We start from the raw sequence: 42051 nt of genomic DNA on the forward strand, positions 1-42051 counted from the left end.
GGACGTGGGAAGCCGCAACACAGGTCAAGGACGGCTGGCAATTAGGACGCGACACCGGCGGAAAGTGGAACAGCGCGCTGATTTTCGATAAATATCCATGGCGGATTTCCGCGCCGATGTTCGGCAGAGGATTCGCCTCGCAGATCGAGTTTTAAGATGAAAGTCGTTTTGAAAGTGGTAAGCGTTACTTAGTCTTTCACCGATCTGTCCGTTAAATACAGAATATAAAAAGGGCGGGAAAAATCCCGCCCTTTTCACATACTATCAAAAACGGTTTATTTAACCATCGTCATCCGTTTGACTTTGGTAACATTGCCATTTTTCACGGCATACAAATAAACACCTGTTGACATCGGGGAACCATTCCGATCCAGACCGTTCCATGTAATCGTATAAGTTCCAACTGACAGTTTCCTATCAACCAGCGTGACGACTTCCTTACCGAGTAGATTGTAAATAGTCAGAGTCACAACCTTCTCACTAGGAACGTCGAAGACGATGTTCGTCGTGGCATTGAACGGATTCGGATAATTTTGCTGTAAGCGGAAGTTATCCAAATTGGTTATATGATTCGAACCGGGATCAATCACATTGATAGTGACCGTCGCATCCAGAACGATAATCGGTGCTGTTGCCGAAAACATTCCACCAACCGGAGTACTGGAAGTATACAGCACTTCCTTTTCAGGATCATCATCGATGTTGGCAATATTTAGTACCGACCAGATTCCATCGGCATCAGTGGCCGAGTAGAGTGAATCGATCATCAACAGTTCATAATTGGCCGGATCGGTAATGTCACCACCCGTATAAGAAACACAGGTAATCAAACCGTTGGGAGTTGAGGCGCGAGAACCGAAGATAAAATCCAAGTTACCATCATTATCGATGTCACCGGATGCGCCGCCCCAGGGACCGCGCGAACCACCAGGCCAATACGCCGCGAGATTGAAAATCTCAGTTGGTTTTAAAGTATCGGCGACTTCCTGTAGGAGATAGATACCTTTTTTAGTATCATCGCCCCAGTCGTATACGGCGCAGATGATTTCTTTTGTGCCGTCTTTATTGAGATCTACTGTCATCGCCGATTGAACCGGAGATCCGCCCGCCAATGGACTCAAAGCCTCGTAACTCCATCCAGTGCCACTGTTATATATATACTTCGAGATTTCTGTCTCAGAGAAGAAATAGGCGTTATTTCCAACGACAGCAACATCCCACTTATTCTCGGCGGCTGTCGTTATTCCCAGATCAATGCCAGTTACTTCCAAATCCCAGGTCTCAGATCCATCACCGTTATCCGGAATATTGCTGACCGAGCAAACCGCTCCATAATAACCACTGGTTTTTCCGGTTCGATCAGCAAAAATAATCTCGGTCGAGCCATCACCATCAACATCGACTGCCTCGGCATCGATCGGCCGGATGTTGATACTTTGTTCGGTGGTAATTGTCCATGTCGAGTTCGGTTTGTACCCACTGGCGCCATCATCGACGCCCAAGACATCGCCGGTTCCCTGTTCATAAACCGCGATCCGAACAGGATTGGTTGTATCCGAAAAAGAATTGACTGGCATCCAGGTTAATTCCTGTTTTGAATCACCATCCAGATCGGTCACTAAAAGCACCGGCCATGTGTTCTGATAAAAAGGATCCAGTTTGGACTGCCAGACAACGTCCCAGGCAGTGCCATTTTTTTCCAACTTATAGATTCGGGCGATTACTTCCGTGGCGCCGTCGTTCCAGTTATCATTTACCAGATAGATTTCGGTTTTGCCATCCGCGTCCAGATCGACGCCCGAAACCATGCTCCCGACCCCGCCGTTGTTTAGCGTGGCTTCGGGAACTGTAATTTCACCACTGCGGGTGAAACCGGTTATCCCGGCATAACTGAATGAAAACATCGCCAGGACTAACACACACCAAATCGTAACAACTTTCTTCATACAAACCTCCTTATTTTGTTATCTGTGATACTTACATTTTTATTCAAAAAGAAACTCCGAGAGATACTCGATGAGCGCCTTTTAATGCGCCCAGGTCGGAGTAAGCATAATCTGCGCTAATTCCTAAAGCATTTCCCAGCCCAAGCCGAACTCCGGCGCCAAATGTCAAACCGGCTTCATCCGTATTAATTTTATAACCGCCGCGCAAGCTGAACATCTTCAGAAATGAATATTCAAGACCAAGATTGTATTGCTCAAGATTATTGTTTGGGTGAATCATGTCCGCCGCGATCATGACTGTATGGTTAGTTTTTTTAAGCAGATTCATGCTGATTCCAAAACGGAAGTTTACCGGTAAGAAATAGGTTTCGTATTTTTTCTCTTTATCGGCATTCTCTGAATCGCTATAGTCCCAATAAGTTCCACTGAACCGGACTTCCGGAGCGAAGTGCAGGATTGACATGCCGAGTTTGAGGCCATGAAAATTGGTGCGGTAAATGGTACCTAAATCTATCGCCCATGTAGAATAACCATGGCCATAGTAATCTTCATGTACTAACTTCGTAGTCAAACCAACCGAAACGCGATCCGTCAGAAAACGGGCATAGGTCAAACCGATAGCATAATTGGTCAGGTTGAACATCTCACCATTGCCTTCCGGCATTTCGATTGTGGTAACCTCCATGTCATCCGCCATCAGAAAGACACCGCTGACGGCAAGGGTTCCAATCCGTCCAAGTTTCATCGAATATGCCATACCGGCGAATGTAATGTCGGCTGGCCATTTATTAATAGCACTGAACAGGTTGCGATCGCTGGCATCCACCAATCCGGCAGGATTCCAGAAGACGGCGCTGGCATCGTTCGCGACTACTGTAAAGGCTTCGCCCATGCCAGCCGACCGGGCGCCGACACCGATTTCCAGAAATTGGGCCACCACTGTGCCGACCGGAGCGAATTCTGCGGCAAAACTAACCGGTAAAATCAACAGGATGACTATCAGGAATGCAGGAAGTATATTTTTGCGCATTGTTCTATTTTCCTCTCTGATTAGCATGTTAACGAACGATCACAAATTTGCCGACTATCTCGCCTAAAGTCGGTGACTTGACCACATACATGTAAATCCCCGGCGCGGCTTCCTGATTATTGCGGGTCATCAGATCCCACTCCGCCACACTGGCCGAATTCGGGCTAACTTCCTCGCCGACAACTACGGTCTTGTTGGCTTTCGTTTCTGCCACATAATCTCCGTCGAGTGTAAAAATTTGAATCGTTGCGTCGGCGGGCAGATTTGTAAATTGTAGCCGATGTTCCCATGCGAATGAATCGCTAGGCGTGCGGTTATTCCAGTTGGCACTTCCTAAATATGGATTGGGTACAACTTTTACGTTTTTTAGCGTTTGCGTCGATACCGGATTGGCCGGTGCGATAATCTTCATGCTTTTTGAATCGGTGATATTCGTGTTAATCACACCAAAGGGAATAGGTTCGGAAATATTTTTTGTAAAAGCTTGAACAGAATAATAATAGACCAAACCTTTGGTAATATCAGTATCAATGTACTGGAATTTTTCACCATCAGCACTGCGTGGCGGGGGCCAGGAAGTGGTTCCGATGGTGTCGGTATAACTCGCCAGAGTATTCCATTCTACCGAACCACTACTTGATTTTAGTCCTTTGGAAACCTTATATGTTTGGAAGTTGGAATGCTGTACTGCTGTCGTATCCCAGAGAATTTTAACGCCATTTGTCACGGGATAACCGGAACTTGAATTTTCATCAATACTTTGGACTAATTCCACGTTTGGAGCGGGTGGCGCGAGAACATTCGGATCCAGACTATAGTTATTATCAACGATAAATTGGGCAACATCCATGATCTTGACTAATTTCACCAGACTGTAGACGCCGCCGCTATCAAAATCGCAACCAATACCCAAAGCGGTCGTGACCACAACCGAATCACCGGGCGGTAATGAATCCAGCGGCCCGAATGTTAAAATACCACGAAAATCATAGGCATACGGTAGGCCGGTTGTAGGATTGGAGAAAATGTCTTCAAAAACTGGACTGCTAATCATGCGCAACCAAGTCAGGGCGTCCGATGTTGGATCGTTATAAATCTGGCAGACATGAAAGGAACTCGGCTTCAGCTCTGGCACGCTTTTCAATACTTTGATACCCATGAAGCCTGGAGTCTGAAGGACACTGTCAGCCCCGGGATTTCCAAAATCGTTTGCCGGACCGTTCTCGGCCGCATAACTTGGATTGTCGCCATCGAACATGATAATCATGTGGCTATCGGCATCGGCAGATGTCAGGCCATGATCGCGTCCCGCCATACAACTTTTATTATCATTCGGGTCAGTCGGATCGGCAAACTTCTCGACCCAGTTCCATTGACTGTTCGACATCGCGTGGTCGTCAATATTACAATATTTCGACTCAGCATCCCATTGCGGTAATTTGGATACATCACCGTCAAATCGGATAGTGAAGTAAAAATCCTTCAATCCGCGTGGCGTATCTGGCAACCCATCACCATCACTGTCAACACCAACATTCTTGATTGTATATTCATAGATAATGAAGTCCGCGGCGTAACTCGCAGACCAGGCATATGTACGCTCCTGAACCTCCAGCCCGAGCGGAAAATGGATTCCCGAAGCCAGGGGTGCCGAAACATCGTAATATTTGGTGTATGTATCTTCCTCCGAACGGGCAGTGGCGCTGGTATCGACATGCACCGAATCCAATGCGGAAAATTCGTGATCGTCGCCCTGCGTGGAGTGAAAAGTACCATCTACGAAAGCTGACAGCCAGAGCGTTCCGCGATATAGGTAAGAATTTCCAGAACCACCCGGATAATCACCAGAGGGGGTTCGGCCGGTATAGGAGTCGTCACCCATGTAACTATAATTGGAACAACGATTCCAAATGTTGCCGATCTTATGCCATTTGTAGTTGTCATTCACAATCGGGCTTTGTGGCGAAAGAGAAATTTTCGACAAGTTAACCGGTTTCTTGGCTTGATCGGCGGCTATCGCCAAGTTAAAAAGGAACAGAACAATCAATAAAATCTTGATAACGTTTCTCGTCTTTTTAGAATACTGATTCATTAAAAAAACCTCCATATTGCTAATGGGAGCATTAGAATTGCACTTCGATGCCAAAGCGGTATTGCCGCCGATCACTGTAAGCCTGTGGATTGTAAACCAAGCCACCGCCGACCAGTGTTTCATCAAGAACAATCGTAGGATCGTCGGTCTGGTCATAATACATGGAACTACCAATCCAATCCACATTCAAGCGGTTGAACAGATTAAACACATCCAGAAAAAAATTCATTTCGGCTCCCGCCACTGCAATTTGTTTACTCAACCTTAAATCGGTATTGAATGTTGCTGGCAGACGCTTGTCGTTAACCTTTCCGGTACCATACGATGAATAAGGCAAACCACTGCCATATTTAATTTGGAAATTGGCACGCAAGTTGGTGAAAGGCTTGTAACTACCAAAATGCAGGCCTAAAATCGGACTGCTTGGTGTACATAAAGTCAAATTGGTATTAACCGTATGGGTTTGATCGAAATTTAAATAATTAAGACGACGCTCAGAACTAAAAGCACCCGCTCCAGTACCTGAGGTTGAGCTGCGTCCCTTAGCCACAGAAAAAGTATAATCCAGCGAGCCGCCCCAGTATTTCCCGATTCTTTTCGTCAATGCAAATTCCAAACCTTTCATATTGCCGTAATCTGCATTGCCATAAACATTAATTTCAATCCCTTGAAGGTTTTCTCCGATATATTTATACCAGTTCATTAAGTTGGTCACATCTTTATAATAACCGGTAATTGATCCCTTAATGTTATCACTAAAAAGGTGTTCGACGCCTATTTCATAGGCTACTGTCTTTTCGGGATCAATGTTGGGATTGCCCACATAATTACCAACTTTGGTCAACGCCTGGAAGTACATGTTGCGATAGAGATAATAGGCGTCCGGGCGCTGAAAATAATGGCCATAGGAAAAATGGATAACATCGCGGTCGGTAATCGGATGTGAGATCGCTATGCGTGGACTGAACTGCGATTTGGGGCTTGGCTTTTTCGGATTGATTAATTTTGGCAATCCGCTGCTGGTATCCAGTTCGGAATAAGGATTGTTATAATCAGCCGGATAATTCACACCTTTGCCACCGCCGTTCGGATCGAAATAATCGAAACGCAAGCCAATGAGCGCGATAATTCCCTGAAACTCTATTTTATCCTGAGCGTAAAGCCCGAAGTCAATCGTTTTTTTATTCCAGATGTCTTCCCGGAAGGTGCCGTAGCCTAGTGTCCAGCTGATATTTTCAACTGACATCCGACTATAATCAAATTCGAATCCAGCCTTGATTAAATGATTGTAGGTAGCCTGACTGACGAAGTCGCCTTTAATCGTATTCGTCCACGATTTCTGATCGCGGTAGCCCGGATCATCGCCGACTGTCCACCAGTAATTATTCTCCTGATCGCGATAAATCGGATGCGGGCCGTCTTTTGTGTTATCCCAAATCAAATCCTCCTCGGTATCACCGTCGCTGTCACGGTCATCTACATCCTGTGTGGCATAATGATAATTAGAATAGTAGGATTGCCAGCGTAATTCATAGTAAGTGTTAGAGCTGAGCGACTGTGTCCAGACTAAATAAAGGTTGCGACTCTGCTGATGATAATTCCAGAGGTAGTCCTGCATCGGTCCGACATAGTACGTTTTAGTAAAATGAGTCGTATCGCCTTCCTGCAATACCAGAGTATCATTTGTTGATTGTCCATTCTGCGACCAATACTTCTGCGGATCATTGACATAAATGTAGTGCAAGGCTGTGTCACTACCGGTACTTTGGGCACAGTAGTATTCGTTCTTATGATATTCGTCGCCCGGACCGTACATAGATGCCGGTAAATAAAACTCATCCCAGTCCTTCTTTGAATACAATCCCCCAACAGCCAATTTGGTTTTTGTGGTCGGTTTATAAGTCATTTTACCCTGATAAGACTGGTTGAAATATTTTTCGTTGATGAAATTGCCCTCTTTTCGATCGGTAATTTCAGCCGAAGCCGAAAAATTGGCTTTATTCGTAAAGAGGGGCCCATTTAAACTGAGCTGATAAGCATTTTCCAGTTTGTGCAGATATTTGACACCTAACCACTCGTCGCGATTTTCCATCAATAGGTCATTCAGCCCAGATCCGAAATTTGTTGACATATAGCGCGCTTTTCCGGATAATTTCTGGCTACCTTCCTTCAAAGCTAGATTCAATACACCTGATTGAACATTGCCATACTCGGCGCTAAATCCACCCAATGTGACTTCCATTTCCTGAATAGCGGCTTCGGGAACGTCTGCTGTGAATCCGCCCATATTGCCGGAATATTCTCCCGCGGGATCCTTGACCGGCAACCCGTCAATCACAACCAATACTTCGCCAACACGTCCGCCACGAAAATGGCTTCCGACCGTACCAGCCTGATTTCTTGCAATCTGCTGAAAATTATCGACTGGTTGTTCGGTCATTTCATCCGCGGTTACCGTATGCCGGGAAGTAAACTCATCTTTTCGCATCAATGGTCGTTCTGCAGTAACGATCACACTTTCTCCAGCTTCTAAAACAGTAGATTGCATGGAAAAATCTTGTTTTGTTGTCAGATCAATTGATACTGCGACATTCTTGGCTATGACGGGAGTATAGCCGATCATCATGGCCTTCAAATCATACGTGCCCACCGGAACATTCAATATCGTATAAAAGCCGTCATTGTCGCTGGCGACACCTATCGTCGTACCTTCAATAATGATATTAACACCGGGCAGTGGTTTCTCCGTTGTGGCATCTTTAACTATACCAGTGATTTTTCCACTTGTACCAGCTAAAACACCTATTGCCATGGTCAAGATTAGGCCGACAAGTAACAGATATTTTTGCATTTAGTTCCTCCTAAGCAATATCAATTTGACCTTTGAGCGTGTAAAATAACCACAAAATTTCAATGTTCATTGAAAATAATTTTGAATGAGCAAAATAGTATATTATCGAAAAGATACAATTCCCTAAAAACAAATATTCTGAGAACTTCTTTAAGTACTTACTGGGTTTTTTCCCAAACCATTTCCTCCCTTGTCAATAAAACTTGTCTGCTTAGAATAAAAAATATCCTCGTAAAAGTCAAGGTTTTTTTCAGTAAATAATATCCATTTCAGATTTTATTTTTACTGATCGGCACCATCTTCAACCGAAAACTCCATTTTCGTGGAAGCAGAGACCTTTTAATAACCGTAATCAACGATCCAAATTTCTTTAATCTATGCACTTTTCTATCAGAATTTGGCTATATTTTGTTTATGAAAATTCATTAAAATCGAGGAAATAAAAACCATATGAAACAATCCTTTTGGGTAATTTGTCTTGTCATTTCCACATTTGCCGTTGCGCAAGAAATTAATCCCCCAAAAGTTCTGTCAACACAATTTTATGGCAAGGATTTTTACCGGATCGAGGGAACGACAATTGCCGATTCTCTCAAAGAAAATAATTTCGACCGTTTGCCCTTGAGTTATCAGAACAAGGTCCGAAAACCCGGCTAGGACCTGTCAAAAAATTCTGCCGGACTCTCTATTCGATTTATGTCCAATTCGACATCGATAAAAGTCAGATGGGAATTGCTGAACGATAGGAAAATGAACCACATGGCGGAAACAGGAATCAAAGGCGTCGATCTGTATGCAAGAGTCGGAAATTACTGGCAATTTGTAAATACCGGAAGACCGACCGTGGTGAAAAACGAGGCATTGATCATTGAAAATATGACACCGGTTATGAGAGAATACCGCCTGTTTTTGCCTTTATACGACGGCGTTTCGGCGTTGGAAATCGGAATCGACTCGCTCAGCAAAATCATCCAGCCACGTAAGCATAAAACGAAGCCGATAGTTTTCTATGGCACCAGCATCACACAGGGCGGATGCGCCTCGCGTCCCGGAATGGCCTATACAAATATCATTTCGCGAAAGCTCGATACTGACTGTATCAACTTTGGTTTTAGCGGCAACGGTAGAATGGAAATGCCGCTCGTTGAACTGATCTCGGAAATCGATGCCGCTTTTTATGTGATCGATTGCATTCCTAATATGACAGCGGATCAAATTCATGAAAATACCAAACCGCTTATTGAGACAATCCGTAAAAAGCGTCCAAACACTCCAATCGTTTTCATCGAACAAATGATTTATGAAAAAGCGTTTTTCGATTCAACCGTCTTTCAGTTGATTACTCAAAAGAATTCCGCGTTGAAATCTGAAGTAACAATATCCATCGAATCGGGACTTACCAATATCTTTTACATTGATAACCAATCTCCTTTGGGAGGCGACCATGAAGCAACCGTCGATGGAATACATTTTACGGATTTGGGATTTATGCGATTTGCCGATTTTCTGATAGAAAAGTTTAAACAGTTCAGGATCATCACTACATAAACGTTTTATATCCAGTGTATATTGTTCGATTAACGGTTTATAAAAAATATTTCCTTAAATAAAAAAATCTTGACAAATCGGCGCTCGCTGATTAGATTCTTAGTGTGTTAGTTGTTTAATACACTATTGGAGGTCAACATGATAGAAATCAAGAATCTGAACTTCGCTTACCGGAAAAAGAGCCACCTGTTCGACGATCTGAATCTGAGCGTCGCGCCGGGAAGTATCTGCGGATTGTTGGGAAAGAACGGCGCGGGAAAAACCACGCTGTTAAAAATTCTCACCGGCTTGCTGTTTCCCAAAAGTGGCTCCGTTTCGATCTCTGGTCAAAATCCATCTGATCGACTTCCAGAGACTTTAAAGGAAATTTACATGGTTCCGGAGGAATTTTTTCTACCAACACTGACCGTTCGGGAATATGCGCGGCTCTACGCACCATTCTACCCGCGCTTCAACAACGATCGGCTCATGGCACATTTACCCAACTTTGAGTTGCCAGAGAACGACAAACTTTCGTCATTATCTTACGGTCAGAAGAAAAAATTTCTGATCGCTTTCGGATTGGCAACGGATAGTCATTTGCTCTTGCTGGATGAACCGACAAACGGTCTGGATATTCCGTCGAAAAGTCAATTCCGAAAAATCCTCGCCTCTTCACTGACGGACGATCGTACGTTTATCATCTCCACGCATCAGGTTCGAGATATGGGAAATCTCATCGACCCAATCATCATCCTCGACAATGGAAAAATCATTTTCCACGAATCCGTCGAATCCGTCAACCGAAAACTTTCCGTGCGCATTCTACCGGAAATTCCCGAAAACGAAACGGTGCTTTATTCGGAAAAAATGCTCGACAGATTCGTTATCGTTTCGCCGAATTCCGACGGCGAAGAGACCAAGATGGATATCGAACTGTTATTCAACACCGTCATCCTGAACCGAGAAAAAATAGAATCGCTTTTTACGAAGGAGTCTAACCATGAAGCCTAACAACACTTTTGACCGAAACCGGTTCTTCATTCTTGTTCGAAACGATCTGTCCACAGGCTATCGTAATTTACTGATTGCCGGCGGAGCCGTCGCGGGCGCTTTACTCGTGATTTATTTACTCTCCGCATGGGACAACGCCAATCCTGATTTTCACCGGACGTTTTTCCCAATGGTCATATTCTTCGGCGGTTATCTGACGACCAGCATGATTTTCAAAGACATTCACGAAAAACAGCGAAACTACATTTATCTGACATTGCCAGCGTCAACGCTCGAGAAATTCCTGAGCCGGTTACTATTGACTTCGGTGGGCTTTGTGGCGATCGTTCTGGTACTTTATTCTCTGTTTTCTTGGATTGCCGCCGGACTCAGCCAATTGCTCTTTGATCAATCACTCCCGGCGTTCCAGCCATTCACGCACGAAACGCTGATTTCGATTGGCGTATATTTAGTGACACAATCGGCATTTCTGTTCGCCGCTGTTTATTTCCAAAGCCACGCTTTTTTCAAGACGATACTGTCTATCTTTTCACTTACGATTGCGTTTAGCATTTTTACGATGCTTATTGTTCGACTCGTTTTCTGGGAATACTTTAATGGGTTGTTCATGCAGGATTTTAACATCGATCTCCAGTACATGTTCGGCGACGGCGAGCCGTTTGTCCAAATTATTTCGACCGCGTTAAAAATTCTCTTCTGGTTTGTGATGGCGCCCTTCTTCTGGATTCTTACTTATTTTCGGTTGAAAGAAGCGGAGGCTTAAAATGGAATTCCAAAAAGACAAGGCGATTTATCTTCAGATCGCGGACTACATTTGCGAGAATATTCTCTCAAAAAAATGGGTGGAAAACGACAGAATTCCATCTGTGCGTGAACTTGCGATCGAATTGGAAGTTAATCCCAATACCGTCATGCGAACCGTGACTTTTCTTCAGGAAAAAGGCATCATTTTCAATCAGCGCGGCATCGGCTATTTTGTCGCCGCCAACAGTTACGAAAATACTCTCAACCTGAAAAAATCGGATTTCATCCAATCCGACCTGCCGAGAATCTTCAAAACGATGCGTTTGTTGGGACTCAGTTTAGACGACATCAAACCATACGCAGTTCAACTTGAAAATAAATTAGAGAGGACGTCATGAAAACAAGCAGTAAAATTTTAGTAATCACTTTTTCCCTGATTCTCTTGTTTATCGCTGGCATGATAATCGTTAGCCGTTTCGCTATGGAGCGCGATTATTCCGAGACGAGAGACGAGTTTCGATCGGCGGACACAGAATTAATCAAGCACGATCTGAAAGATTTCACCGAAGTCAGCGTTTCCGGTAACTGGGATGTAACTATTACTCGCGAGGACACGTTCGAGGTGCGGGTTTTTTATCCAAAAGAAACGAAGAACAAGTTAAATGTTAGCAAACACGGCTCAAAACTCGAACTAATTTCTATTGGGAACATGCGCAACCATCACGACCCATTCAAAGCTGAGATTCACATGCCGAAATTGGCGAAAATTCGATCCGAATTGGCGTCAATAGTTCGGTTTGATGGATTCAAATCCCCGAATCTCGACCTGCAGATTGAAGGCGTCGGATTGATTACCGGCGGCGATAACGTCATCGAAAATCTCGAACTGTCCACAGACGGCGCTTCTCAAATTGACCTCAAATTCAGTGCAGTCACCAACGCCAATTTGGATATTAACGGAGCGGGAAAAGTGCGGCTCAATATGGCCGGCGGAAAATTGACCGGTTCGGCAAACGGCGCCGGTTCGATAACTTATTCTGGAAGCGTTTCTGAACAGGATGTTCAAACAAATGGAGCCGTTGCAATTCATAAACGTTAAAAAACCGTACCGGACTTCTTGCCGAGAGCCGTGGCAAATTCGCCGCGGCTCTTTTGGTTTTAACAGAAAATTTCAATAATAATTCATCCATTTCAGCTGTCGTCTCGTGTCAATTCGCTTGACATTTATGCAAATATTCTCTAACATTTTTAGCATTTTTAAATGATAAGGAATGAAGTAGTTTGAATATATTAATTGCATCAAATAATCAGCACAAGATAAAGGAGATTCGGCAGATATTTACACTACCAAATGTGGTGTTGCTGACTTTAGATGAGTTTCCGAACACCCCAATCCCCGTAGAAAACGGGAACACCCTTTATGAAAACGCATTTAAAAAAGCGTCTATGTTATCAAAATTTACAGGGTTGCCAACGCTTGCGGACGATACGGGACTTGAAGTCAATGCGTTAGGCGGTCAGCCGGGTGTTCGTTCTGCTCGATATGCCGGCGAAAACGCGACTTATGACGAGAACATCGACAGATTGCTAGCCGAAATCGACAAAATTGAGAGTCCTGACCGAAGGGCGCGATTTCGGTGCATCGCGCTGTTCTATCATCCGGATATGACGCTTTCTGAAGAAGGGTACATTGATGGTATGATTTTATCGCGTCGTCACGGGATTGGCGGATTTGGCTATGATCCAGTTTTTTACGCTCCATCGACCGGGAAGACTTTCGCGGAGATGACTGAGGAAGAGAAAAACAATCTGAGTCATCGTGGGATGGCATTTCGGAATCTCCACAATTCTCTCAAGGATAAAATTCATCAATTAACCCAAAAATATTGAGGTGCCGCCTAAGCGTTTTTTGTTACTGTTTTCTTTTTGTAGTTCATATTAACTTTTTTAAGGTGGCATCATAGTTTTTTACCGTCGCGCGACATTGTGTTTTCTTTTGTTGGCAGGATTGACTCGGATAGACGCTCAAACCGCGTCCGAAGATTCGGCTCCGGGTACTTTTTCTATCAAAGTCGATTGGCTGGCGAAACGTTTTGCCGATATGCGGATGGAAGGAAATCGCGGTCTGTCGCTTATTTCACCGAATTACATTACACTCAACGCCAATATCCTGCAAATCAAATTTCCATCGGCAAAAATGGAACAGAAACCTGACCTGTCCGGGACAAATCTCTTGTTCACTAATCAGATAACCGGTACGGACATTTTTCTTCCACGCGGCATTTCATTCGACAATTATTACCGATTGAAAACCAATTCTGCTCTACACAAACAATTGAACGAACTAATTACCAAAAGCGCCGAAGATTCTAAAAAGGCGCCTGAAACCGAGAAGATAGAATTGATCGGCGCCGACATTGCCGGACAGCGCGTCTCACTTCAGGTTTCCGGAAACGTCAACATTAACGGTAAATTGCAAAACCAAAAACAATCTCAGGTTCGCTCCGGTTATATGGAAGGACAGTCCACGACATTTGTCATCGATCAAAAGCAACAATTGAGTATCGAAGGTAAAATCGGCGACCGAATCAGTATTCTTGTCGATCAGGACAGCGAGCGCGACTTCGACTTTGAAAACGCGCTGAAAATTGTCTATACCGGACACGAAGACGACATTGTTCAGAAGGTCGAAGCCGGAAACGTCGCGCTGTCTTTACCGGGAACACAGTTTGTTACCTTTTCCGGCAAGAATAATGGTTTGTTCGGTCTCAAAGCGCTAATGAAACTTGGCCCGATCGACCTGACAACTATCGCTTCCGTCGAAAAGGGCAAAAAGGAAAAACTCAGCGTGGACGGCGGCGCGCAAACATCAACCGGATACATCAAAGACTACGAATATCGCCGTAACCAGTACTTTTTCCTCGACTTGACTTACCGTGGATCTTTATACAATAGTTTCCAATCAACCGGAATTTTTAGTTTCAATCCCAATCGCGTCGTCTCCGATCTGGAAGTTTACAAGTCCGTCACCATGGAAACCGCCGGATGTGTCTATGGCGCAGCCTGGGTGAATCCCAACGATACATTGCAGGATGTGGGTTTAAAAGTAGAGCGCCTGTTTAAACGCCTTGATCTGGGTAAAGATTATTTGGTTGATCTGAATACTGGATTCATTCGACTGGCAACGCAACTTCAGGAGTCGGAAATCCTTGCTGTTGCTTACCGGGTAATAGATGCAACCAAAACGACTGTTGAATCTTACGGGCAATGGGATCGCGCAATCGCCGACACGAACGACATTAAATTGAAGCTCATTAAACCGCAACAACTTCTGCCATCGCATCCATGCTGGGATTTGGAATTCAAAAACGTCTATTTCCTGGGAACGACCGGCATCAATGAAGATGGTTTCGACTTGAGCATCGTCTATAATTGGGGTGCGAACGGTGACGTTGACCGCGATGCAACCGATGGAAAAACATTCCTGTATAAATTCGGACTCGATCGAAAAGACAAAAACGGAAATCCCACGCCCGACAACATCATTGACTCAGACAACGGGGCGGTCATTAATCTGCAATCGGGAGAACTCTGGTTCCCTTTTCTCCGCCCGTTTCAGTTCAAGGAAAACGATCTGACCGGAGAGCGCAATCCGAACCTGAACGCTTCTTACAATTGTTCTGCAATGTACGATAGCAACCGGACAAATATCTCGGCCATTAACGAAGATACGAAATTCAAGATCAAGTATAGTTATCAGAACCGAAGCTCGAATATCAGTCTGGGTGCAATGGTCATCGAAAACAGTGAGTCCGTAACGCTAAATGGTCAGTCGTTGACACGCGGCGTCGATTACACGATCGATTATTTTTCCGGTTCACTGACCCTGCTCAAGGCCGAAGCCACAAATCCGGATGCCAAGTTGGACATCAAGTACGAAAAGAACCAATTTTTCCAACTGGACAAGAAAACAATCTTGGGCGCGCGCGCGCAATACGATTTCGGCGAAAATTCCTACATTGGCGGCACAGCGCTCTATTTCAGCCAATCGGTAGTCGATGAAAAGGTCGATATCGGTTACGAGCCGATGCAGAATTTTGTTTGGGATTTGAACACAAAACTGAGCAAGAATTTAAATTTTCTCACGCGCGCGATCGATTGGTTGCCATTGATTCAGACCAACGAAACATCGAATATTTCATTCGAGGGAGAAATCGCTCAGGTTCGCCCGAATCCCAATACCTTAAGCAACGAATCGACAGGCGATCTCAACGGCGTCGGTTTCATCGACGATTTTGAAGGCAGTAAACGCATCACTTCGCCGCCGATCATGCGCCGATATTGGTCGTTATCGGCAGTCCCAGTAGGAAAAACTGCGAACCAGCGCGGTTTTGCATTTTGGTTCAATCCGTACGGCGGCGTTGCGACGACAAGCATCTGGCCAAATAAAGAGGTCAGTACACGCGCGCAGAATAACCTTACAGAAGTTCTTGGAATCGCCATGAATCCCGAATGGGCTATCAAAGTCGGCGACGGAATTGAAACGCCCAAAAACGCATGGGGCGGTATCACTTACTATTTCCCAACGAGCTATTACGATCAATCCAAGACCAAATACGTCGAAATCTGGGTACGTGGAAAAACTGGACAATTACACTTCGACCTCGGATATATCAGCGAAGATCAGGACGGCAACGGACGATTGAATACCGAAGACAAGCCCGAAGCCGGTTTCACTACAGGGAACACCCTCTTGGACGACGGCGAAGATACCGGTCTTGATGGCATTGTAAACGAGTATGAATTTGTGGTCACTTCGGTTGGCGATACACTTAGACCCGGAGATGACCGTCTAACGAAATACGGTCGCGATCCAGACGACCCGCATTCCGACAACTGGAGCTGGAAAGAAACTTCAACCAATTATCGTCACATTAACGGAACGGAAGGCAACTCCAAAGATGTCAACGGCCTTTATCCGGATACAGAAGATCTAGACTCTGACTTCCAGCTGAATGAGACAAATGATTATTTTACCGTCGATTTTAATCTGGATGATAGCAAAGACGAACGATACGTCGCCGGACGCACCGAGTATTCAAACAATCAAAAGACCGGATGGAAACTTTACCGGATTCCGCTTTCAGAATTTCAGAAGATAAAGCCCAATGCAATAGTTACGTGGCAGACGATCCGCTCGTGCCGCTTATGGTTCGATGGCTTCAGCGATGAAGATACCGTCTGGATTGCCAAGATCGAAATGGTTGGGAACGAATGGGAAGAGGTTGGCATCGCACCGTCCGAAACCGAACCGTACGTCGTCAAGTCGGAATCCTTTTCTGTAAGCGTCGTTAATTCGGAAGATAATCCGGACACATACGAAGCGCCAAGTGGCGTTCAGGGTGAATACGACCGCATCAATGAAATCCGCATGAAAGAACAATCATTGGTTCTGTGGTTCAACGGAGAAGAAGGCGTCCAGCCGGGCGCGCTATGCGCTGCAAAAAAAGTCCTTCAGGAAGAAGGAAGTTTTATCACCTACCGTAAAATGAAAGTCTATGTCAACGGTAGCAATCTGCACACACGAAATCATGTTTACCAGACCGGCGAGGCAACTCCGCTTCAATTTTTCATCAAATTCGGTCGTTTGGATGAAAGATACTCGCCTCACTACTACGAATACCGGCAACCGATATATCCCGGCTGGGATTCGCGAAACAAGATGGAAATCGATCTGGATTTTATCACGCAATTGAAATCCTACAACACGGAAGAATCCTTTCCGGACAACGACCAGCGCCCCAAACGATTTCGGATTTACTACAATGATTCAGGGGAAATCGTCAAAAGGCATTATCGTGAAGTAAAAGACGGAAAATATACCGGCGTCGAAGTAATCATCGTAGGAAATGCCGCGCTCTCCCGTGTCCCCAGAATCGACATCGGAATAAAAAACCAGAAGTATTCTTTAGACGATCTGACCGAATCTGATCCGTATTCGCGATACGACAACACGATGTACGGCGAGGTCTGGCTGGATGAACTCCGGTTGTCCGAAGTCCGGCGCGACGCGGGAATCGCCTACCGAACAAAAGCCTTGCTGAAAATTGCCGACGTGGCTACTCTTGACATTAGCATGGATCGACGCAACGCCGACTTTCACACCGTCGAGCAACGACCATCTCTTATGACAGATGCTTTGAACACGACACAAAGTTTTCGCGTTGGCGGTCGGATTTCTCTCGATAAATTTACGCCAAGTTCGTGGGGTGTTCATCTGCCATTAACCGGCACATATTCCCAGAATGTCAGTACGCCCAAATACATACCCGGTCAGGATGTCCTTGTGGGCGACACTCCACCGGATAGCATCCTCAACATTTTGCGTTCGTACAGCATGAACATCTCTTATGACAAACGCGTTTCAGATTACTGGCTGACCAAGTACACAATCGACCAAATCAAGTGTGGACTCAGCGCCCAGTGGGCTAATAATTCCACGGTCACTTACAGGGAAAACAATGCCCAAAATTATAAAGCAAATATGTCCTACCGCGTGCCATTCGGGAAAGAAAACTATTTTAAAATCTTCAAATGGATGACGCCAGTCCCGTATCTGGGAAACAAACTCGGCGAGGTGCGCTGGTATTTTACCCCGAGCAATCTCGATTTCTCATTCGACGCCGGCGAAGACATTAGAAATACAGTCACCAGGGGTTCCGCTTCCGATACAAATTACACTCACAATCTTGCCATGAACAGCCGCGTTAACCTAAGTTACAAATTCTTCGATAACCTGAACCTGACCTACTCCAAAGATATGAAGAACAACATGGATGAGTTAAAGAACGATAAATTGCAAGCGATTCAAAGGCTGAATTTCGGCGTGCCGGTCAGCGTCCGTGAAAATTATTCCGCTTCATTTTCTCCAAAGATATTCTCGTGGTTTTCGCCCAATATCAATTATACAGCGAATTACAACTGGGCGGAACCGATGAGCAGTCCAAATAAAAGTATCGACGTATTAAGTAATCAAAACAGGGTTTCGACGAGTTTTCAACTCGATCTCGCTTCAATTTTAAACTCTGTCTATTCGCCCGCTAAAAAAGTAGCCAGTCCGCAACAATCTACCAGCAGATCGCCAACTCGCGGACGCTCTGGCGAACGTTTAAATGAAGAACAATCGGAAACACGGGGAAAGCCCGGACGACAAGGAGAGCCGGGTCAGACGGATCAACACAGGAAACCAGAAAAACAGACACAGACTTTGCAAGCAGACAATAAAAAAGTCATTAAACAAGAACCCAACGAACCTAAGCAGATTAAATCGTTGGATACCATTAGTAAATATCTGAAAAAATTGTCCGCCATTCAATTTAGTTATTCGTTCAACCAATCCGTGAACAACAAATATCGAACAGGCGGCACGCCGGGAATCGCTTACCGGATGGGTTTTACGCCGGACCCGGGATTGTCTTTGGTGGAATCAGAATACGGTGGCGTCGGAAAAGATAATACAACGACCGGCATGGACGCGACGATTCGTTCCGGGTTGAACATTTCTCCCAACATCAATACATCACTGTCTTTTGCACAAAACATTTCGGTTACAAACTCTGCCGGACAAACGGGAAGAAACCTCAGCCGCGACTTTTTCCCAATGGGCAGTAACGGAAAAGGTGGATTTCCGTTCCCGAACTGGACAGTCGGTTGGAAAAATCTGGAAAAGGTGAAACTACTGAACAAGGTGTTCAAAAAACTTAGTCTCGATCACGGATTTTCCGGGAAAGAGGCGATTGTCTGGAAAAATGGTAAGCTAATGAACTCTTCGTATAAAACCTATTTTCAGCCGCTCTTAAGTATCAACATGCAATTTAAGAACGACGTGTCGGCGACCGCCCGCATGACACAAGGAAGCACGATCAATAACCGGGAAGCCACCACGGAAATTATCGATGAGATGAATATTCAAACGACGGTTAATTTCCAGAAAAAGGGCGGATTCACGATTCCGCTTCCATTCCTGAAAGATAAACGTCTTGAGAACAATATCACATTCGCTCTGACTTATGATTACAACGCATCCAAAACACGCGCGCGCGCGACAAATGAGGGAAAATATGTAGTCCAATCGGAGAACAATTCCTGGAAAATCGCACCCCGAATCAATTATTCATTTACCAAAAAGGTCACTGGCGGATTATATTACGAATATGGAGAAAGTTTCAACCGCTCGACCGGAAGACGAACGACCAAGAACGGCGGTTTCGATATCAACATAGCAATCAGAGGTTAACATGAAAAAGTTTTATCCCATATTTTTTACCAGCCTGCTTTTGCTCGCCAATTGTTCGACCCATTCATTCAACTTCGATGGAGAAAAAGCATATCGCTATCTTCAACAACAATGCGATCTGGGCGTGCGGAACCCTGGTTCGGCTGGACACAGCGCCGCAAAAGAATTCATCACAAAAACCGTCTCGCCGCTCGCTGATACAGTTGTGTCTCAACAGTTCGAATCTTACATCGATTCTGAAAAAATCACCTTAAAACTCACCAATATCATTGCAGGATTTTCGACCCAAAAAGGAAATCCGCTCCTCATTGGCGCGCACTGGGACACTCGACCGCGCGCAGAACACGATCCTAACCCCTTAAACCGCAATTTACCGATTTTGGGCGCAAACGACGGCGCCAGCGGCGTGGCTGTTTTAATACATCTGGCTGAACTTCTCAAACAAAACCCGCCGCCACGAGCTATTTATTTGGTTTTCTTCGATGGAGAAGATTACGGATTTCCCGGAGCACTCGATTATTACTGTCTCGGTTCTGAATATTTCGCAAAAAATCTACCGATTCCTAAGCCAACTGAAGCGATCGTCATCGATATGATTGGCGACGCCGACCTATCGATTCCCGTCGAGCGTAATTCTTATCGCAGTCATCCGAAACTCATCAAAAAACTCGGAGACATCGCCCGCGCCCGCGGATTCAATCAATTCGAGCAACGTTTGGGCGACGAGATTTTCGACGACCATATCATGCTAATCCAACACGCCGGTATTCCATCGGTGGATTTGATCGACTTTGAATATCCGAACAGATCGACCAATTACTGGCACACTACGCACGACACACCGGACAAATGCAGTCCGAAGAGTCTTCAAGTAGTCGGTCAGGTGCTTTACGACTACATTTACGAAAAAAATGAAAAATAAACCCAACGTAAAAAACATTCCGGCAAAAAGAACTTGGAAAAAGATCATTTTCGACCGAGATGTCTGCAACGAAGAACTCTTATTGTCTCTTCTGGAAGCGAACGATCGCGTCGCCACATTGGAATTCGACGATCGGATCGAAGCCATTTTTCCTATCGAAGAACGCGAGCGACTCTTTGAATCGTTTGAGCCGTTCACCGAAAAACTTCATCTCTCCGGCGCAATCCTGTCCGAAAATGACATCGCGGATGAAAACTGGAGGCTGAATTGGCAGAAATATTATCACCGGGTCGATCTGGAAAACGGCATTAGCATTCGTCCTTATTGGGAGGCGCCAAATTCGGACGCCGAACTAGAAATCGCCATTAAGCCCGGCATGGCATTCGGAACCGGCACACATGAAACGACACAATTAACGCTTCTATTCCTGAAAAAATATCTCCGCCCCGGGATGTCCGTTCTTGACGCCGGTTGCGGCAATGGAATTCTGTCGATCGCCGCCTTAAAAGTCGGCGCCAAATCCGTCGATTGCTGGGACATCGATCCAAATGTCGAAGAAAATTTCCGCGAACAAATGGTTTTGAATAAAATTTCCGAACATTTCTCGTTTCATATCGGAGAAGCCACCGCACTAAAATCGTACGATTATGATCTGATCCTGAGCAATATCGAGAGGAAGCCGAATTTGCGCCTTCTGCAATCAGCGACCGAGAATCATTCTCCCGCACTGATCATCTTTGCAGGAATTCTGACAGATGAATATGAGATATTTGCCGACGCTGTGCTAAATTACGGTCGGGAAATCGTCGAGACGATGACCCAAAATGAATGGATAGCAATCGTGGTGAAATAAGTGAAGTCGTACCGGTTTATTAGTCTTGTCGTTCTTGCTTTCGGGCTGGCGTCGTGCTTTAAGCCAACGACGGAAACACCCGCGTCCGCCGATCCCGTCATCGACAGTCTCACGGTTCATTATTCACAACTGAACAAATCCATTTTCATCGCCGCCGATATTTACGATCCGCAGGGAATCGACGATATCGATTCGGTATCTTTTACGCTTTCACGATTAGCAAGTGAAGCATCGCAAACCGGCACGCCGATTTTGACCGGGTGTCTATCGGACGACGGTCCGCCGGAAGACATTATCTGCCGGGACGGTCTTTTTTCATTTCTCGTCGATTCCGCTATATTCGGCAATCGGAATGGCTATTACAAGGTCGATGTCATCGCCTACGATACGGACGGCAACGAAAGCGAGACGGTTTCCCAAAAAACGAAAGTCGAACAAAATACAGCGCCGTCAATCTTCATGCTATCCGCGCCAACCAATTTTGAAAAAGGTGACACGCTAAAATTCCGAATCCGAGCGACCGATCCACAAGGACCAGACGACATCATCTCTGTTTCATACGGAATTCGGCGTCCTAACGGAGAATATTCCGAAGATTGGACTTGGACACTGCGTGACGACGGGCTTTGGGGCGACGATCACGCCGATGACGGTATCTATACGGTTTTTCAACCTTCCAGCGCCCAAAGCAAATATCAAGGACTCTTTACGTTTTATTTTTTCGCAAAAGATGCCAAAGGCGCGCTGAGCGATACGCTAAAAGCCAGCATCACGAATCCCGGCGTCACGATCAATTTTCCGAATCTTCAGGAAAATATTTCCATCGGCGACACGCTGACAATCCTCTGGGAAAGCGCCTACATTTCATCCTTGCAACTCGCTTATACGCTCAACGCCAGCGCGTCCGATCCGACATTCACCAACATCGCCGTCGTCACGGCAACGACCGGAATTTATAAATGGAAAATCCCTTCCGGTCTTCAATCGTCAGACTGCCGGATCAAGGCTTACGACACGTCCAAATCCAGCCGATACGACATCAGCGATAACTCATTCACGATCCAATAATGAAAAAATTCGCGTACCCGACACTTTGCCTTTTACTCGTTGCCTCCGCGCTAAATTCTCAGGCTTTCCGGCTTTCAAAACCTTTACTGACCTCCGACAATCGCACTTATTCCGGATTGGCGGGAAACGCCGTCACGCAAATTGAATCACAAGGCGACTCAATTCTGTGGTTTGCAACAGGTGGCGGCCTGAGTCAATCGAACGATTTCGGGCAATCTTTCGTCAGTTATTATCCGATTCCGGACAGTATCCCCAAAGGCGGGATTTCGTCGATTGCCACACTGGATTCCGTTATTTGGATCGCTGGCATATTCGATTCTACCACTGAAGTTGGTTCCTATCAGACTGGCGCCGGACTCGCCTTTTCTAAAGACTTTGGACGGAACTGGATACACGTTAAACAACCCATTGATTCAGCATCAGCATCTTATGAAAGATGGGATGGCTACAGCGTTAATTTTTTACCGGTCGTCACGACGATCAGCAATACGACGTGGGACATTTCACTCACGCCAAAATACGTTTACATCGCCAGCTGGGCGGGTGGAATTCGCCGTAGTTCCGATTTTGGCACATCATGGCAACGCATTCCTCTTCCTTCGGATGATGACGACGTTCTTGAATGCGGCGAGGAAATCACTTTTCAGATCAATCCAAACGATCCACCCAAAGGAAATCACAATCACAAAGGATTCAGCGTTCTTGCTTATGGCGACACAATTTGGGTCGGTACGGCGAACGGGATCAACTTGGGAATAGCTGAGTCCGATTCCTGTATTCGCTGGCGTAAATACAACGCACAGAATTCGGCGATCTCCGGCAATTTTGTCATCGCTATGGCGCGTCAGGTCTGGAATGGGAAAGAGACGCTTTGGGCGGTAACATTAACCGCAGAAAGTTCAGGCGAATATCAGGCGATCAGCAAATCATCCGACGGCGGTCTGACGTGGAGCACGACGCTTTCCGGCGAGCGCGGATACAACTTTGCTTTCGACGACTCGATCGTCTATGTTTGCACAGGAAGCGGTCTATTTAAATCCATCGACGGCGAAAATTGGGCGCTTTACGATCCGGCGCAAGACATCATTCGGCGCGAAACGCTCTATTCTCACGATGTTTATACCGCGCTTGTCGATCGACGCGAATTTCCCGGTTATCTCTGGATCGGAACCGCAGACGGCATCGCAAAAACCCGCGACGACGGAATTCATTGGTCGATTTATCGTCAGTCAGCTTCAACTAACTTGAAAAACGAACCTCAAGTCTATGCGTTCCCGAATCCATTTTCGCCGACGCATCACAACATTCTGAACGGCGACGGACACGTTCGGATCAAATATCACGTCGATGGCGCGGCGCAGGTTCGCTTGGAAATTTACGACTTCGCGATGCGCGCAGTTTACAAAAGCGAAAAACAGTCGATAACAGCGGCTGGAGAATATACCGAACCGTGGAACGGCAGAAACTCAGACGGCACGCAAGTCGCTAATGGAACTTACTTCTGCAAATTGACACAGGAGTCGCAGGGCAAGGAACAATCTTACTGGACAAAACTGATTGTCGTAAAGTAGAACTCATGAAAAAAATCTCCATCCTACTACCGATACTAATGCTTTCCGCAACACTTTTTGCCGAAACGAATGCCGGACTCGCCGGTTCCTATCTCAGAATGGGACTCGGTGCGCAGGCGATTGCCATGGGAAACAGCGGCGTCGCGCTTTCCGCAAACGGTTTTTCCGCATACTACAATCCCGCGGGCATTCCATATCTTGACAAAAGACACTTATCGATGACTTACTATTTCCTATCGATGGACAGACAATTGCATTACGTCGGACTCGCAATTCCGCTTAAACCGACTGCAGGCGTTGCTATTTCGTGGATGCACGGCGGGGTAACCGACATTCAGGGTCGCGATTTTCTTGGAAATCCTGACGAGATATATGAAACCGGCGAAGACGCCATCATCCTTTCCTTCGCGAATACATTTCACCCAAAATTTTCGGCTGGAATCAACTTCAAAATCCTGAAAAACACGCTGTGCGATATTACCGCCACCGGACTCGGTTTCGACCTCGGCCTTCTCTACAAGCCAACCAAGTATGTTACTTTCGGACTTGAATTCAAAGACATCGGTGCGAGTTACACGTGGAATACCCAGCGGATCTTCGACGAAGAAGGTGGAAATTATACCGAGACTTTCCCGCAAATCGTCAAACTTGGTTTCGCTATCCAGCAGGGTAGCGATTATCTCGTCATCGGGGATCTGGAATATTCTGATAAGGGCGAAATACAAACCCATTTCGGCGGCGAATACAATTTTCAAAAACTCTTCTATCTACGAATGGGAATGAACGATTTGACCCCTTGCTTTGGGTTGGGCTTTGCCTACGGATTCATCGCCAATCTTGACACGAAGATGGATTACGCCGTTGCGCTCGGCATGGTTGGCGAAGGCGCAACACACGTTTTTTCGTGGGAATTTAAATTCTGATGGATATCAATATGAAATCACACAATCTCTTTATAATACTTCTCTCGGCGGTATTGATGACTCTCCTCGGCTTTCCCATAAAATCATCGGGCGAGACCGACTTGGCTTTTATCAAGATGCCTATTTCCGCGCAGTCTGCCGCCGGGATGGGCGTTTTTACGCAAATGAGCGGATCGCCGATTGCCATTTTTGAAAATCCCGCCGGCATCCAAAATCTCAGCCCGAAGATTTGCCTATCTCACGGTTTTTGGTTCAGCGATATCTCATCGGATGCATTCGCTTTTTCGATTCCGGTTCGACAGAGAACCTTCGCCGCGGGCTTCAATTTTGTCCGAATTCCGGGCATTCAGATTCGCGAAACGCCAACCGAAGACCCGTTGAACGAGATCGAAGCACAGTATTTGACTGTCGGCGCCGGTTATTCTCAGCAAATCCGAAAACGGCTAACCATCGGCGCATCCGTCAAATATCTCTACGAAAATCTTTACACAGAAACCGGTCATGGATATGCCTTCGACTTCAGCGGCAGATGGCTCGCTCCCAGTTCACTTGACGTATCAATTCTGATCCAAAACCTTGGCAAAATGAACAAACTCGATAATGAATCGACAACTCTACCGCGCCTTTTAAAAATCGGCATTGTTCGCCCAGACATTTTCATCGAAGATCCATTCCGTGTTTCGGTCGGGTTAAGTTTGGAAACGAATCTGGACACGAAGGAATCAGGCGCACGCGTCGGAACAGAAATCTGCATTAAAAACCTCCTGTCGCTTCATGCCGGTTATCAACAGATCGGCTCGCTTAACCGGAAATCGGTTGGCTTCAGCATTCAGGCAAAACGCTTTGAACTTGACTATGCTTTGCTTTTCTATTCTAAAGACATCGACAACCCATCTATCTTTTCCCTTTCCCGAAGGTTTTAGAAAAATGATACGAAAACATCACGATTCATCAGAAAGAAAGTGTGACTTCTCATCTCGTTAAATTGCTCTTTAAACCCATTCAACGGCTGTTAGTCAAATTCCATCTGCCGATTTCACCTTCCTTAGCCTATTGGAAAGGCAGTCGATGCATTGATGTCTGCGAAGAAATGGATTATATCCGCCTTGCAACGCTCGATCTAATTGCGTCCGAGATACGCGTTAAAATTCCATCCAATGGAGCTGTTGCTGAACTTGGCGTTTACCGTGGCGATTTCGCTAAAATGATTAACGAGGCGTTTCCCGACCGATTGTTCTATCTATTCGATACCTTTGAAGGATTCGACGAGAAAAACGTCCACATAGACCGCACGAACAATTATTCATCCGCTTCACAGGATTTTTCTAACACTTCCGTCGAATTTGTCCTGAAAAAGATGCCGCATCCGGAGATGTGCATCATTCGCAAAGGATTCTTCCCTAATACTGCAACAAACTTGGATGAGCGGTTCGTGTTTGTCAGTATCGACGCCGATCTCTTCGAACCGATTTACAATGGACTCACATGGTTCTACCCGCGTCTTTGCAAAGGCGGCTACATTTTCGTCCACGATTATGCCAACGATTCTTACAAAGGCGCCGGTGAAGCGGTGCGGAAGTTTTGCGCCGCATTTCAACTCGCTTTCGTTCCGATACCCGATCTCTGCGGCACGGCAATTATCGGGAAGTGAAACAGGGAGCGTATCAACCTGACGAAAACGAATTGCTCATCACCAGCCGATAATCTCAAATCCGTATCCAATGGGTATCCGGTTTCCGATGTTAAAATAAGACAAAAATTGATTAAATTTAGCACGTTGTATTTCTTTACCATTGCAAAGAATCGGAGCGTTTTGTCGTCGGGAAATTGTTCGAGCCACCCGGCGGGATCGAACCGCCGACCTGTCGATTACGAATCGACTGCTCTACCATCTGAGCTAGGGTGGCAAAAAAGCGGGTAAATTTAAAGATTCATATCTCATTTTGCAAACAGGTTGCATTCAATTCATCCAGTTCATCTGAAAACGCCGGAAGCCGTCTATCAATCTCCCGCTAAATTGAAGACCGATGCCGCAAAAACATCAGCCGATCGCCGGCGATCGTGGCGAAAAAATACGAACGCGCTTTATCGGAAAAAGACCGATTAATTGAACGCTTGCGCTCTGGACAAGCTACTTGAAAATATTTTCTTGACAATTAATCGGATATGTGAGAACTTTGTATTAGAAGCAAGGTAGATGTTGTCAAAAGTTGACAGTAACTATTAACAAACCCAAAAATTGAGAAACCGCAATGGAGCGTACCAGAATGGACGAAAATTTTAACTCAATAGGGAAGAAACCGACACCGTTGCCCTTCGACAGCAAGATTAACGAAAAATGCGCAAAGTGCCAAAACGACATCGTGTATCGCCGGAGCTCCTATTTTGGAATCAAGACCTATTACAAAATCTGCAATTTCTGCGGATATTATCAGGTCATTCCCAAAGAGGTCTGGAAAGAAGTAATCAACCGTACAAAACCTGTCAAACCTCAGGAACGCGCCGAATAATTTCTCTCGCGAGTCGACATGGCTTGCGTCGTTTTCCAACAGATTCCGATTTATTAATATTACAATTCGTCAGGCGGGTAAGATATCTCACAGGAGTGCATTTATTTTCACGATTTCTCTAAAAAATTGCGTAAATTTTTACCAGTCGTATAAACGAATATCTTAAAATTGCATACGTGAAAATTTTATTAGTTTCCGCCACGCGAAAAGAACTTCATCCTGTCAAAAAGGCGATTCGGGCTTCTTTCCCACAAACCAACGGCATCGAATTCTACTTTCTTTCGGTCGGCATCGGGCTTCGTAACTCCGCTATGGTAATGACGAACAATCTCAGCATCTCGGTCAGATACGATCTCGCGATCAACTTCGGACTTGCCGGTTCGCTATCACCTCAACTAAACGTTGGCGATGTTTTCTTCCCAACCTCTTTTCATGCTTTCCAGAATGGGGCGATTAAATCGGTCAACCCGATAAACACTTCAAACCGAGTGTCAGATGGATTGCCGGAAACATGGATTCGCGGCGGCTTGTTCTCATCGGAAAAGCCGATCGTTTCCACCGAACAAAAATCTTCAGTGGTTTCCGCATCCGGCGCTCTTGCCGTTGATATGGAAGCCTTCGCACTCTTAGAATCTTGTCGTCGCGCTGATATTCCGTTTATATCGTTAAAGATCATTTCCGATCAGGCAGATTCCACGGCGATTTGGACGTTTTTCCGCGAACTAAATAAAAATCTCGCCGTTTTATCGGTCGAAACCATGCGTTTGATTCGGCACATTTTAAAACAAACGGAGTCGATCTATGGACGATCCGGGTAAAGTATCTATTATCATCCCGACTTACAACCGGGCAGAAGTTCTCGAGCGCGCGCTAATGTCGGTTTTCTCGCAGACATACGAGAATTTCGAAATCATCGTCATCGACGACGGCTCAACGGACAACACCAATGCCGTTATCTCCAAACACGCCGACAAAATCCGATACTTTTCTAAATTTCATGCAGGCGTTTCTGCGGCGCGAAATCTTGGACTGGAAAAATCTATCGGCACGTGGGTCTGCTTTTTAGATTCAGACGATTACTGGTTGCCGGAAAAGCTGGAAATGCAGATGGCTTACACCGCAAAAAACCCCGGCATGATGATCGTCCAAACCGATGAGAAATGGATCCGAAACGGCATCTTTGTCAATCCCATGAAAAAGCATCAGAAACACGGTGGCTGGATTTTCAAACAGTGCTTACCGCTCTGTATCGTCAGTCCGTCCGCCGTGATGGTTCACCAGAAAGTCTTCAACGATGTTGGCGTCTTCGACGAGAGTTTTCCAGTCTGCGAAGATTACGATCTGTGGCTGAGAATTTCCCTGAAATATCCCATCGGCTTAATTTCGGAAAAACTGATCGTCAAAACCGGTGGACACGCGGATCAGTTGTCCCGCAAGTACTGGGGAATGGATAGGTATCGCGTCCGCGCTCTGGAGAAAATTCTATTGGTAGAACTGACGGTGGAACAAAAATGGCTCGTCTTACATGAAATTGTCAGAAAACTTACCGTGCTTGCTAAGGGACGCGAAAAACGCACCGAATCACAAAACATTTACAGCAACAAACTCCTCAAATACGAGAAAATTCTACATGATTTCATTGCCGATCAGCAATCTTAAAATCGACAGAATCGACTTTTCCGACCGGATGTTTGATCTATTCTATCCGATAAGAGCGAACGCACAGATTTCAAACAAACCAGATTCCCTTCAATTGCCTGCGCTCGTTCAAATTTCACCATCCGGTTACCGGATCATCATCGGAAGAGAGTGGCTCGAATCCCGCAAATCGGACGAATCCGTTCCGGCTTTCATTCTTCTAGAAAACGAAATGGTAATCAACGAGCTCCGCATTTCCGCCAATTACGTACGGCTTTTCCGTCCCCTGATTCCAACCGAAGTCGCCGGAATTGTTCGTGTTTTAATTGCCCAAAAAACTGCGAGAGAAACGATTGCCAAGACGCTTTTTCCGGAAATCGGCTTGTCGCCGAATATTAAACTGATCGACGCTTACCTAAATTGCCTAAACCTCGACCCAAACATCGCAGAATGGCTCATTGGGAAAAACGCGCCACAAAAGACATGGTTTGCGCTGTCAACGCTGGATCGAGAATTTCAAGCCGAACTAGTTTTGTTGCTCGACAAAACCCGGCCGACGCTCAGCATTTTGGAGGAAATCGTTCGGAACATCCGCGAAACTGCGATTCGTGAAGAAATGGATACTCCCCAAATCCTCACGAAGATCGGATGGAAGACAGTTCTCGAAAATCCCGATCTGACGGAGTCAGACAAGATTGCCAGCCTTCGGCAAGATATCACACGAATGCGGTTTCCGTTGCTGTCATCACACGCAAGCCGAGCCGAAGCGTTCTGGCAAAAAATCAATGTGCCACCGAACGTCCACATTTCCTATGATCCCACATTCGAGAAAAAGGAACTGACGCTTGATGCGATTCTCGCCTCGCCCCAAGACATCAACACGTTGGAGCAATTCTTCAACGACGACAACCGCCGCAATCTGAACGAACTCCTCGAAAACCTGTAAAATATCTTGAGTATCATTCGGAAAATATTCGTTTCTGCTTCCGCACAAAATGACGCGTTAACGCGCCAAACGCTGAAAGACTTTCCAAATATTATACCAGAAATTTTAGAAGACCGCGACGACCTGTCCAATCGGAATGATTTGCCGGACTCCAAACAGGTTCTATTTCTCACGCGCTCCAAAGGCGACGTCGTCAAGGATTGCCCCGGAACGTCGAAGGATTATCTGTGCTGTCAGTATCGCGTCATTAATCAGACGCAGAACTGTCCATTGAACTGTACCTACTGTATTCTCCGGTTCTATTTGAACTTTCCGGCAACGTTAATCTTCACGAACGTTGAAGACATCCTGCCGGAAGCGGCAACTAAAATTCAACGCTACCCAAAGCGCCTGTTCCGAATTGGAACCGGAGAACTTGGCGATAGTTTGGCGCTCAGCGGATCGCGCTATTTCGCCGAACGCGCCGTAAAATTCTTTGCTAATATGCCGAATGTCCTATTCGAACTTAAATCCAAGACGACGTATATTAACTCAATTATGCCGCTCAATCATGGCGGGAAAACCATTCTATCGTGGTCTCTCAATCCCCAGGAAATTATTCGGAAAGAGGAGTCGGCGGCGGCGAATCTCTCCGAACGGCTTTCGGCGGCAAAGCGCGCGCAGGATGCCGGTTTTCTCATTGGATTTCACTTAGACCCAATCATCAATTTGCCTGATGGCAACCGCCTCTATTCGGAGCTCTGTGAGGCGATTTACGATGCTGTCGATCCGGCAGGAATCGCATGGATCAGTCTCGGCTCGCTAAGATTTCCGCCATCGATGAAAGATGCGATGATAGAGCGCTATCCGAAATCCGCTCTTCCTTACGGCGATATGATTCGCGGAATCGATGGGAAACTGCGGTACGTCCGCCCGTTGCGCGTTTCGATGTATCGACCGATCTATCAGAGCCTAATAAGCATCCCGAATCCGCCATTCATCTATTTTTGCATGGAAAGTTCAATCGTTTGGATGGAAACGACCGGCTTCACGCCCGAAAACAACAGCCATCTGGACTATCTTTTTGCTGAAAGTCTGCACCGCCGCTTTCCCGACCGTTATCCAATGAAGCCGGAGCGGGAAGAATATAACCAAGAGTGTATATTTTGAGGATTCTTTCATACCAAAGTCGACTCACAAATACAGACAATCCAATTCAACCTAATCAAACATAATAACCCCAATTAACTTTATCTATTGTTTGTTGACAAATTCACCTCCTCCGCCTAATGCAATGATCGGTCACTGGGTGGGTGAAGGCGAAATCGCCGTCAACTGGACGGAACAGCGCAAACTTCATCTGGACATCGTCATTGACGCCCACGGAAAAGTCACGGGCAAAGTCGGCGACGCGGAAATCATCGACTCGCATTTTGGAAGAAACCACCCGATTGCGCGCCTGTTTGGTAATCCGCCGTAGTGGATGGCGGTGTTCAACGTGGTGCTGAGTCCAATTGATTAAGTTTTCAGAAGGAAGTTCAACCGATCTTTATTGTCACGTTCTACGAGTAGTGAACGGAAATGCTTGCATTTCTCGTCCCGCCGTTTTAGAATCTGTCGATGGTTTTTCGATTACTTTTATCGGTCGTTTTGCTGGCATCGGTTGGCTTCGCGGCGAAACCGTGTCGGGTGACATTTGTAGTCGAATCGTCGGGATTAAGCGGTTCCGCGTCAGTCTTTATCACCGGCAATCAAAAATTGCTCGGTAACTGGAATCCGGCGAAAGTACGTCTTCAGCTGCTCGGCAATCATCGTTTTGGCAAAACGTTTACGTTTCCGTCTGGAACATTCGTCAAGTATAAATTCATGAAAGGCGGTTGGGGTCAAGAAGCGGCTGATGAAAACGGCGGCGCATTTCAGAATTTTCTAATTGATGTTCGTCGGGATACAACGCTTGTCCATCCGATTCGGTACTGGTTGGATGGAAAAGATCGTCCGGTGAGCGGTCAGATTACCGGTCGCGTCGAATATTTCCGAAGCGTCGCCGGAAAAGGCATCAATCTGCGTAACATCGTCGTCTGGCTACCGCCGGATTATGAAAGCGACTCAACCCGGCGTTATGCCGTTCTCTACATGCACGACGGGCAAAATATTATCGATCCGCGCACATCTTCGTTTGGCGTCGATTGGCAGGCGGACGAAATAGCTGACAGTCTGATCCGCTCCGGTAAAATCGCGCCGTTTATCTTCGTCGGAATTTATAACACGGCTGACCGGACGGCGGAGTACTCACCGACGCGGAAAGGCTCGGCGTACAGCGATTTTATCATTCGCACCGTCAAGCCGATGATCGACAAAAAGTACCGGACATTGCCGGATCGCGAGCATCCCACAGTCGCCGGTTCATCGATGGGCGGACTCATTTCGTTCATGCTGGTTTGGGAGCATCCGGAAGTGTTTAGCCAAGCGATCTGCATGTCGCCTGCATTTAAGATCGACCAAATTGATTACGTGAAAAACGTTCAAAAATATTCCGGCAAGAAGAAACCGATCCGGATTTATATCGACAACGGCGGCGTTGGGTTGGAAACGCGCCTTCAGCCGGGAATTGACGACATGCTGACGGCGTTGAGTGAAAAAGGATATATCCAAGACCGTGATTATTTTTGGGTGAAAGATTTAACAGCCGAACACAACGAATCGGCGTGGGCAAAACGTTTGCCGAATGCGCTGATTCGGGTGTTCGCGCAGTAATTAATATTAACTGATTGTTTTGAAAGGAATGAAATGAAAAAACGATTGATTTTTACGGTAGTTGTATTGAGCGCCGGAATCATTTTTGCCGGGATAAAACCGGATGGTGAATTGACGTGGGATTTCATCCGTCAGGTGCAGAAAAGCGTCGGCGCCGACCCGTCAGTTCGCGTCTGGACAAATGCGGTGACCAATTCGAACGTCAAGCAAATGACGCTCAACCGGGAAATCGTCAACGGTCACAACGAAACATTCAGCCTGCGAATCAAGACGGAAGGCATCACCGATCAGAAAAGTAGCGGCAGATGCTGGATGTTCGCCGGATTTAACATTCTGCGCCCCGCAGTCATTAAAAAATATAATCTCGCTAAGTTTGAGTTTTCGGAAAACTATCTGATGTTCTGGGACAAATTCGAGAAAGCAAACGCTTTTCTTGAAATGATAATCGAAACAGCCAAACGCGACATTGACGATCGCGAGGTTCAGGCGCTTCTGACCGATCCCGTTCCGGATGGCGGCTGGTGGAATTATTACGCTACATTGATGGAAAAATACGGTTCGGTTCCAAAGGAAATCATGCCCGAAACGATGAACAGCGAGAAGACCGATTATCTTAACAAAACTCTCAATCGCTTGGCCGTTCGCGTGGCAGTGGATTTGCGTTCAATGAGCGCTCAAGGAAAGAAGATCGAAGAACTCCGGAGATATAAAAACGATGCGCTGAATCAGTTTTATCGCCTGCTGGTTGTGCATCTCGGAAATCCGCCGGAGCAATTTGTCTGGCGCGTGAAAGATAAGAATGAAAAGCTGATCGAAATGACCTGCACGCCGCAGAGTTTTTATCAGGAAGCAGTCGCGGTCGATCTGAAATCATACTTCACGCTTTGCGATTATCCGGCAAAGCCCATTAATAAACATTATTCAATCAATTTCTGCCGGAATATGTACGATCAGCCCGATATGGATTTTGTAAACGTTCCCGTCGAGCGAATGAAAGATTTGGCATTTACCATGATTCAGGACAGCCTGCCGGTTTATTTTGCGGCGGACGTCAGTTGGAACATGGACAAAGATCACGGAATCATGGCGGAGAATCTGTTTGACTACGAATCGGTGTTTAATATCAATTTAAAAATCGGCAAAAAAGAGCGGTTTCAATATCGCCTTTCCACGCCGAATCATGCGATGGCGTTCATCGGCGCCGATATGCAAAATGGTAAACCAAACAAATGGTTAGTCGAAAATTCTTGGGGCAAGGATGCCGGAAGTGGCGGACTCTGGGCAATGTATGACAAATGGTTCAATGAGTACGTTTTCGTTGTCATCATTCCAGAGAAATATTTGCCGGAAGACCTAAAGACGATCCTGAAGACGAAACCGGAGGCGATTCCGGCATGGGATACAATGCGTTCGGCATTTTCAAAGTAATTTAATTCGGATGAGAACAGTTCAATACCTCATCTTCTTTTCTATTGCCCTGACCATTTTAGGTCTCGTCAATTATTATATCGGTATTCGCGGCTGGCAAGCGATTCCCGAGGGAACTGTCAGCCGCGGCGTTTACAGCGCCGTGATTGTATTTTTGGCGATTTCATACATCGCCGCAAGACTTTTGGAGCGCGCCTGGCAATCTCCAGTAACAAGCACATTGACGTGGATCGGATCGCTCTGGATGGGCGCGATGATCTATTTTCTGATGATTGTCTTTTTGCTGGATTTGGCGCGATTTTCCAATCATTTTCTGCATTTTTATCCAGCGTTTATAACGGCTAATTATACCAAAGCGAAATTCACTACTTTTTTGATATCCTGCGGGATCGTTTTCCTGATCGTTCTCGTCGGTTTTATCAACACACGAATTCCTAAAGTGACGACGCTCGATCTACGCATTCACAAAAAGGTCGATGGTTTCAAAACGCTGAACATCGCCGCCGCCAGTGATTTGCATTTGGGAAAGTTGGTAGGAGCCGGGCGTGTCCGTGCGATGACAGATATCATGCGCAGATTAAATCCTGACATCGTACTGTTTTCCGGTGATATTCTCGACGAAGACATAGCGTCGGCAGTTTGCAAAAATATTTGTGTCGGTTTGGAAAACGTTCACCCGCGATTCGGATTCTTTACCGTTCCGGGCAACCACGAACATTATGGTGGAATAACGCGTGCGCTATCTTATCTGACCGAGCAACATATCACCGTGTTGCAAGATAAAACCGTGAAAATTGGCGACTCGTTCTACATCGTCGGTAGAGAAGACCCCGGACACGGCGGCAATCCGGAAAACAGGCGAAAGCCTCTAAAAGAACTTCTCACGGGCATTGATTTGACCAAGCCGATCATTCTCCTCGATCACCAGCCGCTTCATCTGGAAGAAGCCGCGGAAAACGGAGTCGATCTACAAATTTCCGGACATACGCATCACGGGCAACTCTGGCCTTTCAACTATATTACGAGTATGACTTACGAGATCAGCCGTGGCTACAAGTTGATAGAAAAAACGCATTTTTACGTATCGTCCGGTTTCGGAACGTGGGGCCCGCCGATTCGGACAAATAGCCGGCCGGAGATTGTAAATATTCGGTTGACATTTGATTGAAAAGGGTTGGTTGGGTAGGATTAGGTAGATTGGGTTGAATAGGTTGATTGAGGCGGAACACGAAACCCTGAACTCTGAACAAGAAAATAGAAACTTATGAGCGCTGAACTAAAAATTGCCAAACAAGCCGCACGTGAAGCGGGGCAAATACTAATGAAATATTTCCGTGGAATTTTTTCCGTCAGACAAAAAAGCCCCGACAATCCGGTGACAAATGCAGACATCGAAGCCGACAAATATCTTAAGTCGCAATTATTGGGGAGTTTTCCGAATGATGGTTGGCTATCGGAAGAAACGAAAGATCCCGAATCTTCGGTACGACTTTCCAAAGAAAGAGTCTGGATCGTCGATCCACTGGACGGTACGAAAGAATTCATCGCGGGGCGACCAGAATTTGTTGTCTCAATCGGTCTCGTGAAGAACGGAGATCCGATCCTTGGCGTGCTTTTCAATCCTGCGACCGACGAAATGTTTTCTGCAGATGAAGACGAGCCTTCCAATCTGAATGGAAGAGTGCTCGCAATTTCCCACGCCAAATTACTTTCCGAATCAACACTGATCGTTAGCCGGACGGAAGAACGCAATGGATTGTGGAATCCGTACCGGAAATACTTTAAGAATGCGGTGGTTTGCGGAAGCGTTGCATATAAACTGGCGTCTTTCGCCGACGGGCGCGCCGATGCGTTTATCAGTTTGAACCCTAAAAATGAGTGGGATGTCTGCGCTGGAGACTATCTGATTCGTCGGGCGGGCGGAATAATCACGACGCGAACCGGCAAACCTATCGTTTACAATCAACCGAATCCACACATTCCCAATGGAATCATTGCTTCATTGCCAAATCTCGCTCCGGCTCTGCTACTGCGGTTCGGAAGATAAAAAGTGCCTGTTTTTCGGTTCATATCTGCTTAGATTTTACCCATGACCGAACCTGAAATCCAATATGTCGATGTTTCTTTTCCGATTGCTCTGAGGCGGAGTTTTTCTTATCGGATTCCAAAGGAATGGTCAGTCGAACTTTTCCCGGGACAACGCGTCGTTGCGCCGCTGAAAAAAACCGCCGCTGTTGGCTACATCTTGCGTATTTTTTCAAAGAAACCTGAAGGTTTTGAGACGAAGGAAATCTTAGAGATTATCGATTTTCATCCAGTTTTTCCACCTGAACTTTTTTCGTTTCTAAAGAAAGTATCGGAATATTATCTATCGCCATTCGGGAAGGTTCTCTCGGCGGCAATTCCACCGGAATATCAAACACAGAAAAGCCGGAAACTGGTTGTCACCCGGAATGTAGAATCAGCAATTCCATCCGAATATGAGGCGCTTTATCGGAAAATTAAGGAAAAAGGCGAGATTTTACTCTCTGGATTAAAGCGCACGTTTGACAATGAAATCTTGCGAAAAGGCGTCACATCGCTAAAGCGGCTCGGATTGATTACCGAATATCCAGTTTTCCACCAACGCCATCAACGCGGTCTGATTGAAAAGAGCATTCAACTCGCGCCGGATTTTTCTGCGACTCTGGAGGTATTGGAGGCGATGCAAAAAAAGTCGCCGCGCCAATGGGAATTACTGGACACTTTATTGAAACAGAACGGCGAACTAAATGGTAACAATTTGAAATCGTTTTCTCCCGCATGCATTCAGGCTCTGGCGGGAAAAGGAATCGTTTCCATCCATCAAACAGACGTTTCACTCGATCAACTTTGGAATGAGTTTACAGAGAAGAAAAAAGATATTTCGCTGATGCCAGAACAGGAATCGGCTTTTCAAACGATGAAAACGGCTATCGATGCCGGAAAATTTTCACCATTTTTACTCGAAGGCGTCACCGGTAGCGGAAAGACCGAAGTCTATATCCGGCTTATCGAGTATGCGCTATCTATCGGGAAAAGCGCCATCGTTCTGGTTCCGGAGATTACGCTGACGACGCATCTTGCCGCCCGGTTTCGCGGCGCGTTTCAGGACAAAATAGCGATCTGGCATAGTCAATTGGGTCAATCGCAACGCGGTTCCGTCTGGCAGGCGATTTTGAGGGGCGATTTTCCAGTAGTCATCGGAGCGCGGAGCGCACTGTTTCTTCCTCTGCAAAATCTTGGGTTGATCATCGTTGACGAAGAACAGGATTCGTCATTCAAACAAAATGGTCAGGATCCGAAATATCACGCTCGAGATGCGGCAATGCTGAGAGGCGTTGAAAGTAAATCAGTCGTCGTTCTCGGTTCGGCAACGCCCAGCCTCGAAACCCAGTATAATGCGATTACCGGGAAATTCCAGAAAATCGATCTGCCGAAACGATTTGCGAAATCGCCGACCGCTCTCATTCATGTCATTGATATGAAAGAAGAATGGCGAACGACCGGCGTTTACAATAATCCGATTTCCGATTTTTTGCTCAATAAAATCAAAGAGAAAATCGCACTCGGCCAACAGGTTCTTCTGATGCAAAATCGGCGCGGCTATTCGAATATTTTACTTTGTGCTCAATGTGGCTGGTCGCCAGTCTGCCGGAATTGCGACATTTCAATGACTTATCACATCAAGAGCAAGCGGATTCAGTGCCATTACTGCAATTTGACCCAGTATCCGCCGAGTTCCTGTCCGCAGTGCGGCGGAACAAAATTTTTATATCCGGGATACGGTACGCAAAGAGTCGAAGCGGCGTTGGCGGAAGCGTTTCCCGAATATTCAATTGGTCGGTTGGACATCGATACGGCGCGTGAAAAGGGTTTTTCACTAAATGTCATGAATCAATTTGAGCAGAACCAGATCTCAATTCTCGTCGGAACGCAGATGATCGCCAAAGGACTCGACTTTCCCAATGTTTCTCTGGTTGGTATTTTGAACGCAGACATCGGACTGTATTTGCCGGATTTTCGGGCGCGGGAGCGCGTTTTTCAACTGTTGTATCAGGTTTCGGGGCGCGCCGGACGCGGCGATATTCAAGGCGAGATCGTTTTACAAACGTTCAACTCACAGGATTTTACGATTCAATGCGCCATTCAGCAAAATCTCTCGAAATTTTCTAACTACGAACTCAACGAGCGAAATCCACTGAACTATCCACCATTCAGTCGGATCGCATTGGTGTCGATTTCCGATCTCAATTCCCAGCGCGCCTCCGATGTAGCCGACAACGTCGCCGAATTCTTGCAACAGAAGAAAAAACACATTGCACTACTTGGCCCCGCGCCCGCGCCGCTTGGAAAGATTAAAAACCGCTACCGGTATTCGATCATTTTGAAATCCAGAAAAGAACGCGATCCAAACGGAATCCAACTGCGCGGATTGTTACATTCTCTGATCGTATCGCCGTCATGGGAAGAACTCAACCGTCGGGCACGGATCACCATCGATATAGATCCGCTGAATTTGCTTTGATGCGACTCGTCGCAACGATCATTTTTCTCGTTACTTTGATGGTGCGCTTTACACTTGCAACCTCGATTCAGATTTCCCGATCTGAAAAATATGCCGAACTGGGAAAGTTCACGGAAATTACCATCTGTAACGCTCTGCCGAAAATGGAAAAAACTTTTGGTAAAACAGACCGACCAATTCATTTCATTTTGGCTGGTTCGGATTCCGAATTCATTCGATATACCAGATCTCGACTGCCGGATTGGGTTGGTGCGGCGACGATTTTTCCGCCGGGAATCGTCGTGATGAAAACGCCGGACTATGCGCACACGACCCTGCGTCAATACCGGACGACGATTCTGCACGAACTGACGCATGTGATGCAGGGACAATCCGTTCCACTGAATTTGACGCCGGTCTGGTTTTCGGAAGGACTCGCGGTTTATCTCTCAGAGGAATTTAATTCGCAGAGTCGCGTCATAGTTTCACTTGCCATGGCGAAAAAACGGTTGATTCCGCTTGCTCAATTGTCGGATTTCCTCCGACTCGGTTCATCAACCGCAGAACTCGCCTACTCCGAAAGTGGTACACTGATCGAATATCTCGCAGTCGTCTATGGCGAGACATTATTTCAGGAAATTCTTAACGCAATGAAACACGGCAAAGATTTTGAAACCGCCCTTGCGCTGGCGACAAATATCGAACCGGCGGATTTTGAATTTCATTGGAGAGAATATTTATCTAAAAATTATCAGTGGGTATTTCTGCTGGATATTCAATATATTTTATGGGTCGTTATGACGATTCTCGTTGTTTTGGCATGGCTGAGCATTCGGAAAAGAAACAAAACGACCATTAAAAAATGGGATGAACAGGAACAGAAAGAGCAAATTTATTTGGGGAAAATGTAAGACCGGCGTTTTTGTGTTCATTTTGACGATCGGCGCTTCGGCAGGATTCGCACAGGCGTTGTTTCAGGGCTTGAATTTTCCGATCAATTCGCGTTCTTGGGGAATGGGCGCGGCGACATCGAGTTTGAACAACGACGGTTCAGGAATGCAATCCAATCCGGCGACAATATCGATGACTGCTAACGGCTGGCAGATCAACTACACGTCGTTCGCCGCCGATATTTCTTATTCGACCGGATACCTGACAACGTCGGCGCCTTTCGGTGGAAATATCGCACTGATGAGCCATTTACTCAATTACGGCTCGTTTGTAGAGCGCGATGGGGAAGGAAACGAGACCGGCGATTTTTCGGCTAACGATTTTGATCTGACCATTGCTTACGGATGTCAAATGACGCGTCGGTTCAGTCTTGGCATCTCATCAACGTACATTCGATCGGTCATTGGAAGTTTATCGGCAAATGCGCTTCTCGGTTCTTTTGGCATCATGTACTACGATCGCGAATCGACGCTTTCTATCGGCGCCAGTTACCATCATTTTGGCGTGATGTTGTCCGGTTTTAACGATCAGAAAGAGACTCCGCCCGCGACGCTCGCTTTGGGAATTTCCAAAAAACTTGCCCATCTGCCAATGATCATTTCTGCAGATGTTTATCGTACAAACAAAGAAAAAATCGTTGGCAAAATCGGCGGTGAGTTCGTCTTTGGTAACAGATATTTTCTCCGCTGGGGAACTTCGACTCGGCGGTTCGATCTTCAGGGGCGTCAGACATTCACGAATTTTCTGGCGGCTTCATCTATTGGCGCCGGAATGATTTGGCGGACTTTTCGGTTTGATTTAGCGTTTGTCAGCCGGGGAGACGCGGGAACGATCTCGTCCTTAAGCATTTCTCAACAATTACCTGATGGGAGTAAAAAATGAAAACTCAAAATGTTCTAAAATCCAGTTTAGCAATTCTCGTTACCAGTTTATTTCTGATCACGTCTTGTGACGATTCAACAAAGTATCGTGCCAGCTATTCACATGACATTCAGCCGATTTTCAATACAAAATGCCTGAGTTGTCACGGAAATGCCGGGCAAAGCAACCTCGAATTGACTTCTTATGAAAAAACGATGAGCGGTGAAAGTAACCACGGACCGATCGTCGTACCGGGAAACGCAGACGGCAGTTTATTGTACGAAGCGGTTTCCAAGCCCGACAACGAGCAAAGCAAGATCACCAATCGGATGCCGCTGGGTACTGATCCACTGACCGTCACTCAGATTCAACTCATCGAAGACTGGATCATCGAGGGCGCCAAAGACAATTAAAACGCGGTAAAACTCTCTGCTTTTCGGGCAGAGAATTTTACCGCGTCGGATGTTTCGGAGAGCGACCGAAACAGTTTTTACCAATTACTATTTTGTGAACGTGAAAATCGCCACAACGTATTCGGATGATCTCGCATAAGCGGCAAGGTATTCGGATGATCCGAATAAGTATCCGACTGTTTCGGCGTTGAAAACTATCGAGAATGAAAGGGTGTTTCCATTAATAGTGTACTGTTGGCCGATTCCGATTTGTTGTGATGCTAGCGCCGGATAAAGCAATAAATAACCAGAATTAGTTGTCCACGAATATACTACCGTCGTCGTGTCGAGTACGAGGGAACCCGCTCCGCTTGAAGCGTCTAATGCAAACGACCAACCCTGCTGAATGAATTGCGATGGAATGGAAATACCATTGACGTTCAAACCGGTGAGATTCCAGGTACCAGTTAAGTTTGCATCTTTCGCTCCGATGTCCTTGACGAAAGTCGAAACGTATTCGTAACCTTCCTCATAATACTCTTTAACCGACAGTAATGGCGCTGAAAGAGCGTATTCGATTCCTGTCCACATGTCGGAGTCTTCGGTAAGAAGGCTGTTGAGCAAATAATCACCGGATGTCGTCCATGTAAACGGCTGTGATTTGATTTCGGTAGAATCCATGAAAAATGCGGTTGCTGCACCGTCTGAATTCATCGTTACAGTCATTGCTGGAACCCGATCGACGTTATTTGTCGTTGACCGAACTCCCACCCATTTACCAACCAAATTGACGTTCCGATCACCGGTGTATTTGGCATATTTTTCGACAATGGCTTTACCATCCTCTTCGTGAGAAAGCGTTACGGTATTGTTGCCGAATTGGTATGTCGCTGTGAAAACGTCACCGTCACCGGGCGTAACTGTCAGGGCATCGTCTTCTGTGCTCCATGTGAAAGAACCGTTTTCTTCGCTCCGTAAATGTGTGCCGGTTCCGTCGTCATTCATCTCAATGATCGCGCCACGCGTTATCTTTGCACCGTCAACGGTTGTTGTAACGAGATGCCATTTCCCGACAAAAGAATCGTCGGTTACATCGGTCGAGTCGATTGGTTACTCATCTTTCGGACCAAAGAGATCCTCGAGACAGCCGTTCAACATCAGCGCCATTGCCGATAAAAAGATTATCAGGAATAAAGTTTTCCAAAACCTCTATGGACTATTGTGACACAA

At 46.1% G+C, this 42051-nt stretch carries 33 protein-coding genes, 1 tRNA gene and 1 pseudogene; 29 read left to right on the plus strand and 6 right to left on the minus strand.

Translation table 11 applies throughout. From position 1 onward, the window contains the following. Window positions 1-275: 275 nt before the first annotated feature. The 4 genes from COT43_02300 to COT43_02315 are packed head-to-tail and all read right to left on the minus strand — an operon-like array spanning window position 276 to window position 7886. Window positions 276-1946: a hypothetical protein gene (locus tag COT43_02300; protein PIS30102.1), complete on the minus strand. Its 1671-nt coding sequence runs from the start codon at window positions 1944-1946 to the stop codon at window positions 276-278. A 43-nt stretch (window positions 1947-1989) separates the two neighbouring features. After that, a complete protein-coding gene (locus COT43_02305) occupies window positions 1990-2976 on the minus strand; it encodes a hypothetical protein (protein ID PIS30103.1) in 987 nt (328 codons plus the stop codon). A gap of 28 nt (window positions 2977-3004) precedes the next feature. Continuing rightward, window positions 3005-5068, minus strand: a complete 2064-nt coding sequence (locus COT43_02310) for a hypothetical protein (GenBank protein ID PIS30104.1) — start codon at window positions 5066-5068, stop codon at window positions 3005-3007. A gap of 31 nt (window positions 5069-5099) precedes the next feature. Next, complete coding sequence (locus tag COT43_02315) at window positions 5100-7886, minus strand: TonB-dependent receptor (protein PIS30134.1); 2787 nt, start codon at window positions 7884-7886, stop codon at window positions 5100-5102. A 483-nt stretch (window positions 7887-8369) separates the two neighbouring features. Between COT43_02315 and COT43_02320 the strand changes: the two are divergent. From COT43_02320 to COT43_02385, 14 genes and pseudogenes are all read left to right on the plus strand, one after another. Then, a pseudogene (locus COT43_02320) lies at window positions 8370-9467 on the plus strand (hydrolase). Window positions 9468-9605: 138 nt separating this feature from the next. Beyond that, window positions 9606-10460 carry an ABC transporter ATP-binding protein gene (locus COT43_02325; GenBank protein PIS30105.1) on the plus strand — a complete coding sequence of 285 codons (855 nt, stop codon included), beginning with the start codon at window positions 9606-9608 and terminating at the stop codon, window positions 10458-10460. Next, entirely contained in the window at window positions 10450-11223 is a 774-nt protein-coding gene (locus tag COT43_02330; GenBank protein ID PIS30106.1) for a hypothetical protein, read from the plus strand. The genes COT43_02325 and COT43_02330 overlap by 11 nt, the downstream gene beginning before the upstream one ends. Before the next feature lies 1 nt (window position 11224). Further along, window positions 11225-11602 (plus strand): GntR family transcriptional regulator, encoded by a 378-nt coding sequence (locus tag COT43_02335; GenBank protein ID PIS30107.1) that lies wholly within the window; start codon window positions 11225-11227, stop codon window positions 11600-11602. Further along, the gene (locus tag COT43_02340) at window positions 11599-12303 is read left to right on the plus strand and encodes a hypothetical protein (protein ID PIS30108.1); all 705 of its coding nucleotides are present in this window, start codon (window positions 11599-11601) and stop codon (window positions 12301-12303) included. Before COT43_02335 ends, COT43_02340 begins: the two co-directional genes overlap by 4 nt. A gap of 182 nt (window positions 12304-12485) precedes the next feature. Further along, entirely contained in the window at window positions 12486-13094 is a 609-nt protein-coding gene (rdgB, locus tag COT43_02345) for a non-canonical purine NTP pyrophosphatase, RdgB/HAM1 family (protein ID PIS30109.1), read from the plus strand. Window positions 13095-13188: 94 nt separating this feature from the next. Then, window positions 13189-19500, plus strand: a complete 6312-nt coding sequence (locus tag COT43_02350; GenBank protein ID PIS30110.1) for a hypothetical protein — start codon at window positions 13189-13191, stop codon at window positions 19498-19500. Between the two features lies 1 nt (window position 19501). Then, entirely contained in the window at window positions 19502-20422 is a 921-nt protein-coding gene (locus tag COT43_02355; protein ID PIS30111.1) for a glutamine cyclotransferase, read from the plus strand. Further along, window positions 20412-21275: a hypothetical protein gene (locus COT43_02360; GenBank protein PIS30112.1), complete on the plus strand. Its 864-nt coding sequence runs from the start codon at window positions 20412-20414 to the stop codon at window positions 21273-21275. The genes COT43_02355 and COT43_02360 overlap by 11 nt, the downstream gene beginning before the upstream one ends. Continuing rightward, window positions 21276-22343 carry a hypothetical protein gene (locus tag COT43_02365; GenBank protein ID PIS30113.1) on the plus strand — a complete coding sequence of 356 codons (1068 nt, stop codon included), beginning with the start codon at window positions 21276-21278 and terminating at the stop codon, window positions 22341-22343. Next, a complete protein-coding gene (locus COT43_02370) occupies window positions 22343-23914 on the plus strand; it encodes a hypothetical protein (GenBank protein PIS30114.1) in 1572 nt (523 codons plus the stop codon). The genes COT43_02365 and COT43_02370 overlap by 1 nt, the downstream gene beginning before the upstream one ends. A gap of 38 nt (window positions 23915-23952) precedes the next feature. Further along, window positions 23953-24837: a hypothetical protein gene (locus COT43_02375; GenBank protein ID PIS30115.1), complete on the plus strand. Its 885-nt coding sequence runs from the start codon at window positions 23953-23955 to the stop codon at window positions 24835-24837. Further along, on the plus strand, window positions 24837-25760 hold the full coding sequence (locus tag COT43_02380) for a hypothetical protein (protein PIS30116.1): 924 nt from the start codon (window positions 24837-24839) through the stop codon (window positions 25758-25760). Before COT43_02375 ends, COT43_02380 begins: the two co-directional genes overlap by 1 nt. A gap of 41 nt (window positions 25761-25801) precedes the next feature. Continuing rightward, window positions 25802-26488: a methyltransferase gene (locus COT43_02385; protein PIS30117.1), complete on the plus strand. Its 687-nt coding sequence runs from the start codon at window positions 25802-25804 to the stop codon at window positions 26486-26488. 180 nt (window positions 26489-26668) lie between these two features. Here the strand turns inward: COT43_02385 and COT43_02390 are convergent. Further along, window positions 26669-26744 (minus strand) — tRNA-Thr (locus COT43_02390). A 360-nt stretch (window positions 26745-27104) separates the two neighbouring features. On the opposite strand from COT43_02390, the gene COT43_02395 reads away from it, so the two are divergent. From COT43_02395 to COT43_02460, 14 genes are all read left to right on the plus strand, one after another. Further along, the gene (locus COT43_02395) at window positions 27105-27347 is read left to right on the plus strand and encodes a hypothetical protein (protein PIS30118.1); all 243 of its coding nucleotides are present in this window, start codon (window positions 27105-27107) and stop codon (window positions 27345-27347) included. A 134-nt stretch (window positions 27348-27481) separates the two neighbouring features. Further along, window positions 27482-28165, plus strand: a complete 684-nt coding sequence (locus tag COT43_02400) for a hypothetical protein (protein PIS30119.1) — start codon at window positions 27482-27484, stop codon at window positions 28163-28165. Further along, complete coding sequence (locus tag COT43_02405; GenBank protein PIS30120.1) at window positions 28149-29006, plus strand: glycosyl transferase; 858 nt, start codon at window positions 28149-28151, stop codon at window positions 29004-29006. The genes COT43_02400 and COT43_02405 overlap by 17 nt, the downstream gene beginning before the upstream one ends. Then, window positions 28978-29931 (plus strand): hypothetical protein, encoded by a 954-nt coding sequence (locus COT43_02410; GenBank protein ID PIS30121.1) that lies wholly within the window; start codon window positions 28978-28980, stop codon window positions 29929-29931. Before COT43_02405 ends, COT43_02410 begins: the two co-directional genes overlap by 29 nt. A 6-nt stretch (window positions 29932-29937) precedes the next feature. Next, window positions 29938-31080 carry a DNA photolyase gene (locus tag COT43_02415; GenBank protein PIS30122.1) on the plus strand — a complete coding sequence of 381 codons (1143 nt, stop codon included), beginning with the start codon at window positions 29938-29940 and terminating at the stop codon, window positions 31078-31080. A gap of 124 nt (window positions 31081-31204) precedes the next feature. Continuing rightward, entirely contained in the window at window positions 31205-31390 is a 186-nt protein-coding gene (locus COT43_02420) for a hypothetical protein (protein PIS30123.1), read from the plus strand. Between the two features lie 140 nt (window positions 31391-31530). Next, entirely contained in the window at window positions 31531-32664 is a 1134-nt protein-coding gene (locus COT43_02425) for a histidine kinase (protein PIS30124.1), read from the plus strand. A 33-nt stretch (window positions 32665-32697) separates the two neighbouring features. Further along, a complete protein-coding gene (locus tag COT43_02430) occupies window positions 32698-34092 on the plus strand; it encodes a biotin transporter BioY (GenBank protein ID PIS30125.1) in 1395 nt (464 codons plus the stop codon). A 10-nt stretch (window positions 34093-34102) separates the two neighbouring features. Next, the gene (locus COT43_02435; GenBank protein PIS30126.1) at window positions 34103-35260 is read left to right on the plus strand and encodes a metallophosphoesterase; all 1158 of its coding nucleotides are present in this window, start codon (window positions 34103-34105) and stop codon (window positions 35258-35260) included. A gap of 96 nt (window positions 35261-35356) precedes the next feature. After that, window positions 35357-36139, plus strand: a complete 783-nt coding sequence (locus COT43_02440) for a 3'(2'),5'-bisphosphate nucleotidase CysQ (protein ID PIS30127.1) — start codon at window positions 35357-35359, stop codon at window positions 36137-36139. Between the two features lie 42 nt (window positions 36140-36181). Further along, window positions 36182-38638: a primosomal protein N' gene (priA, locus tag COT43_02445; protein PIS30128.1), complete on the plus strand. Its 2457-nt coding sequence runs from the start codon at window positions 36182-36184 to the stop codon at window positions 38636-38638. Beyond that, window positions 38575-39528, plus strand: coding sequence for a hypothetical protein (locus tag COT43_02450; protein PIS30129.1), 954 nt, complete (start codon window positions 38575-38577; stop codon window positions 39526-39528). The genes priA and COT43_02450 overlap by 64 nt, the downstream gene beginning before the upstream one ends. Continuing rightward, the gene (locus COT43_02455; protein PIS30130.1) at window positions 39485-40450 is read left to right on the plus strand and encodes a hypothetical protein; all 966 of its coding nucleotides are present in this window, start codon (window positions 39485-39487) and stop codon (window positions 40448-40450) included. Before COT43_02450 ends, COT43_02455 begins: the two co-directional genes overlap by 44 nt. Continuing rightward, on the plus strand, window positions 40447-40842 hold the full coding sequence (locus tag COT43_02460) for a hypothetical protein (protein PIS30131.1): 396 nt from the start codon (window positions 40447-40449) through the stop codon (window positions 40840-40842). The genes COT43_02455 and COT43_02460 overlap by 4 nt, the downstream gene beginning before the upstream one ends. 87 nt (window positions 40843-40929) lie before the next feature. Here COT43_02460 and COT43_02465 read toward each other — a convergent pair whose 3' ends face one another. Next, window positions 40930-41826 (minus strand): hypothetical protein, encoded by an 897-nt coding sequence (locus COT43_02465; GenBank protein PIS30132.1) that lies wholly within the window; start codon window positions 41824-41826, stop codon window positions 40930-40932. Between COT43_02465 and COT43_02470 the strand changes: the two genes are divergently transcribed. Beyond that, complete coding sequence (locus COT43_02470; GenBank protein PIS30133.1) at window positions 41800-41997, plus strand: hypothetical protein; 198 nt, start codon at window positions 41800-41802, stop codon at window positions 41995-41997. The two genes, COT43_02465 and COT43_02470, sit on opposite strands and share 27 nt — an antisense overlap. The last annotated feature ends 54 nt before the right edge of the window (window positions 41998-42051 follow it).

This window comes from Candidatus Marinimicrobia bacterium CG08_land_8_20_14_0_20_45_22, from assembly GCA_002774355.1.
In the GTDB taxonomy this organism is placed as follows: domain Bacteria; phylum Fidelibacterota; class UBA2242; order UBA2242; family UBA2242; genus 0-14-0-20-45-22.

Coding starts and splice junctions, on each gene's coding strand:
- COT43_02300 (PIS30102.1), bottom strand. CDS start 1,946: ATGAAGAAAGTTGTTACGATTTGGTGTGTGTTAGTCCTGGCGATGTTT.
- COT43_02305 (PIS30103.1), bottom strand. CDS start 2,976: ATGCGCAAAAATATACTTCCTGCATTCCTGATAGTCATCCTGTTGATT.
- COT43_02310 (PIS30104.1), bottom strand. CDS start 5,068: ATGAATCAGTATTCTAAAAAGACGAGAAACGTTATCAAGATTTTATTG.
- COT43_02325 (PIS30105.1), top strand. CDS start 9,606: ATGATAGAAATCAAGAATCTGAACTTCGCTTACCGGAAAAAGAGCCAC.
- COT43_02330 (PIS30106.1), top strand. CDS start 10,450: ATGAAGCCTAACAACACTTTTGACCGAAACCGGTTCTTCATTCTTGTT.
- COT43_02335 (PIS30107.1), top strand. CDS start 11,225: ATGGAATTCCAAAAAGACAAGGCGATTTATCTTCAGATCGCGGACTAC.
- COT43_02340 (PIS30108.1), top strand. CDS start 11,599: ATGAAAACAAGCAGTAAAATTTTAGTAATCACTTTTTCCCTGATTCTC.
- COT43_02355 (PIS30111.1), top strand. CDS start 19,502: ATGAAAAAGTTTTATCCCATATTTTTTACCAGCCTGCTTTTGCTCGCC.
- COT43_02360 (PIS30112.1), top strand. CDS start 20,412: ATGAAAAATAAACCCAACGTAAAAAACATTCCGGCAAAAAGAACTTGG.
- COT43_02370 (PIS30114.1), top strand. CDS start 22,343: ATGAAAAAATTCGCGTACCCGACACTTTGCCTTTTACTCGTTGCCTCC.
- COT43_02375 (PIS30115.1), top strand. CDS start 23,953: ATGCTTTCCGCAACACTTTTTGCCGAAACGAATGCCGGACTCGCCGGT.
- COT43_02380 (PIS30116.1), top strand. CDS start 24,837: ATGGATATCAATATGAAATCACACAATCTCTTTATAATACTTCTCTCG.
- COT43_02395 (PIS30118.1), top strand. CDS start 27,105: ATGGACGAAAATTTTAACTCAATAGGGAAGAAACCGACACCGTTGCCC.
- COT43_02405 (PIS30120.1), top strand. CDS start 28,149: ATGGACGATCCGGGTAAAGTATCTATTATCATCCCGACTTACAACCGG.
- COT43_02410 (PIS30121.1), top strand. CDS start 28,978: ATGATTTCATTGCCGATCAGCAATCTTAAAATCGACAGAATCGACTTT.
- COT43_02420 (PIS30123.1), top strand. CDS start 31,205: ATGATCGGTCACTGGGTGGGTGAAGGCGAAATCGCCGTCAACTGGACG.
- COT43_02425 (PIS30124.1), top strand. CDS start 31,531: ATGGTTTTTCGATTACTTTTATCGGTCGTTTTGCTGGCATCGGTTGGC.
- COT43_02430 (PIS30125.1), top strand. CDS start 32,698: ATGAAAAAACGATTGATTTTTACGGTAGTTGTATTGAGCGCCGGAATC.
- COT43_02435 (PIS30126.1), top strand. CDS start 34,103: ATGAGAACAGTTCAATACCTCATCTTCTTTTCTATTGCCCTGACCATT.
- COT43_02440 (PIS30127.1), top strand. CDS start 35,357: ATGAGCGCTGAACTAAAAATTGCCAAACAAGCCGCACGTGAAGCGGGG.
- priA (PIS30128.1), top strand. CDS start 36,182: ATGACCGAACCTGAAATCCAATATGTCGATGTTTCTTTTCCGATTGCT.
- COT43_02450 (PIS30129.1), top strand. CDS start 38,575: ATGGGAAGAACTCAACCGTCGGGCACGGATCACCATCGATATAGATCC.
- COT43_02455 (PIS30130.1), top strand. CDS start 39,485: ATGAACAGGAACAGAAAGAGCAAATTTATTTGGGGAAAATGTAAGACC.
- COT43_02460 (PIS30131.1), top strand. CDS start 40,447: ATGAAAACTCAAAATGTTCTAAAATCCAGTTTAGCAATTCTCGTTACC.
- COT43_02470 (PIS30133.1), top strand. CDS start 41,800: ATGTGTGCCGGTTCCGTCGTCATTCATCTCAATGATCGCGCCACGCGT.
- COT43_02465 (PIS30132.1), bottom strand. CDS start 41,826: ATGAATGACGACGGAACCGGCACACATTTACGGAGCGAAGAAAACGGT.